At 36.7% G+C, this 57671-nt stretch carries 59 protein-coding genes, 3 pseudogenes, 2 riboswitches and 1 other annotated feature (2 of these 65 running past the window's edge); of the genes and pseudogenes, 19 read left to right on the top strand and 43 right to left on the bottom strand.

What is annotated here, in order from left to right; genetic code table 11:
* Positions 1–91 carry the final stretch of a DUF402 domain-containing protein gene (locus tag KYI10_01555; protein ID QYA33164.1) on the top strand. It extends 413 nt beyond the left edge of the window, so 91 of the gene's 504 nt are visible here — the last part of the coding sequence; its start codon lies off the left edge, out of view; the stop codon is at positions 89–91.
* A gap of 74 nt (positions 92–165) precedes the next feature.
* On the opposite strand, the gene thiC is transcribed toward KYI10_01555, so the two are convergent.
* From thiC to KYI10_01515, 8 genes are all read right to left on the bottom strand, one after another.
* Positions 166–1881, bottom strand: a complete 1716-nt coding sequence (gene thiC, locus KYI10_01550) for a phosphomethylpyrimidine synthase ThiC (protein QYA33163.1) — start codon at positions 1879–1881, stop codon at positions 166–168.
* 64 nt (positions 1882–1945) lie between these two features.
* Positions 1946–2046, bottom strand: a riboswitch (TPP riboswitch).
* Between the two features lie 52 nt (positions 2047–2098).
* The gene (locus KYI10_01545) at positions 2099–2515 is read right to left on the bottom strand and encodes a hypothetical protein (GenBank protein ID QYA33162.1); all 417 of its coding nucleotides are present in this window, start codon (positions 2513–2515) and stop codon (positions 2099–2101) included.
* Positions 2516–2622: 107 nt separating this feature from the next.
* Positions 2623–3930 carry a dihydrolipoamide acetyltransferase family protein gene (locus KYI10_01540; GenBank protein ID QYA33161.1) on the bottom strand — a complete coding sequence of 436 codons (1308 nt, stop codon included), beginning with the start codon at positions 3928–3930 and terminating at the stop codon, positions 2623–2625.
* Positions 3931–3940: 10 nt separating this feature from the next.
* A complete protein-coding gene (locus KYI10_01535; protein QYA33160.2) occupies positions 3941–4972 on the bottom strand; it encodes an alpha-ketoacid dehydrogenase subunit beta in 1032 nt (343 codons plus the stop codon).
* Positions 4973–4978: 6 nt separating this feature from the next.
* Positions 4979–5929 (bottom strand): thiamine pyrophosphate-dependent dehydrogenase E1 component subunit alpha, encoded by a 951-nt coding sequence (locus tag KYI10_01530; GenBank protein ID QYA33159.1) that lies wholly within the window; start codon positions 5927–5929, stop codon positions 4979–4981.
* 16 nt (positions 5930–5945) lie between these two features.
* A complete protein-coding gene (gene lpdA / locus KYI10_01525) occupies positions 5946–7304 on the bottom strand; it encodes a dihydrolipoyl dehydrogenase (GenBank protein QYA33158.1) in 1359 nt (452 codons plus the stop codon).
* A gap of 176 nt (positions 7305–7480) precedes the next feature.
* Entirely contained in the window at positions 7481–8152 is a 672-nt protein-coding gene (locus KYI10_01520) for an LrgB family protein (GenBank protein QYA33157.1), read from the bottom strand.
* A complete protein-coding gene (locus KYI10_01515) occupies positions 8149–8547 on the bottom strand; it encodes a CidA/LrgA family protein (protein QYA33156.1) in 399 nt (132 codons plus the stop codon). Before KYI10_01515 ends, KYI10_01520 begins: the two co-directional genes overlap by 4 nt.
* A gap of 265 nt (positions 8548–8812) precedes the next feature.
* On the opposite strand from KYI10_01515, the gene KYI10_01510 reads away from it, so the two are divergent.
* The 3 genes from KYI10_01510 (at position 8813) to KYI10_01500 (ending at position 10754) form a co-directional block, all read left to right on the top strand.
* Entirely contained in the window at positions 8813–9760 is a 948-nt protein-coding gene (locus KYI10_01510; protein QYA33155.1) for a DMT family transporter, read from the top strand.
* Between the two features lie 298 nt (positions 9761–10058).
* Positions 10059–10259: a cold-shock protein gene (locus KYI10_01505; protein ID QYA33154.1), complete on the top strand. Its 201-nt coding sequence runs from the start codon at positions 10059–10061 to the stop codon at positions 10257–10259.
* Between the two features lie 294 nt (positions 10260–10553).
* The gene (locus KYI10_01500; GenBank protein QYA33153.1) at positions 10554–10754 is read left to right on the top strand and encodes a cold-shock protein; all 201 of its coding nucleotides are present in this window, start codon (positions 10554–10556) and stop codon (positions 10752–10754) included.
* A 47-nt stretch (positions 10755–10801) separates the two neighbouring features.
* Here the strand turns inward: KYI10_01500 and KYI10_01495 are convergent, their stop codons facing one another.
* Positions 10802–11758: a CorA family divalent cation transporter gene (locus KYI10_01495; GenBank protein ID QYA33152.1), complete on the bottom strand. Its 957-nt coding sequence runs from the start codon at positions 11756–11758 to the stop codon at positions 10802–10804.
* Between the two features lie 107 nt (positions 11759–11865).
* Positions 11866–11991: pseudogene (locus tag KYI10_01490) on the bottom strand (VOC family protein).
* 116 nt (positions 11992–12107) lie between these two features.
* Here KYI10_01490 and KYI10_01485 point away from each other — a divergent pair.
* Positions 12108–13151, top strand: a complete 1044-nt coding sequence (locus KYI10_01485) for a nitronate monooxygenase family protein (protein QYA33151.1) — start codon at positions 12108–12110, stop codon at positions 13149–13151.
* 17 nt (positions 13152–13168) lie between these two features.
* Here the strand turns inward: KYI10_01485 and KYI10_01480 are convergent, their stop codons facing one another.
* The 3 genes from KYI10_01480 to ppdK all read right to left on the bottom strand — a co-directional run bounded on the left by KYI10_01480 (position 13169) and on the right by ppdK (position 18037).
* Positions 13169–14485: an amino acid permease gene (locus KYI10_01480; GenBank protein ID QYA33150.1), complete on the bottom strand. Its 1317-nt coding sequence runs from the start codon at positions 14483–14485 to the stop codon at positions 13169–13171.
* A gap of 96 nt (positions 14486–14581) precedes the next feature.
* Entirely contained in the window at positions 14582–15403 is an 822-nt protein-coding gene (locus KYI10_01475; protein ID QYA33149.1) for a pyruvate, water dikinase regulatory protein, read from the bottom strand.
* Positions 15404–15421: 18 nt separating this feature from the next.
* Positions 15422–18037 (bottom strand): pyruvate, phosphate dikinase, encoded by a 2616-nt coding sequence (ppdK, locus tag KYI10_01470; GenBank protein QYA33148.1) that lies wholly within the window; start codon positions 18035–18037, stop codon positions 15422–15424.
* Positions 18038–18199: 162 nt separating this feature from the next.
* Between ppdK and KYI10_01465 the strand changes: the two genes are divergently transcribed.
* The 3 genes from KYI10_01465 (at position 18200) to KYI10_01455 (ending at position 21047) form a co-directional block, all read left to right on the top strand.
* Positions 18200–18868: a Crp/Fnr family transcriptional regulator gene (locus KYI10_01465; protein QYA33147.1), complete on the top strand. Its 669-nt coding sequence runs from the start codon at positions 18200–18202 to the stop codon at positions 18866–18868.
* 76 nt (positions 18869–18944) lie between these two features.
* Positions 18945–20807, top strand: coding sequence for a cation-translocating P-type ATPase (locus KYI10_01460; protein ID QYA33146.1), 1863 nt, complete (start codon positions 18945–18947; stop codon positions 20805–20807).
* Between the two features lie 18 nt (positions 20808–20825).
* On the top strand, positions 20826–21047 hold the full coding sequence (locus tag KYI10_01455) for a heavy-metal-associated domain-containing protein (protein QYA33145.1): 222 nt from the start codon (positions 20826–20828) through the stop codon (positions 21045–21047).
* Between the two features lie 137 nt (positions 21048–21184).
* Here the strand turns inward: KYI10_01455 and KYI10_01450 are convergent, their stop codons facing one another.
* From KYI10_01450 to KYI10_01425, 7 genes and pseudogenes are all read right to left on the bottom strand, one after another.
* Entirely contained in the window at positions 21185–23101 is a 1917-nt protein-coding gene (locus KYI10_01450) for an ABC transporter permease (GenBank protein ID QYA33144.2), read from the bottom strand.
* A 46-nt stretch (positions 23102–23147) separates the two neighbouring features.
* Positions 23148–23897, bottom strand: coding sequence for an ABC transporter ATP-binding protein (locus tag KYI10_01445; protein QYA33143.1), 750 nt, complete (start codon positions 23895–23897; stop codon positions 23148–23150).
* A 94-nt stretch (positions 23898–23991) separates the two neighbouring features.
* Positions 23992–24888: a sensor histidine kinase gene (locus tag KYI10_01440; protein QYA33142.1), complete on the bottom strand. Its 897-nt coding sequence runs from the start codon at positions 24886–24888 to the stop codon at positions 23992–23994.
* The gene (locus KYI10_01435; GenBank protein ID QYA33141.1) at positions 24888–25559 is read right to left on the bottom strand and encodes a response regulator transcription factor; all 672 of its coding nucleotides are present in this window, start codon (positions 25557–25559) and stop codon (positions 24888–24890) included. Before KYI10_01435 ends, KYI10_01440 begins: the two co-directional genes overlap by 1 nt.
* A gap of 70 nt (positions 25560–25629) precedes the next feature.
* A complete protein-coding gene (locus KYI10_01430; GenBank protein ID QYA33140.1) occupies positions 25630–26451 on the bottom strand; it encodes an endonuclease/exonuclease/phosphatase family protein in 822 nt (273 codons plus the stop codon).
* A 68-nt stretch (positions 26452–26519) separates the two neighbouring features.
* Complete coding sequence (locus KYI10_12605; protein XBW67572.1) at positions 26520–27026, bottom strand: PTS glucose transporter subunit IIA; 507 nt, start codon at positions 27024–27026, stop codon at positions 26520–26522.
* A 30-nt stretch (positions 27027–27056) separates the two neighbouring features.
* Positions 27057–28688, bottom strand: a pseudogene (locus KYI10_01425) (PTS transporter subunit IIBC).
* Positions 28689–28853: 165 nt separating this feature from the next.
* Between KYI10_01425 and KYI10_01420 the strand changes: the two are divergent.
* Positions 28854–29876, top strand: a complete 1023-nt coding sequence (locus tag KYI10_01420) for a LacI family DNA-binding transcriptional regulator (protein ID QYA33138.1) — start codon at positions 28854–28856, stop codon at positions 29874–29876.
* 10 nt (positions 29877–29886) lie between these two features.
* Here KYI10_01420 and KYI10_01415 read toward each other — a convergent pair whose 3' ends face one another.
* Entirely contained in the window at positions 29887–30249 is a 363-nt protein-coding gene (locus KYI10_01415; protein ID QYA33137.1) for a YbaN family protein, read from the bottom strand.
* A gap of 186 nt (positions 30250–30435) precedes the next feature.
* On the opposite strand from KYI10_01415, the gene KYI10_01410 reads away from it, so the two are divergent.
* Both KYI10_01410 and KYI10_01405 read left to right on the top strand, forming a co-directional pair.
* Positions 30436–30795, top strand: coding sequence for a DUF3147 family protein (locus tag KYI10_01410; protein QYA33136.1), 360 nt, complete (start codon positions 30436–30438; stop codon positions 30793–30795).
* 20 nt (positions 30796–30815) lie between these two features.
* Positions 30816–31208: a DUF3147 family protein gene (locus KYI10_01405; GenBank protein ID QYA33135.2), complete on the top strand. Its 393-nt coding sequence runs from the start codon at positions 30816–30818 to the stop codon at positions 31206–31208.
* A 202-nt stretch (positions 31209–31410) separates the two neighbouring features.
* Here the strand turns inward: KYI10_01405 and KYI10_01400 are convergent, their stop codons facing one another.
* Together KYI10_01400 and KYI10_01395 are read right to left on the bottom strand one after the other, a co-directional pair.
* Positions 31411–31617: a hypothetical protein gene (locus tag KYI10_01400; protein ID QYA33134.2), complete on the bottom strand. Its 207-nt coding sequence runs from the start codon at positions 31615–31617 to the stop codon at positions 31411–31413.
* A gap of 63 nt (positions 31618–31680) precedes the next feature.
* Positions 31681–32334: a Type 1 glutamine amidotransferase-like domain-containing protein gene (locus KYI10_01395; GenBank protein ID QYA33133.1), complete on the bottom strand. Its 654-nt coding sequence runs from the start codon at positions 32332–32334 to the stop codon at positions 31681–31683.
* Positions 32335–32427: 93 nt separating this feature from the next.
* Here KYI10_01395 and KYI10_01390 point away from each other — a divergent pair, with 93 nt between their 5' ends.
* From KYI10_01390 to KYI10_01380, 3 genes are all read left to right on the top strand, one after another.
* Positions 32428–33180, top strand: a complete 753-nt coding sequence (locus tag KYI10_01390) for a MerR family transcriptional regulator (GenBank protein ID QYA33132.1) — start codon at positions 32428–32430, stop codon at positions 33178–33180.
* 68 nt (positions 33181–33248) lie between these two features.
* Positions 33249–34193 carry a nuclease-related domain-containing protein gene (locus KYI10_01385; protein QYA33131.1) on the top strand — a complete coding sequence of 315 codons (945 nt, stop codon included), beginning with the start codon at positions 33249–33251 and terminating at the stop codon, positions 34191–34193.
* Between the two features lie 454 nt (positions 34194–34647).
* Positions 34648–36042: an L-cystine transporter gene (locus KYI10_01380; protein ID QYA33130.1), complete on the top strand. Its 1395-nt coding sequence runs from the start codon at positions 34648–34650 to the stop codon at positions 36040–36042.
* Between the two features lie 23 nt (positions 36043–36065).
* Here KYI10_01380 and KYI10_01375 read toward each other — a convergent pair whose 3' ends face one another.
* The 8 genes from KYI10_01375 to KYI10_01340 form a co-directional block, all read right to left on the bottom strand.
* Positions 36066–36632 carry a TIGR00730 family Rossman fold protein gene (locus tag KYI10_01375; GenBank protein ID QYA33129.1) on the bottom strand — a complete coding sequence of 189 codons (567 nt, stop codon included), beginning with the start codon at positions 36630–36632 and terminating at the stop codon, positions 36066–36068.
* Between the two features lie 51 nt (positions 36633–36683).
* Positions 36684–37265, bottom strand: coding sequence for an HD domain-containing protein (locus KYI10_01370; GenBank protein ID QYA33128.2), 582 nt, complete (start codon positions 37263–37265; stop codon positions 36684–36686).
* 10 nt (positions 37266–37275) lie between these two features.
* On the bottom strand, positions 37276–38325 hold the full coding sequence (locus KYI10_01365; protein ID QYA33127.1) for an LLM class flavin-dependent oxidoreductase: 1050 nt from the start codon (positions 38323–38325) through the stop codon (positions 37276–37278).
* A gap of 102 nt (positions 38326–38427) precedes the next feature.
* Positions 38428–38628: a cation transporter gene (locus KYI10_01360; protein QYA33126.1), complete on the bottom strand. Its 201-nt coding sequence runs from the start codon at positions 38626–38628 to the stop codon at positions 38428–38430.
* A 24-nt stretch (positions 38629–38652) separates the two neighbouring features.
* Positions 38653–41028: a heavy metal translocating P-type ATPase gene (locus KYI10_01355; protein QYA33125.1), complete on the bottom strand. Its 2376-nt coding sequence runs from the start codon at positions 41026–41028 to the stop codon at positions 38653–38655.
* Between the two features lie 13 nt (positions 41029–41041).
* Positions 41042–41338, bottom strand: a complete 297-nt coding sequence (locus KYI10_01350) for a metal-sensing transcriptional repressor (protein ID QYA33124.1) — start codon at positions 41336–41338, stop codon at positions 41042–41044.
* Between the two features lie 114 nt (positions 41339–41452).
* The gene (locus KYI10_01345) at positions 41453–41953 is read right to left on the bottom strand and encodes a GNAT family N-acetyltransferase (protein QYA33123.1); all 501 of its coding nucleotides are present in this window, start codon (positions 41951–41953) and stop codon (positions 41453–41455) included.
* Positions 41950–42351, bottom strand: a complete 402-nt coding sequence (locus KYI10_01340; protein ID QYA33867.1) for an HIT family protein — start codon at positions 42349–42351, stop codon at positions 41950–41952. The genes KYI10_01345 and KYI10_01340 overlap by 4 nt, the downstream gene beginning before the upstream one ends.
* Before the next feature lie 154 nt (positions 42352–42505).
* On the opposite strand from KYI10_01340, the gene KYI10_01335 reads away from it, so the two are divergent.
* Genes KYI10_01335 through KYI10_01325 form a run of 3 tightly spaced genes read left to right on the top strand, consistent with a single transcriptional unit; the run spans position 42506 to position 44182 of the window.
* Complete coding sequence (locus tag KYI10_01335) at positions 42506–42829, top strand: PadR family transcriptional regulator (protein QYA33122.1); 324 nt, start codon at positions 42506–42508, stop codon at positions 42827–42829.
* A complete protein-coding gene (locus KYI10_01330; GenBank protein ID QYA33121.1) occupies positions 42822–43373 on the top strand; it encodes a DUF1700 domain-containing protein in 552 nt (183 codons plus the stop codon). The genes KYI10_01335 and KYI10_01330 overlap by 8 nt, the downstream gene beginning before the upstream one ends.
* Positions 43374–43375: 2 nt before the next feature.
* A complete protein-coding gene (locus KYI10_01325) occupies positions 43376–44182 on the top strand; it encodes a DUF4097 family beta strand repeat-containing protein (protein QYA33120.1) in 807 nt (268 codons plus the stop codon).
* A gap of 80 nt (positions 44183–44262) precedes the next feature.
* On the opposite strand, the gene KYI10_01320 is transcribed toward KYI10_01325, so the two are convergent.
* The 3 genes from KYI10_01320 to KYI10_01310 form a co-directional block, all read right to left on the bottom strand.
* Positions 44263–44730, bottom strand: coding sequence for a peptide-methionine (S)-S-oxide reductase (locus KYI10_01320; GenBank protein QYA33119.1), 468 nt, complete (start codon positions 44728–44730; stop codon positions 44263–44265).
* A gap of 90 nt (positions 44731–44820) precedes the next feature.
* Positions 44821–45003, bottom strand: coding sequence for a CsbD family protein (locus KYI10_01315; GenBank protein ID QYA33118.1), 183 nt, complete (start codon positions 45001–45003; stop codon positions 44821–44823).
* A gap of 74 nt (positions 45004–45077) precedes the next feature.
* Positions 45078–46235, bottom strand: coding sequence for a 5-methyltetrahydropteroyltriglutamate--homocysteine S-methyltransferase (locus tag KYI10_01310; GenBank protein QYA33117.1), 1158 nt, complete (start codon positions 46233–46235; stop codon positions 45078–45080).
* Positions 46236–46341: 106 nt separating this feature from the next.
* Positions 46342–46621, bottom strand: a binding site (T-box leader).
* A 333-nt stretch (positions 46622–46954) separates the two neighbouring features.
* Between KYI10_01310 and KYI10_01305 the strand changes: the two genes are divergently transcribed.
* Together KYI10_01305 and KYI10_01300 are read left to right on the top strand one after the other, a co-directional pair.
* Positions 46955–48205, top strand: coding sequence for an aminotransferase class I/II-fold pyridoxal phosphate-dependent enzyme (locus KYI10_01305; GenBank protein ID QYA33116.1), 1251 nt, complete (start codon positions 46955–46957; stop codon positions 48203–48205).
* 127 nt (positions 48206–48332) lie between these two features.
* On the top strand, positions 48333–49391 hold the full coding sequence (locus KYI10_01300; protein ID QYA33115.1) for a hypothetical protein: 1059 nt from the start codon (positions 48333–48335) through the stop codon (positions 49389–49391).
* A 35-nt stretch (positions 49392–49426) separates the two neighbouring features.
* Here the strand turns inward: KYI10_01300 and KYI10_01295 are convergent, their stop codons facing one another.
* From KYI10_01295 to KYI10_01255, 9 genes and pseudogenes are all read right to left on the bottom strand, one after another.
* A complete protein-coding gene (locus KYI10_01295; protein ID QYA33114.1) occupies positions 49427–49822 on the bottom strand; it encodes a universal stress protein in 396 nt (131 codons plus the stop codon).
* A 3-nt stretch (positions 49823–49825) separates the two neighbouring features.
* Positions 49826–50977 (bottom strand): annotated as a pseudogene (locus KYI10_01290) (SulP family inorganic anion transporter).
* Positions 50978–51091: 114 nt separating this feature from the next.
* Positions 51092–51643 carry a hypothetical protein gene (locus tag KYI10_01285; protein QYA33112.1) on the bottom strand — a complete coding sequence of 184 codons (552 nt, stop codon included), beginning with the start codon at positions 51641–51643 and terminating at the stop codon, positions 51092–51094.
* Positions 51644–51950: 307 nt separating this feature from the next.
* Entirely contained in the window at positions 51951–52862 is a 912-nt protein-coding gene (locus KYI10_01280) for a lactate dehydrogenase (protein ID QYA33111.1), read from the bottom strand.
* Complete coding sequence (locus tag KYI10_01275) at positions 52863–53681, bottom strand: MetQ/NlpA family ABC transporter substrate-binding protein (protein QYA33110.1); 819 nt, start codon at positions 53679–53681, stop codon at positions 52863–52865.
* Between the two features lie 85 nt (positions 53682–53766).
* A riboswitch (SAM riboswitch) is annotated at positions 53767–53869 on the bottom strand.
* An 82-nt stretch (positions 53870–53951) separates the two neighbouring features.
* Entirely contained in the window at positions 53952–54449 is a 498-nt protein-coding gene (locus KYI10_01270; protein ID QYA33109.1) for a hypothetical protein, read from the bottom strand.
* Positions 54442–54651, bottom strand: coding sequence for a helix-turn-helix transcriptional regulator (locus KYI10_01265; GenBank protein ID QYA33108.1), 210 nt, complete (start codon positions 54649–54651; stop codon positions 54442–54444). The genes KYI10_01270 and KYI10_01265 overlap by 8 nt, the downstream gene beginning before the upstream one ends.
* Before the next feature lie 90 nt (positions 54652–54741).
* Positions 54742–56367 (bottom strand): hypothetical protein, encoded by a 1626-nt coding sequence (locus tag KYI10_01260; protein ID QYA33107.1) that lies wholly within the window; start codon positions 56365–56367, stop codon positions 54742–54744.
* A 228-nt stretch (positions 56368–56595) separates the two neighbouring features.
* Positions 56596–57671 carry the 3' portion of an FAD-dependent oxidoreductase gene (locus KYI10_01255; protein ID QYA33106.1) on the bottom strand. Its footprint extends 103 nt past the window's final position, so 1076 of the gene's 1179 nt are visible here — the last part of the coding sequence; the start codon falls outside the window, past its right edge — the gene reads right to left on this strand; it ends in the stop codon at positions 56596–56598.

The raw sequence follows: 57671 nt of genomic DNA, 5'->3' as shown, positions 1-57671 counted from the left end.
CGCACTCGTTTCTTTACAAGAACTGAAAAATAATATTGAAGCAGATAAATTTCCTTTCAATGTACAAAATTTCAATGACTATATAAAATAAAGCACCACCCCCGGTCTGGTATAAGGGTGGTGCTTTTATATATGAATAAACTGCGCTCCGATTCACAGCAAATTCTAAGAGTAAATTTCACTACCTTGTGCTTTGAATTTATCAGCCATTTCCTGCATTCCTTTATCTTTACGTAAATCATGAGAAATACGCATCGAACAGAATTTAGGTCCGCACATACTACAGAAGTGTGCGACTTTCGCCGCTTCAGCAGGTAGTGTTTCATCATGATATTCCTTCGCACGTTCTGGATCTAGTGACAAATTAAACTGATCGATCCAGCGAAATTCAAAGCGTGCCTTACTAATAGCATTATCTCGTTCATCAGCACCTGGTAAGCCTTTCGCAAGATCCGCTGCATGTGCAGCAATCTTATATGTTACAACACCTGTTCTTACATCATCTTTATTTGGTAGTCCGAGATGTTCTTTCGGTGTAACATAGCATAGCATCGCTGTTCCGTATGAACCGATGTTTGCAGCGCCAATCGCTGATGTAATATGGTCATATGCAGGTGCAATATCTGTCGTCAATGGTCCTAACGTATAGAATGGTGCTTCATTACAATAGAAATCTGCAAGTTCCTGATTCTCTTTGATCTTATGAAGCGGCACATGTCCTGGTCCTTCTATCATCACTTGAACGTCATGTGCCCAGGCAACCTTTGTTAGTTCACCAAGCGTCTTCAGTTCCGCCAACTGACTTTCATCGTTCGCATCATAAATTGAACCTGGTCTTAAACCATCACCAAGTGATACAGCAATGTCATAATTCTTTAAGATTTCACAAATTTCTTCAAAGTGTGTGTATAAGAAGCTTTCTTCATGATGAGCTAAACACCACTGTGCCATAATCGAACCTCCACGTGACACGATACCAGTCAGACGATTTACTGTCATCGGCACATACCTTAACAATACACCCGCATGAATTGTAAAGTAGTCTACGCCTTGTTCAGCTTGTTCAATCAACGTATCTCGATACACTTCCCACGTTAAATCTTCAGCAATGCCATCCACTTTTTCTAATGCTTGATAAATAGGTACTGTTCCAACAGGTACCGGTGAATTTCTGAGTAAATATTCACGTGTCGCATGAATATTCTTACCTGTAGATAAATCCATAATCGTATCGGCTCCCCAATGTGTCGCCCACACCATCTTTTCAATCTCATCTTCGATAGATGATGATACTGCAGAGTTTCCGATATTCGCATTAACCTTCACTTTAAAGTTCTTACCAATAATCATCGGTTCAGATTCTGGATGATTAATATTGTTCGGAATAATTGCTCGCCCTCTTGCAATCTCACTACGTACAAATTCAGGGTCGACGTTCTCACGAATCGCGACAAATTTCATCTCTTTCGTAATGATTCCTTGCTTTGCATAATGCATCTGTGTCACGTTTTTGCCATCACGCGCACGTTTTGGATCATACTTAAATGGCGTCTCTACAAACTTATTATGCGTGATATCTTTAAAACCATTATCAACCGCAAGTACTCTGCGTCCTGTATATTGTTCTACATCGTCACGGCTATCAATCCATCGTTCACGTAATTTAGGAATACCGCGCTCAACATCAATATTATATGCATCATCGTGATATACACCACCCGTATCGTAGACAACAACTGGTGCATTGGAAGTAGTGCCTTGATCTGTCACAGTATCCGTTAATGTAATTTCACGGAAAGGTACTTTAATATCCGTATCCTCGCCCTTACCCGCTCTAAAGATTCTCTTACTTGCTGGAAATGACTTCTTCAAATTTACCATACAAAAAAACCTCCTAGTTAGATTCATTACTAGGAGGTGAAGTTTCACGACAAAAAAATATCATAAGTATACACGCTCGCTTCCCTACGCTGGTATTAACCAAACAGGTTCAAAGAGTCAAGGATATTCCTTTCTCAGCTCATAAGAGCTCCCCTAGCAATCGTCTTATTAAGTTGTACACATAAACAATACCACTGATTTGTTCATGTTGCAAATATTAATTAAACCAGCTACGCACGAGCTTCTCTACTTCTTTCGTTTCATCGATCAATGATTTCATCATATCGATATCAGCTTTATCACCAAGAAGATCTTCAACGGCTTTTGTATCCAATACACGTTTCACTGCATCTGCAATGAAAGGCTCTTCTGTATGTGTAGCTTGCGCGTTGCTTGTCTGTTCATTGCTTTCAGTATGCACATCTTCTGCAAATTTCGATTCTAATTGCTTAGGGTTATTAAATGCCTCAATAACCTCCATCAGTGCAATACGCAGATCATTATATTCTTTGATATTCTTAAGATCATTCAAACGTTGTTTCACTTGTTCATTCTGCTTTAAATATTTCACTGATTGAACGGCACCAAAACCAACCGCGCCGACAACGATTCCACGTTTAATCCATTTGTTCATCGTAATTCCTCCATTAAGTCAATTACCTTTATTATACGTTAAGTCATTGAATTATACATCTTTTGTGCATGTTCAAAATAATATAGAGAGGGCTATGCCCCCTCTATCTACAATATCAGCAAATATGGATGCTCGATAAATGTTTTAATACGACTCAAGAATTCCGCTCCATCTGCACCATCTATAACTTGATGATCAATAGTGAGACTCAGAGGTAACATCTTTTTCTCATACGGTTTGCCGTCTTTTAATGCTACTTCACTTTGTAATGAACCAACCCCTAGTATCCCAACTTCCGGTGCGTTAAGTACCGGTGTAAAGTATTCTATACCGCCTGCACCGATATTTGTGATGGTAAATGTTCCATCCTTCATTGCACCTTGAGACAACTCTCCATTTCTCGCCGCAGCAGATAAAGTTTCGATGGCACTTGAAATTTCACCTATAGATTTACTTTCAGCGTTATGGATCACTGGAACCATCAGTCCATCTTCCAGACTTGTTGCAATTCCAATATTCACATCTTTATGATGGTATAACTTCTCATCACTGTAAGTTGCATTCATTCTTGCATCATCTTTAAGTACTAATGCAACGGCTTTTGTAATCAGTGCAGTAACTGTTACTTTAATATCTAATTCATTGTTGCTAACCTCTTTTTTTAACTTCTTATTAAATTTCAGCAACGCATCTGCTTCTACTTTTTGGTGCAACGTTAATTGTGCGGTTGACTGTAAACTATGCATCATGTTATCAGCAATCGCACGTCTCATATTCGATAATGGCTTGCCTTCTGCCGTTACTTGAGTAGCTTCAGTAGACTCAGTCGTCGAACTTACTTTTACGTGATCAATTGCTTTTTCTATATCTCTCTTTGTGATTCTGCCATTACCGCCAGTCCCTGTAACCTCTTCAATTGAGATGTCATTGCTTTCAGCTATTCTACGGGCAAGTGGGGTAATAAAGATTCGGTTGCTTTCAGAGTTACTTTGTGATGTAGGAGTGTCCTCATCGCGTGCTTTCTTATTCAATTCATCCTCATGACTTCTATTAAAGCTAGGAGATTTCTCGGCCGCATCCTTTATTGCGGCTCTTTCATTCGTTTCTTCACCTGATTCACTTATCGCTTCATCATCAGTCGATTGATTTGAACGTTCAGGAGACTGGTTATCCTCTAATGAGTCTCCAACCAATCCCATCTGTTCTCCAACTTTAGCTCTGCCTCCAGCTTCCACTGTAATTTCTGTTAAAATCCCATCTTCAGGTGCTTCAACATCTAAAGTTAGTTTTTCAGAAGCAATCATACAGACCGCTTCACCCTTTTTCACTTCATCTCCGACTGATTTGTACCACTCATCTATAGTACCTTCTGTCATTGTCATTCCTAATTTCGGCATATTTATTCTTGAACTCATGAATCACACCTCACTTTCTTAAGTCTTGAATTATTTCATCTGCTTCTTCTAGAACACGTTCTTTACTTGGAATATATAGTTTCTCTAAATTTGATGCAAATGGCACTGGTGTCGCAGGTGCAGTAATTACTTTGACAGGTCCGTCTAAATAATCAAAAGCTTTATCGCCGACGACAGCTGAAATACTGTGCCCTGTACTACTCTGAGGATTTGCTTCATCAATCACGATAAGGCGGTTCGTTTTCTTCACGGAGTTAAGTACTGTTTCTTGATCCCATGGAGAAACAGTAACTAAATCAATAACTTCGACTGAAATATCTGCAGCTTCCAGTTCATCTGCAACTTCTAGAGCAATTTGGACCATCTTACCGATTGCAACAATCGACAAGTCTTCTCCTTCTCTAATAATCTTCGCTTTACCAATTTCCACTGTATAATATTCTTCAGGCACATCACCTTTCATGCCATATAAAGTTTTATCTTCAGAAAATACGACGAGGTTATCATCTTCTACTGCAGCTAAAAGTAAGCCTTTCGCATCATAAGGATTTGATGGCACCACAACTTTTATTCCAGGTATCGCACCAAACATTCCGTATAATGATTGACTGTGTTGAGCAGCAGCAGAAGCGCCTGCACCATGAACGGTTCTCAAAGTCATCGGAATCTTAGCTTTGCCACCAAACATATAACGCATCTTTGACCCTTGGTTCAGAAGTGCATCTAACGCATATCCGATGAAATCATTAAACATCAGTTCAACAATCGGTCTCAGCCCTGTAGCTGCTGCACCAACTCCTGCACCCACATAGTTCTGTTCTGCAATTGGTGTATCAATAACCCTCTCACGTCCATACTTACCGACAATACCTTTCGTTAAACCGAATACACCTCCCCAAGCTTCATCGCCTTCAAGATGTTCAATCGTATTCCCACCGGCAACGTCTTCACCTAACAGAATGACTGTTTCATCTTTCTCCATCGCTTGATCAATAGCTTCAGTTACTGCAGCCATATAAGTAATTTCTCTACTCATTATTATTCCTCCTTAATCTGCATAAACATCTTCAAGTAAAGATGCTTCATCTGGTAATGGACTATTTTCTGCAAATTCAACCGCTTCTTTTATTAACGCTTTTGCTTCGTCTTCAATTTTTTTGGCTTCCTCTTCAGTAAACCACTGCGCTTCAAGTGCCTTATCTTTAAAAATCGTAATCGGATCTACTTCACGTAATTCATCTTTATCCGATTTATAACTTTGGTTATCCCCTTCAAAATGTCCATAATTTCTATATGTTTTACATTCAATCAATGTTGGGCCTTCACCTGCTTTTGCTCTTTTCACCGCTTCTATCATTTTTTCATTGACAGCAGTTACATCTTTACCATCCACTAGATGACCCGGCATATTATATGCTGACGCTCTTTCCGCAATTGTTTCTGAAGCAGAAGCATAACTATGAGGGGTTGCTTCGCCAAATCCATTATTTTCACAGATAAAGATAACAGGTAAGTTTAAAATCGATGCGAAGTTAAGCCCTTCATGGAAAGTACCTTCGTTAGATGCACCATCTCCAAAGAAACATACTGCAACAGCATCTTGCTTTAACGTTTTTATCGATAATGCTGCGCCATTTGCTAATGGGAATCCTGCACCTACAATACCATTTGCACCAAGTATTCCTTTTTCAACTTCAGCAATATGCATAGACCCCCCTTTCCCTTTGTTCAGGCCATCTTTGCGTCCATATATTTCCGCCATCATTCCGAGAATATCACAGTCTTTTGCAATCGCATGACCATGTCCTCTGTGTGTACTCGTGATGTAGTCATCATCCGTTAATTCTGCACAAGCGCCTACTGCTACTGCTTCTTCACCGGCATACAAGTGAACAAATCCAGGGATTTCCCCTGTTAAGAATATTCTATGCACTTCATCCTCAAATTCACGGATTTCATTCATTTTACGATAAACCCATAATGCTTTTTCTTTTTCCATAATTAACTCCTCCTACTTAAGGTTTATGAATTGCTAAATCAAAATAATCTAGACTCGCTTCTCCAATAGATTCTGAAACTGTTGGATGTGCAAATATTTGATCTTTCATTTCAAATACCGTACCTTCTGATTCTTTCACTGCGAGTATGGTACTGATTAATTCGGTCGCATGCGGACCACAGATGACAGCCCCTAGAATTTCTCCATACTTTTGCTCACTGATAATCTTTACAAAGCCCTGCGTATCGCCATAAGCCATTGCTTTACCATTTCCTGAGAGATCATATTGATAAACATGTGCATCAAAGCCTTGGTTAAGTGCTGTTTCTAAATCCATACCAAATGAAGCTATTTCTGGTGTCGTATAGACACATCGCGGTACTGCGTTACTATCACCAGATTTAAATGGTTCTTTACAGATATGGGCTGCTGCAATGGTACCTTCATGGCTAGCTACATGTGCTAACTGCAATCCTAGTACGATATCTCCAATTGCATATATATGTTTTATACTTGTTTGCATGTTTTCATTAACTTCAACAAACTTTTGATTTTCACTTAAAGCTACGTTTAATTTCTTTGCGAGTTCTAAATTATTCTTTCTACCTGTTGCAATTAATACTTTGTCAAAAGGTATCGTCTTATCTTGAAGTTTAAGCATTCCTTTTTCGATTTTTTTAATCGAAGCATGCTCAATGATATGGACGCCTTGGTCTTTTAAGTGATTTCTCACAAGATCACGCGCCGCTTTATCTTCCGTTAACAAAATTTCTTCAGCCACTTCAACCACTGTAACTTCAACATCAAATGATGCAAAAGCTTGTGCCATTTCAACACCAATGACACCACCACCAATGATAACCATTTTGTCCGGTAGTTCAGTCCATTGGAATATTGTATCTGTCGTATCAAACTCTATTTCATCAATACCTGCTATTTTAGGAACAAATGGTTTTGAACCTGTTGCTAAAATAATTTGCGATACATCATAACGATTTTCTTTCGTTAAAACTTCTGACTGCTCAATAGATTCAACATACTCATTTTTTATTGTAATATTATTTTTCTTGAGTAAGTAACCTACACCGGTAACAAGTTGATTAACGATTTCATCTTTACGTGACTTAATTACTTTGTAATCAATATTAAATCCCTTACTCATTACGCCAAATTCTTCCGAATGCTTTATAGTTTCGACGATTTCAGCAGATCTAAGTAATGATTTTGATGGTATACAGCCAACGTTTAAGCATGTACCACCGAGATTGTTTGCTTCAAAGAGCACAACTTTCTTACCGTACTGAGCTAAACGAATCGCTGCGACATATCCACCAGGGCCACCACCGATTACTGCAACATCGTATTTTTCCTTCAACCTTAACACCCTCTTTCCGATACATTATTTTATACAGTTCAATTCTACACCTAAAAGTAAGCGTTTTCAATTAATTGTTCAGAATATTTAGTTAAATTTTTGTGAATAAAAAAGAACGCCTTATAACGGCGTTCTTTGAGAAATCCATCTTATATCATTATATTTCGTGATATTACTCACACAATTAACATCGGTATAACAATACTCGCAAGTATTGCGGTCCCAATCATCGTTACAAGTGCGATACCACCTTCTTCTTTGCTAAGTGCCATTGATGTGTTTGTACCAAATACATGTGCAACCGCGGCCATGGCGACACCACGTGCTACAAAGTGATCAATTTTCATCCACTTCATCACCTTATGCCCGAAACTAAATCCAATGCAGCCACTAATAATCACAGCAATGGATGTTAACGCTACGCTACCATTAGTAGAAGATGCAATATTCATCGCAACAGGCAATGTCACATTTTTTTCCCATAGTGAATGCACAAGTGTCTTATCTAGTGGCAATACCATAGCAAGCAAATACGTTGCTAAAAGCGATACCATAAGCCCCATAGTGAAGCCTGCTACAATGAAGTGGAGATATTTTACTACTACTTTTCTCATTTGATAGAGCGGCAATGCGAAAGCTACAATTGCAGGTCCTAATAGAAAATTGAAAATCGCAGTCGCATGTTGATACTCTTTATAAGGAATATGAAAACCAATAAGTATGATTATCATCAACCCGCTTACTGTGAAGATAGGCAATGTCCATACTTTAGGATAACGTTTGTTCAGTGCAACCGCTCCTGTAAATAATATTATAGTAAGAAATAATAAACTTAATGTTTCTATCATAGAGATTCTCCTCTTTTCTTCTTATAGTTAACCGCCATTTGTGTAAACCATCCTGTCATAAAGAAGATAATAAGCGAAGAAAGTACCAGATCAAACATTAGAAATAAACCACTCTTCATAAAAAGTGGACCATAGTTCATAAGCGCTACTAATGTTGGTACAAACAATATCGGCATAATCTTAAGCAGTGCATTGACACCTAAACCGAGCCATTCGGGACGAACAACCTTTATTTCCAAGGCAATAAATAAAAGAATCAATCCGATCAGACTACCTGGAATTGTGATTAATGTATGTGCGTTAACAAATTCTCCCGCCAGATAAAACAAAGTGAGCAAACTTACCTGCAGCACAACACGCAATGTCCAGTATAAATAATGATATAGCTTTTCCAATTTCTAACCTCCATCATTATTTACAATTTGTTCAGCATTCATTAAATGATGAACAAATTGTAAATAAAATAATATTTTATATTTTTTTATAATAAATGAATTTATATTTTATTATAAACCCGTCAATACTTGAAATCAAGGTATTGAAATATTTTCAGAAAAGTAAAAAAAGATTCTTTCAAGAACTGTACCTACGCTCTCGTTTTTTCAGATATGGCGTTTATCGTTGTTTTTAAGTACTATATATATAAAAGGAGAGACTAATATGTTTTATTTTCTATTTGCGCTTGCCGCAGGTATCGTCGTACCGATTCAGACAGCTGTTAATTCACGATTAAGAAGCTATGTGCTGTCACCGTTTGTTGCATCGTTTGTATCTTTTAGTGTGGGTACAATATTTTTATTCTTTATCACTTTATTTACTAAACATACTGTACTTATTCATCCTTCAATATTCATAGAGGAACCCGGATGGATATGGCTTGGGGGATTATTAGGGTTAATTGGCCTTACTGCAAATATTCTACTGTTTCCTGTGCTTGGGGGCGTGCAGACTGTCGTATTACCGATTATGGGCCAAATTATCATGAGTATCATGATTGATCACTTCGGGCTATTCCAGGCACCGATGCACCACTTGACATTGCTAAGGTGTGCTGGACTTTTAATCTTAGTCGCTGGTGTTGTAATGGTTATCGCACTACCCGAATGGTTAAGAAAACGCAAACAACAGGCCTATATGGATTTCGAAGAAGATACTAAATCAAAGTTGCCATTTCAGATTACCGGGATTGCAGGCGGCATGCTCATGGCCACTCAATCTGCAATTAATGGAAAACTCGGCAGTATATTAGCATCACCCGTACATGCAGCATTCGTTTCATTTTTAGTTGGTACCATATTTTTATTCATCATCGTAACTATTATAAGAAAGGAAATCACTCAGATTCGCTTTGCTATCGGCAAAGATAAACCGAAATGGATCTGGATAGGTGGAATACTCGGCTCTTTCTTCGTATTCGGTATGTCATATCTAGTCCCAATCATGGGCACAGGCCTCGTTGTAATTATTTGTTTATCCGGACAAATCATTTGTAGCATCCTGCTTGATTCATTTGGATGGATCGGTGCTAAACAGAAGAAAGTAACGGGGGTCCAATATCTAGGATTAGCCTTTATCTTCTTAGCTATCGTATTAATTCGTATGAATTAGAAAAATTATTTTTGATGAATGAAAATTTCACGAAAGCTTATACCTACTGTAATGGGCATCCATTTTATATGAATTTTATAATATAAATTTACTCATTTTGGATTTTTATGACTACTTTTTGTAGACAAATCTAGATATACGTTATATACTTAGTACAAATATATCGTACATATGCAAGAAACAAAGGATCTTCACATATTACCTAAGTAATCATGTAAGCCGACTATTTTTGTAATATGTGAAGTGTTTTTTCTTAAAACATTAGATATTATTTAATAATTTTTTGGAGGTCATTATTATGACACAAGGTACAGTTAAATGGTTTAACGCAGAAAAAGGTTTTGGATTCATCGAAGTTGAAGGTGGAGACGACGTATTCGCTCACTTCAGTGCTATCGAAGGAGACGGTTACAAAACTTTAGAAGAAGGTCAAGCAGTTGAATTCAATATCGAAGAAGGTCAACGTGGACCTCAAGCTGCTAACATCGTTAAATTATAATATTTAATGTTGGAAACGAGTACTCATAAGAGTACTCGTTTTTTTTTATTTTATGTATCTAAACATGATACGTAAGCCCTTTATCGCTTCTATTCAATATTTAAAAGTAATCTTTAATTGACAACATAGAATATCCGTTATATACTTAGTACAAATATATCGAACATATGCAAGAAACAAAGAACTTCACATATTACAAAGAGTAATCGTGTTTAGTCGAAACTTTTTGTAATGTGTGAAGTTTTCTTTGTAAAACATTAGATATTATTTAATAATTTTTTGGAGGTCATTATTATGACACAAGGTACAGTTAAATGGTTTAACGCAGAAAAAGGTTTTGGATTCATCGAAGTTGAAGGCGGAGACGACGTATTCGCTCACTTCAGCGCTATCGAAGGTGAAGGTTACAAATCTTTAGAAGAAGGTCAAGCAGTTGAATTCAATATCGAAGAAGGTCAACGTGGACCTCAAGCTGCTAACATCGTTAAATTATAATATTTAATGTTGGAAACAAGCACTCACAATTGTGAGTGCTTGTTTTTTTAATACCATTTTTTCTTCTTAAAATAAATCATGCACCCAATCATGATGGAAAACATGATGAATAACACAGTGAAATACCCATAATGCCACTTTAACTCCGGCATATATTCAAAGTTCATACCATATATCCCTGCGATCAGAGTAAGTGGTAGAAATACTGTAGAAACCAAGGTAAGAATTTGCATCACACGATTCATCCGATAGTTATTAAATGACTCATAGTTACTTCTGATTTCATCGGTCAGTTCATGTGCATTCTTTATCATATTCTGCTGCTTAATCACATGATCTCTAATATGGTGGATGTAATAATGATCATGTTTCGTCTGAATCAACGTATCATCAGTTTCTATCTCATCTATGAGTTCGCTCATCGGAACAATAATGCCCTTTGTCTTTATCATTTCCGAGCGTAGCTCAAATATATCATTCATAATATAGTTCTTCATGCGATCATTCGCATGTCCTTTTTCAAATTCAAGCACTTTCGTCTCTATCTCTTCAACAATCTCTGTATAAAAGTCTACAATCTTATCAAGCAACATCAGCGTTGCCGTATGTGGCGTTAAAGTGTCTGGTGCATTCTCTTCTAGCTCCTGTGCAACTGCATCCAATTCATCTAACGGCTCATTATCTTCGTCGTGATATGTAATAAGAACATTATCTTTCATGAGGATATTGATTGTCTCTGCTTCAAACGTTGACTTTTCTATTTTCTGGAATACGAGATATTCATATGTTGGAAACTTCTTATATTTTGGTCGTGATTTTTTATTGATTACTTCTTCAATCGTCAGCTCATTCAATTCAAAATGCTTTTCAAATATCAGGCGTTCTTCTTCATTCGCACCTTCAAAGTCATACCATATAAAAGATGCATCCTGTGGGATATCTTCGTCATGTTCTACTTTTTTAAGTAAATGTTCTTTGTTCTGATACATTATTGTTAGCGTCATCTCTCTCCCCCTTTAATGATAATATAGCACAAAAGAAGAGCTGATTATCTGCTCTAAAATAATTTTAGTTACCGTTAAACATCCAGCGCACCCATAACACCACACAAGAATTGCTCAGCTTGTTCTTTTCCTACTGGTAAACGATTTACTTCTGTTGCACCAAATACGTCTTCATAATATGCTAAAGCTTCTTTTGTACTTTCAAATACTAAGTATGGAATTAATCGTGTCATGATAGACTTCTAAGTGTATAGTGTAATTCCATTTAATGTAACACAATATATAATCAAATTCTTTTTCGCACATTTGTAATTATGATATCTTTACTCATATAGAAAGGAGTCCTGAGATGTCTAATCAAAATCCGATATGCAACTTATTAAATATAGATTATCCAATCATTCAAGCAGGTATGGCAGGCTCGACCACACCTGAGCTTGTAGCAGCGATCAGCAACGAAGGCGGCCTTGGTACGATTGGTGCGGGCTATATGAACCATGAACAACTGTTAACTGAAATTAATGAAGTACATCAACTAACACAAAATTCTTTTGCTGTTAATTTATTCGTTCCCGAACATCCTGATGTAGATGAAAGTGCTATTAAATTAATGCAGTCGATTTTAGAGCCGTATTACTCTAAATATAATCTCAATGTGCCAGACATAAAATCACACACATATGAATCATTTGAGCAGATGATTGATATCATTATTGAAAAGCACGTCCCTATTGTAAGCTTCACGTTCGGTATTCCAGACAACAAGATGATTTCTAAGTTACAATCCAATGATATTAAAGTTATTGGCAGCGCAGCTTCAGTCGAAGAAGCATTCCTTTGTGAACAAGCAAAAATGGATGCAGTCGTCATTCAAGGTTACGAAGCAGGTGGACATCGTGCAAATTTCAAAACGACAAACAATATCGGTCTGTTTGCCTTAATCCCACAAGTTGCTGACGTAATTAACATCCCCATCATAGCAGCTGGTGGCATAATGGATCATCGTGGAATAAATGCTGCTCTCGCACTCGGTGCATCCGGTGTTCAGATGGGTACCGCCTTTTTAACAAGTAAAGAAAGCAAGGCGCCTGTTATTCATAAAGAAGCAATATTCAATGCATCAGAAACTGATACTGTACTGACGAAAGCAATAAGCGGCAAAGAAGCCCGTGGTATCAAGAATCTCCTGATCTCTCAATTAGAAAAATTTAACGATGACATTCTACCATATCCGTATCAAAATGATTTAACAAGCTCATTAAGAAAACAAGCAGCCTTGCATTATCAAGTAGAGGATCTCCATTTATGGTGTGGACAGGCTCCTAGACTTGCAAAGAATAATACTGCTAAAGAAATATTTAGTGAAATAATAAAAAATGTATCAGCCTATTGATAGACTGATACATTTTATTATCTCACTCTAATCTTCATCTTATAAATTGGTATTCCCAGTAACGTTATAATGATCCCAACAATCGCTAACACTGGTTGTGTGAATAATGTATTCACCATTACAAATAAACCTGCAATAATTGCAACGGCTGGTATCAATGGATATAACGGAACTTTGTATGGTCGTTCCAGCTCACTTTCACGCTTTCTTAGTACAAACACTGCATAGAACGCCATCACGTAGAATGCCCAGATAACGAATACAAGCATATTAGTAATTGCATCAAACGAGCGTGAAGTAATCATGATTGCTCCAATAATAACTTGTACCAGTCCACTGAACCAAGGAATGCCTGCCGTTGTCACTTTCATAAATGATTCTTTAAATGGCAGGATGTTCTTCTCTGCCATAGCATAAGGTAGACGCATTCCTGTCATTGTATAGCCATTTAATGCACCGTAAACTGAAATTAATATACCAATCGTAACGAGTTTTCCACCCATATCTCCTAATAAAATTTCTGATGCATCTGTAGCTGCACTTAAATTCCCTTTAAGTTCATCAATCGGCAATGTATATAAGAACGTTGCGTTAATTAATAAATAAATTACAGTAACTAATCCTAACCCTAGAACAATTGCAAGCGGCAAGTCACGCTTTGGATTCTTCATTTCCCCGGCAATATTACCGACATGAATCCAGCCATCATACGCAAACATCGTTGCAAGTAACCCTGCACCAATCGCTGTAAAGAAGTTAATTCCCGTATCTCCGGTGTTCGGTGCAAGCGATACTTCAACGTCTCCAGTATTCATCAAACCGAATATAATGATAACGATCAAGGGAATAAGTTTAACCACTAGCGTTACAGACTGCAGAATACCACCTGCCTTAGATCCGATAATATTGATCAGGTAAATCGAAGCCACTGCAATAAATGCAACTGGCACAATCCACCCGTCTTTAAGATGTAATAAGTTGAGTACTTGTTCTGAAAATACAATTGCCTGTGCTGCAATCATCGCTGGAAAGTAGATAAAACTTTGTGCCCATCCTGCCAAAAACCCTGAAAATTTGCCATAAGTATATTCTATATATGTTGTCAATCCACCGTTCCTTGGAATTGCAGCTGCAAGCTCTGCGACTGTAAGGCCAGCGCAGATTGTAATCAATCCTCCTAGCAGCCATACAAGCAAAGTCATTCCTGGTGTTCCTGTCACTTCTGTTATATTGGATACTTTAAAGAAAACACCTGAACCGATAACAGTTCCCATAACGAGTGCAAGTGCCGGAAAGAATCCAATATTTTTTTGAATTATATTTTTATTTTCCATAACATCCTCCTTTTTGAGCATTTATCATGATAGCATATTCTTGCTTTAAATTGTTAAAAGCGCAGCAATAAATTTGCTGCGCTTAACAATAGCGGTTTATTTTTTATTTAAATATTTCTCGATATAAAACGCAGATTCTTCAATCGACTTAAATTCCGTATTAATTACCGTTGCATTCAGACGATTAAACACTTCTTCTGCGTAACTTAACTCCTCTTTAATACGACGCAGATTATTGTATTCTGCTTGACCTGTCAGCCCAAGAATTTTCACGCGTTCAGTACGGATGTTCATAATATATTCGGGACTTGCGGTAAGACCAATCACTTTTAAGTTTTTCTCTTGAAATACTGATTCTGGGATTGGTGATTCCGGCACGAGCGGGATGTTGGCAATTTTGTACCCTTTATTTGCTAAGTACATACTGAGTGGTGTCTTTGATGTTCTTGATACCCCTATAATCAATGCATCCGCTTCACTTAAATTATTAAAGTTCTTACCATCATCATATTTCACCGAATACTCAATCGCTTCAATACGCTTAAAGTAATCGCTATCCAACTTACGTAATGCACCACTTTCATGTCTTGCTTCCATATCCGTATGATGCTCAATCACCTTAATCATACCTGTCATATAATCAATATATGATAATCCAACTTCTTCAGCATACGCTTTACCTATTTCATTAAAGCCCGGATTAACAAGTGTTGTAACAACAATTGCATTTTTATCATGCGCGAGTTCCAATATATTTCTAAACGCTTCTTCATCCTTTACAAACGAGAACTTCTTGACTGTGACAGAAGTTAATTTAGGAAATTGGGACAATGTTGCATGGAGCATTCTATCCGCTGTTTCACCGATAGAATCAGAAACAATATAAATCAATAGATCGTCTTCTTCATACTTACTCAAATGTACTGCCTCCCGATATTATTCCACCTGACTTTGAGCTGTTGCAAGAATTGCACCTGGCACACGGAATGGTGAACATGATACATAATCAATATCCAAGCCATTAAAGAAATGGATTGATTTAGGATCTCCACCTAGCTCACCACAGACACCAATCTTAATCGATGGATTTGCTGATTTCGCACTTTCAACTGCAATCTTGATTAATTGTCCCATACCTTCTACATCTAATGTTTGGAAAGGATCGACGCTAAGAATTTCACGGTTGATATATTCATTAATAAACTTACCTGCATCATCACGAGAGAAACCATATGTTAATTGTGCTAGATCGTTTGTACCAAAACTAAAGAATTCTGAGTGCTCAGCAAGTTCGCCTGCAACTAAACATGCACGTGGTGTTTCAATCATTGTACCAATTAGGTAGTCAACTTGTACACCTTTTGCATCCATGATTTCCTGAGCTTTATTCTTTACGACATCTTTTAGGATAACAAATTCTTGTGATGTTGAAACTAACGGAATCATGATTTCCGGTTTCGTTTCAATCCCTTTTTGTTTTAGATTAAGCACAGCTGTAATAATTGCTTCAGTCTGCATTTCATATAACTCAGGATAAGTAATTGCTAATCTACAACCTCGGTGACCGAGCATTGGGTTGAATTCATGTAATTCACTGATTCGTTTTTCCAGGAAGTCTGTCGTTACACCTAACTGATCTGCAACTGCTTTAACTTCCTCTCCACCTTTCGGTAAGAACTCATGTAATGGTGGATCTAATAGACGGACGATTGACGGACGGTCCCCAGATAAATTGAAGATGCCTTCAAAGTCTTCTGTTTGATACACTTTAATTTTATTTAATGCTTCTACACGCTCTTCGTATGTAGATGCTAAGATGAAACGTCTCATTTCGACTAAGCGCTCTTCACCAAAGAACATATGTTCAGTACGTACTAAACCGATACCTTTAGCGTTAAATGAATAGCCCGCTTTAATATCGCCTTCAGTTTCAGCATTCATACGTACAGATAAACGTGCGATTTCTTCTGCCCAGCTCATAAATTCTTCAAAGACATCACTTGCTTCAGCTTTCGTCGTTTCAATTTCACCGATATATACAGCACCCGTTGACCCGTTAACTGAGATCACATCACCTTCAGATAGCGTTTTACCAGCATATTTTACGTATTTTTCTTTCGTATTAATTTCAAGATCTGAACATCCAGTTACACAGCATTTCCCCATTCCACGGGCAACTACAGCAGCGTGACTTGTCATACCTCCATGTGTCGTTACAATCGCTTCAGCTGCAATCATACCTTCAATATCCTCTGGAGAAGTTTCAGGACGAACTAATATAACTTTTTCACCAGCCTCAGCTTTCGCTTTTGCATCTAATGCTGAGAAGACGATAATACCTGTTGCAGCACCAGGAGAAGCTGGCAAACCTTTATCTGATACTAATTCTGCATCTTTTAATGCATCTTCATTAAAGTTAGGATGTAACAGCTGGTCTATTGATTTCACATCTACCATTGCAACGGCATCTTCTTTAGAAATGACACCTTCATGTACCATGTCTACAGCGATGTTAATCGCAGCTTTTGCTGTACGTTTACCATTTCTCGTCTGTAAAATGAATAATCTTTCGTTTTCAATGGTAAACTCAATATCCTGCATATCTTTGTAATGCGCTTCTAATTTCTTCGTGACATCAACAAATGCCTGATACACTTGTGGCATCTGCTCGTTTAATGTTTCAATCTCTTTCGGTGTACGGATTCCCGCAACAACGTCTTCACCTTGTGCATTGAGTAAGTACTCACCGTATAGCTTATGTTCACCTGTCGCTGGATTACGAGTAAAGGCTACACCTGTACCTGAACGGTCTCCACTGTTTCCGAAGACCATTTCCTGAACGTTTACCGCTGTACCGATATCATGAGGAATTTCATTTAAGTCACGATAAATACGCGCACGATCATTATTCCATGACTTGAATACCGCTTCAATCGCTTCTGTCAACTGTTTAAACGGCTCTTGTGGGAAAGGCTTATACGCTTCTTCAACGTAAATTTCTTTATATTTCTCGACAATCACCTTTAAATCTTCAGCAGGAATATCTGCATCGATCTGATGGCCTTTTTCTTTTTTGAATGATTCAAAGAAACCTTCAAAGGCCTCCATCGGGATATTGTATACAACACTACCGAACATCTGTAGCAAACGACGGTAGCAATCATACGCAAAGCGTGCATCGTTCGTCACTTGAGCTAAACTTTCAACATTTTCGTCGTTTAACCCTAAATTTAAAATTGTATCCATCATACCTGGCATCGAAATCTTCGCACCACTACGTACAGATACGAGTAATAAATTTTCTTTAGAAGAGAAAGCCTTACCTGTCTTATCTTCTAAACCTTTAATATATGTCTTTAATTCATTTGATAAACCATCTGTTAACTGCTCACCTTGTGCAAGATATTCAATACAGGCTTCAGTCGTAATCGTGAAACCATTAGGAACAGGTAAACCGAGGCGCATCATCTCAGAAAGATTCGCACCCTTACCACCTAATAAGTCCTTCATATCTTGTGTACCTTCTTCAAAAGCATAGATCTTTTTATTCAAATCATTCACCTCATATAATTAATGTGTTATACCATTCGCTTTAATAGGTCATACTAATACAATAATTAGTATGTCACATTAAAAAGAAAATGACAATCATAAATTGATAACTCATCAATTATATATGTTAGGATGAGATTAAAAGATACCGGAGGCTTCATTATGGAATGTCATCATAATTATGAATTATGCGTGCAGAGAGTACCTATATTCAATCATCTTGACGAAGAGACGATGCAGCTTATTTTCAACAAGATTATGCAACGATCTTTTGCTAAAAAAGAACATCTCTATTTAGCTGGAGATACAATCGATTCTCTCTATGTTGTGCATAAAGGGCGTGTCAGAATTTATAAACTCAATGAAAACGGTGAAGAACAGCTGATTAGAATACTTTCTCACGGTGACTATACGGGAGAAATATCATTATTCAATCCTTCTTTGAACAACACATCTTACGCTGAAGTCTTAGAAGATGCTGAAATCTGTATTATAAAAAGAGAGGATATATATCAATTAATGCACACATATCCTAGCATCAGCATTACCTTTATCGAAACATTTGCAAAACGTCTGTCAGAATCTGAAACGCAGACAACGAATATTTCATTACTGGATAGCCGTTCTAAACTAATGATGTATATCGAAAACTATCGTGAGGAGAATATGCTGAACTTATCTTTAACGAAAAAGCATATTGCGTCTTATTTAAGTATGCAGCCTGAAACATTAAATCGTACTTTCAATAAATTAGAAGAAGAACAGATTATAAAGAAGATTAATCATAAAACATATCGAATTCTTCAGGAAAACCTCAATAAATTGATCTAAGTCAATTTATTAAAGTGGAATCTCCCTTATCATAATATGTGAAAGGACAACACATATTACGAAAGGAGCAGAGACAATGAAGAAGTGGATTTATCAGAACGTAAACACATTGACACTGATTACATTTATATTTCTTATATCTGGATTATTATTAAAATGGACAGATGTACAAAGCTTTAGCAACGCTTTCCTTATTATCGCAACATTAATCGCCATGATGCCAATCGCATTAAAAGCATGGCAATCACTTATGCTGAAAGTCTTCTCCATTGAACTACTTGTAACGCTTGCAGTTATCGGCGCACTATATATTCATGAATATACTGAATCAGCTGTTGTAACATTCCTATTCTTATTCGGAAGTTATCTTGAAGCAAGAACGCTTAAGATTACACGTAATTCAATTAGCAAACTTGTTGATATGGCACCACAAGATGCAAACCGATTAAGAGACGGAGAAATTGAAAAAGTCGATATTGACGATATTAATATTGGTGACACAGTCGTCGTATATTCTGGCGGGACTGTGCCAGTGGATGGTTATATCATTAAAGGAAAGGCTCATATTATTGAAGCATCCATAACAGGAGAGTCACACCCAGTATCAAAGAAAGAAAATGACAAAGTTTACAGCAGTACCATTATTGATACTGGATATATTGAAGTATTCACTGAAAAAGTAGATGAAGACACGACGTTCGCAAAAATTATAGAACTCGTAGAAGAAGCACAAGATGCAAGATCACCAGCAGAGAAGTTTCTGAATAGATTTGCAAAATGGTACACACCAAGTATTGCAATACTATCATTAATCGTCTGGCTTATCACACGCGATCTTCACCTGGCTATTACGTTTCTAGTCATTGCATGTCCAGGAGCACTCGTTATTGGCGCCCCTGTTGCAAATGTCGCTGGAATTGGAAATGGCGCTAAAAATGGTGTGCTCATTAAAGGTGGAGAAGTGATCGATGCATTATCAAAAGTAGACACACTTGTCTTCGATAAAACTGGTACGTTAACGAAAGGTCGTCCAGAAGTAACTTCTGTTAAATTTGACACGACACACTTTACAGAACAAGAAATATTATCTCTCGTCGGCCAAATCGAAATGACCTCTGAACATCATCTTGGTAAGGCAGTCGTGGAATACGTAAAAGCACGAGTAGCTTTCGACCAATCCGAAATGATTACAACAAAAACAGTTAAAGGACAAGGGATTAAAGGTAAAATCCACCATCACACTGTATTAATAGGAAATCGTAAACTATTGCAGACCCATCATATTACGATACAAGAACAATACGAACAACAGGCGAAACAATTAGAAACGTCAGGTAATACTGTTACATTTATCGCAATCGATAAGACATTTACTGGCATTATCGCGATTGCTGACGCGATCCGCTCAGATGCAGTAGAAGCACTTCAAACAATGCGCGATAACGGAATTAAAGAAATCATCATGCTTACAGGAGATAACGCAAGAACTGCGCACACTGTAAGCCAGCAATTAAGTCTGGATACGTATCAAGCTGAAATGATGCCGGATGATAAATTGAAACACATTCAATTACTGCAGCAGCAAGGTAAAAAAGTTGCAATGGCCGGTGATGGCATCAATGATGCGCCAGCAATTGCAATCGCAGATGTAGGACTGGCTATGGGGAAAGGCGGAACAGATATCTCTATGGAGACCGCAGATCTCGTTCTGATGAACGACTCATTGACACAATATGCACATGCAATTAATCTTGCAAGAAAAACAATGCGCATATTAAAACAAAACATCGCAATCGCACTTATTACAGTAATCTTACTGCTCATCGGTATAATCATGGGCGGTGTAAACTTAGCGATAGGTATGTTCGCTCATGAAGTAAGTGTGCTGCTTGTTATACTAAACGCGATGAGATTAATTCAATTTAAATCAAAAAAATAATCTTAGGAGGAAATCATTATGAAACAATTAACATTACAACTCGAAACATTAACTTGTCCATCTTGCTTAGCATCTATCGAAGGATTGCTGAAGAATATTAAAGGTGTTGAAGCACCGAAAGTATTATTTAACGCAAGTAAAGCGAAGATGCAATTTGATCCAGCAATCGTTGAACCCGAAGAGGTTCAGCAAGCAATAGAAAAACTTGGATACGAAGTATTAAAAGTATCAGTTAAATAACAATTTAGGAACGTGCAGACGAAATGACTTCAAATTTCTGCACGTTTCTTTTTTGCTCATAATAATGAGGTGCTGCACGTTCCAGGACGCGTGCGTGCAGAAATTTTCCAAACAAAAATACCAGCACGCGGCTGGCATTATTCGTTAATAATATTATAATATTTTCTGCTCGTAATTAAGTACATCAAGCCATAAACTAGCATGATAACCATGGTCACGCCGATATAACTTGTAATAAACATCCATCTATCACGAATACCAAGTACCCCTAGCAGATTATAAATTATTTTTGATGCAAATAGTGTATGCACTAATGTCACTATAATAGGAAGTCCAAACACCCAGAATATTTGTTTATGAATTGTCGATCTAATCAATTCATCAGGCAATCCAACTTTCTTCATAATACTATAATTACGTTTATCTTCATAACCTTCAGATAACTGCTTATAATATAATACTAAGAAAATACCTGTCAATAGTACAATTGACACTACAATTCCAATAAATATAAGCCCTCCATTAAGCTCAAAAATCATCTTCTTAATCTCTGACTTACTTTCAATTTGTGTTCCAATCTTTTTCTGTATTTCAGAAATATGTTTCTTAAACTCTTTCTCACCCTTTATAATATTGAACTCCATGCTTGTAGTGATTTCTGAAGGCATCGCTTTCTCTTTATTCGGATCATAAGATTTGTAATGTTGCCTTATTTGTTCAAATACAGATTTATCTTTAACGACAATGTAAAGTGCATCTATCGCTAGCTGGTTACCCAGATAATCTTTATCGCTATACACAACTTTAGTTGATTTTTCTGCAAGATTAACTTCTTGATACCCTTTAAATCGACTTGTGTTTGCACTTAATATGACTTCATCACCTTTGATTTGAAGATGATCATCATGCAATTGATTATGATCTTTCACTGTTGTTACTACAGCGTAGATCATCGTTTTTGCATCTGCACTTCTTGCATTATCAGGCAACTTCTTCAAGTTTCCTTCTATGTTCTGTAGCGGGAAAAATATAGTGTCCCCTTGTCGGTAATAATCAACTTGTGCATAACGATTAATTTCATTTTTAACTGTCTGAACATCTGTATTACTGTAAATATCGATATGGTAATCCTGATTCAACCTTCCTGACACCTGACTCTCCATCCCTCTATATGCGGTCAGTGTCATACCCAGCGTTACAACCAAAAATGTCACAAGCATCGTAATACTTGCCAATCCAATCGCATTCTTTTTCATACGAGAGATCAACCCAGAAATAGAAAAGAAGTGCTTCGGTTGATAATAGATTCTCTCTTCTTTCTTTAATAATTGTAAAATGATGATTGTTAATGACATAAAGAGTAAATATGTTCCTATCATGACAGCGAGTACTGCAAAAAATATTGTCTGAAAAGATGACAATATACCTTCAACAGTCATCGCTCGATAATATCCGTAACTCAAAAATATACTTCCGAATATAAAACAAAGTACGGTAAACCATTTTCGCGTCTTCTCCTCTCCTGCTTTTTGAGAACGCATCAACTGTACTGGACTTTGTATTGTAATCATTATATGATTCAGTATAAAAAGAAGGATATATACGCATAATATCATCACACTTATAACAATTGCAGCTTTCACATCGAATGGATAGTTCATCAACGTAATACCTGAACCTTTTACCAGTTTGTTCAGAATTAAAAATACAAGATTCCCGAACAAGTAACCGCCCACGATACTGATAAATCCAATTAAGACCATCTGGATGATCATTTCTAAGCAGATCATCAATCGAATATGTTTTTTCTCTAATCCTAAAATCATATGAAGTGCAAATTCCTGCTTACGTTGTTTCATCACGAAATGATTTGCATAGATCACGAATATAACTGTCAGTATTCCAGCAATGATATTCGCATAAGAAATAAGCATCGGCAAGGTCTCATGTCTTTTTTGTATATAATCATTATTAATGAGTGACACCATAATATATTCCAGACCAAACATTACGCCGGCAGCCAGAATAAAAGGAGCAATTATACTTCTTAGCATATTGAAATTCTTAACGACGAGCTTCCAAATTAATTTAAACGTCATTTTATACACCTCTTTCTGATAACACTGCCAAACTATCAGATATACGTTTTTGAAATTCTGCTTGCGTTTCATCACCACGATAAATTTCATGATAAAGAATACCATCTTTAATAAATACGACACGCTTTGCATATGCTGCATCGATACTCGAATGTGTCACCATTAATATCGTTTGTTCAGCGGCATTTATATTTTGAAATAGATGCATGATTTCACTCGACGTTCTAGAATCAAGTGCACCCGTAGGTTCATCAGCAAGCAAGATGTCTGGCATTGAAATAAGCGCACGCGCAATCGCAACACGCTGCTGTTGTCCTCCGGAGATTTGATGCGGATATTTATCTAACAATTCACTGATGCCGAGCTGATTTGTCAAAGGGACTAAACGTTCATTCATTTCGGAAGGTTTCTTGTTACTTAGTACAAGCGGCATTAATATATTATCTTTGTTCGACATTGTATGTAATACATTGAAATCCTGGAACACAAAACCAAGTGAATCTCTTCGAAATTTTGCAACTGCTTTATTTTTAAGTTTACCAATATCCTGTCCAGCTATGAAAACACTCCCTTCTGTCGGTTTATCAAATGTTGCAATAATATTGAGTAAAGTCGACTTCCCAGAACCAGATTCACCCATGATGGCAACAAACTCTCCTTTTTCAATTGAAAAGTTCATATCTTTTAGTGCAACAGTTTGATTGGCACCTTTTCCATACACTTTTTTAACATTTCTAATATCTAATAACATGAAAGTCACTCCTTTAATTTTAATCTATATGTAAATTGTACTCGGTCGTGAACTTCCTGACCTTCATCTATTCTTACAAAGATAAAAATGAACCTTACAAATTTGTAAGGTTCGGGAATTTCATATGAAAAGTTGTCCCTTTGCCTAATTCAGATTCTACTGAAACAGAGACATTCATTCTTCGCGCAATCGTTTTAACAATATATAAACCTATACCGCTAGATTTATCATTCAATCTACCATTATATCCGGAGAAGCCTTTTTCAAATATCTTGGGCAAATCAGAAGTATTAATCCCTATGCCATCATCTTTTACCGACAAGATATTTTCTGCTTCGCTATATTTGATCCATATATTTTTACCACGTGCATACTTCAGTGCATTATTTAAAATTTGTTCTATCATCACACTAGTCCATTTCGCATCAGTTAATACACTGTCGTATATTTTTTCGTAATGCAGCTTTGTATCGTTATGAATAAATTGAATTGAGTAACGTTTAATGAGAGGGGTGATTAAGTCATCCATTCGCACCTCCATAAAAACCATGTCTGTCTTTTCATTCATTAGCTTTAGATAACTGAGTGCGAGATTCGTATAATTATCAATCTGCAGAATCTCGTGACGCATCTGTGAAATTGTTTGAATATCTTCAGCTTCTAGCAACAATTTTGAAGCAGTGATTGGTGTCTTCATTTGATGAACCCACAACAGGAAGTATGACTCTATTTCACTTTGATACTCGATCTTTTCATTTCTTATGTCCTGAATTTCTTCTTTCAATTGTAAATTTTCTTCTTGTACCGTACACACTTTTTTATATATCATCATACTGTAACTGAAATAAATAATTCCTAAAAATATAATAATACCTGCAGTTAATACAATGCCTTCTAAAGGAGTATTATAAAGCATCATAATTAGTCCAAATAATAATGAAAGCACGATAATAATAATGATTTCATTCAATTTATATTTAATAAAACCCATTACTTCACCACTCGATATCCGACATTTTTCTTTGTTTCAATAAAATTATCAAGCCCAATCTTCTGAAGCTTTTTACGTAATCGTGTCATGTTGACAGCAAGCGTATTATCATCAATAAAATGCTCTGATTCCCAGCATGATTCGATGAGTGCATTGCGACTGACAAAACCTCCATTTGCTTTAAATAGACTTTGCATAATCTGAAGTTCTGTCAACGTTAAATCTATATGTTCCTCGTGAAACATCAATTTTGCCTGTTCTGGAATCAGTTCCACACCATTAATCTCCATCCCTTTTTCTAAAATGGAAAAGTCATAACTTCTTCTTAGCATCGCCTGAACTTTGGATACTGTAACCGTCATATTAAATGGTTTCTCGATATAGTCGTCAGCACCCATCTGCATTGCCATCACTTGATCCATACTATCATTTCTACTACTGATAAATATAATCGGAATTTGAGAAATCTTTCTTATTTCCTGACACCAGTGATAACCATTATAAGCAGGTAAATTAATATCTAGTAGTACTATATGCGGCTTGTAATCATTAAATTCTTCAATGATATCATTAAAGTTTTTTGCAATGTATACTTCGTACTGCCATTTTTTAAGTGCTTCAGCAAGATGTTCACGAATCACCGGATCATCTTCAACAATCATAATCTTCATATGCTCACCTCAATTTTATTATGCCATAATAGTCAACAAACAAAAAAGTACCAGCACATGGCTGGTACTTTTAAAGTTCTATTTCCGCTTCTACTCCGAAGTGATCGCTCACAATTGCTTCTGTTCTTCCATCAAACACTGTACCGTGATGTAATACCTTAAATTCAGGGGTACTGAAGATAAAATCAATTCTTAGCTTACCATCATTATCTTCCCACCCTGCAATATTTTTCTCGATGGTATGACTGCCTGTTCTCTTTTTTGCGACTGTATATGTATCTTGTATATTCGCGTCACTTTTTAATACATATGCATATCCCTCTGTACCTTCTGGATTATTAAAGTCTCCCATTAAAAGCTTCGGCAACTCATAATGTGACAATGCATTAATTGTATTATTCCATTCATAGCTGAACCCTTCTGCAAATGTCGTCCACCACGAGTAGTGACAGCTGACTGCGAGCATTTCATTATCGCCTACATTTGTTTTTCCAAATAGTATCTTTCTTGATTTATAGTCATCAGGACTTTCTTCTATCGAAACAAATACTGCATATGGATCAATCGGTGCTTTAGATAGCAATGCACTACCTTCATCATAGATGTCATAACCGATATGACTCATCGCGTAACTCCAGTAATAGGTTACACCGAGGGCACGTAGTTTTTCTACAATTTCGTATGCGAAGTTGCCTTCTTTAATAGGCGTTTGATCCAATAGAGGGCAAAGATTATTCGGTGCATCAATAACGTCATTCTCCGATAATTGATTTACTTCCTGAAGTGCAATAATGTCATAGTCTGCTTTCAGTATACGCGCCACGATAACATTTAGTTTCTCTTCTTGATTGTCTTCTAACCAGCTGTGGGTATTTAATGTTAGTACTTTCACTGCATTCGCTCCTTATCATTAATTATCCCTATTATAACGAAAAGACAGTCCAAAGACTGTCTTTTTGATTAAACTGTCATCGTACCAACTGTTTCACCTTTTTGAACGATTCCTGTTTTATTTAATTGTAATGTATCAACTTTATCGCTATTGGTCATTACGATAATAATTGTCGTATCCTTACCTTCTGCTCTTACTGCTGCGAGATCCATATAAGCTAATGTATCTCCAGCTTTTACCTTCTGACCGTCATTGACAACAACGCGTGAAGCTGGTTGTTTCATTTGAACTGTTTCAATACCCATATGCACGAGCACTTCTATCCCATCATTCGTTCTAATACCGATTGCATGTTTCGTTGGGAAGATACTGATGATTTCTCCATCTACTGGCGATGCAACTTCTTCTGATTCGGGCTTTACTGCATAACCTTCACCCATCATCTTCTGTGAGAATACCGGGTCGTTCACAGAAGTAATATCGATGACTTCTCCATCTGCAACTGCAAGTAGTTGATGTACATGACCTGTAAATCCAGCACCATCAGAGTTGTCCAGTATAGTTGGCTGAACCACTGTTTCTTCTGGCTGTGGAATATCAGCGCCTGACTGTAATAAATCTTCGATATCTGATTTTAATACGTCTGCTTTAGGACCATAAACAGCCTGTACACCGTTATCTTTCACGATTAATCCCATTGCTCCAGCTTTCTTCCATTCCGTTTCTGTCGCAACTTTAGCTTTATCATTAACACTTACTCGCAGTCTTGTCATACAAGCGTCGACATCTTTAATATTCTCTTTCCCACCTAATAAGTGGATGACTTGAATCACTTGCTTATCTGCTGCTACAACTTCTGTTGCGTTAGATTCTCCATCAATCTCATAATTTCCGTTACGTCCTGGTGTTGCAAAATTGAACTTTTTGATTAAGAGATTTGCAATGAAATATGTTGCGATTGCAAATCCAATCGTTGTTAACACAAAGTTAATCAAGTCGCCGCCAAGTCCCGCTTTAAGCGCAAGAGGTGTACGTGTTAATAATTCGATTGTCCCAAATGAATGAACGCGTAGGTTGATAACGTCTGCCATCGCGAATGCTGCACCTTGAATAACTGCATATACCGCATAAAGTGGTGCTGCTACAAACATGAACATAAATTCTAAAGGTTCTGTTACACCAGTTAAGAATACTGCGATTGCAGCTGATAAATACATTGATTTATATTTCGGTTTCTTATCTTTATCAACGTTACGGTACATCGCATAAGCAAGCCCCATTAAAATACCGCTTGAACCAATCATTTGTCCTACTTTAAAACGTGCAGGTGTGAATGTATTTAATACGTGATGATATTGCGCTGTATCTCCAGCGTGATTTAAGTTTACTAAATCTGTTGCCCATGCTAGCCACAAAGGATCTTGTCCATACACTTTCGTCCCTGCTTGTCCACCAGAAAGAATTTCATATGTTCCACCAAGTTGCGTATAGTTAATTGGAATTGTAAGCATATGGTGTAATCCAAATGGTAATAATAAACGCTCTAAAAATCCAAATAAGAATGGTGCTAAGATAGGCGCTGTATCCTTAGATGTTGCAATCCATAGACCGAAGTTGTTAATACCAGCCTGTATATAAGGCCATACGATTGATAGTACAATCGCTACAATTGTCGACCATAAAATAACGACAAACGGTACAAAACGTTTACCATTGAAGAATGATAATGCATCTGGCAACTTACGGTAGTTATAATATTTGTTATATGCATTGGCACCAACAAAACCTGCGATAATCCCTACGAACACACCCATATTTAAAGCCGGTGCCTCTAACACACTCGTAAAGAACCCTTTCACCATAATCTTAGTGCCGAATAACGTGTGTGTAAACGCTTTGTCATCTGCTAACATTGCACTGTTTACACCAAAGACCGCACCTGTAATACGGTTGATTAATATAAATGCGATTCCTGCTGCAAATGCCCCACCTGCACGCTCTTTCGCCCAGCTTCCACCAATTGCTAACGCAAAGAGTAGATGTAGATTTCCAATAATCGCCCAACCTATACTCTCTATGACACTACCAATTGTAATCAACATCTGCATATCCGGACTGATTAATGGAATCGATTTCCCGATACTGATCATCAACCCAGCAGCTGGCATTACTGCAACAACGACCATCAATGCTTTTCCGAACTTTTGCCAGAATTCAAAACTTAATAATTTTTTCACTACATTCAACTCCTTTTATTTTTATGCAACCGGTTTCGTTGAATTCAATATATCACTGTAACTTATTTTTGTAAATAGTAACTTTAATAAGCTTTTATAAGTGTATTGACTAATGCAATCGTTTGCTCCATCATAGAGATAAATCATGTAACGTGGAGGAAAATCATGGCAATAACCGTTAAAGACGTTGCACACGCTGCAGGTGTTGCAACAAGCACAGTGTCACGCGTGATCAATGATCATCCGAGCATCTCACAGGCGACAAAGAAGAAAGTTCAGAAAGTAATGGATGAACTCGGCTACGTTCCGAATATTTCTGCAAGAAATCTTGGGAAGCGTACGACGAGTGCTGTAGGCATCATTTTGCCACCACTCGATTCCAAAGAGCGTCTTGCTAATCCATTCTTCCTTGAAATTATTGAAGCGATAAACGGGGAAGCACGAACTCATAACTTAACCACAGCTCTTGCAATTGCGAAAGACATCGATACATTGTTCGAGAATGTTAAAGCGATGCATACTGAAAAGCAAGTTGGCGGCTTTATCATTACATACTCTGTCATTGATGATCCTATCATTGAATATTTGCGTAAACATAGTATTCCTTTCGTATTAATCGGACAACCTTATGACGCACTTTCAAATACAATTTATGTAGATAATGATAACCAGCTCCTCGGTCAGCAAGCGACCGATTATTTAATCAAAAATGGCCATCAAAACATACTCTTTATCACAAATACGACAACAGAGAACATTTTCTATGAACGATACTTCGGCTATCAGAAATCGATGATGATGGCACAGTTAAATGCACATCAAAGCCTGACACTAAATGCGCCAGATGACTACATCAAATTTGAAGATAAAATACAGGCTACAAATACGACAGCAATTATCGCGCTGGATGATATTTTTGCTTTGCGTATTATTCAGCTGGTTGAATTATATGGTTATAGAGTGCCAGATGATATTTCAGTGATTAGCTTTAACAATTCAATATTTTCAACGCTCACGCATCCTTATTTAACAACGCTGGATATAGAAACTGAAAAACTCGGTCAAATAGCGATGCATAAACTTGCAAGCCTAATAAAAGGTGACAGAATAGAGGGCACGCGTTTTGTTATTCCACATAAACTGATTGAAAGAGAAACAGTAATCACAAAAAGGCACGCATCAAAATGATGCGTGCCTTTCATTCTTTAATCGTCTTCACAAACGTAAACAGTACCACCGTCTGTAGGAACAACATTATTCCAAGTCCAATCCTAATATATAAATGATCGACCATATACATTGAAAATCCAACAACGATATATACTGACAGTAATAGTTGAAATTTCTTCTTCATCGTATATCCTTTTTGTTCATAAAACTCCTGCACATAACTTTTATATAGCCTTGTTCGCACGAGCCATTCATGAAACCGATCAGAACTGCGTGCGAAACAGAATACTGCCAGCAGTAAAAATGGCGTTGTCGGCAAAAGGGGTAATGCTGCACCGATGAAGCCAAGTACAGTCGATATGATTCCTATAGCAATCAAAAAATATTTCACAAGCATTCTCCTACAATTTTTTCGTATCTTAATAGTATAGGAATTTAGTATGTTTTACCAACAAGTTAGTAAAGTAATACTTGTGACAATTACGTGGCATTATGTTCAAATGACTTTACAATATATTAAAACACGCTTATTCTTAATTGTGAAATTAATCACGAATAAAGAAAAGAGATGACCTGAATGTTCGGAATATCATTGTCCGGGTTAATATTACGCTTTATCATCGGTGGTGCTGCAGTAGCTGGCGCATCTATCATTGCAAGTAAAGTAGGTGGTAAAATCGGTGGTATCTTTGCTACACTTCCTGCTGTATTTCTAGCAGCAATACTTGCACTATCAGTCGATCACCACGGCGAAGATTTAGTAAATGCTTCGATGAATTTAAGCAGCGGTGCCGTCATCGGTATTACGAGCTGCATCTTAACTGTTACCTTCGCATCATACTTTGTACCTAAGACAGGATTTAAGAAAGGCGCTGTGTTATCAACGCTTTGCTGGTTTGTTATTTCTTGCGTATTATTCGCATTCAAAAATATCTAAAGGAAGTCTTTCAGATGAAAATAAAAATACTATTATTAAAATTCCTCATCGGCGGAAGCACTGTTGCTTTCAGCTATATCATTTCAAAAGTAATCCCATGGGAAGATTTTGGCGGTATATTCGCAACATTCCCCGCTGTATTCCTCCTTTCCCTTATAATTGCAGGTATGGAGTACGGTAATAAATTTGCAACGAACGTATGTCGCGGTGCTGTATTCGGCATGACTGGCGGTTTGATCAGCATACTCGTTACATGGAGTATGTTAAGCACAACTTCAAACTATGCTCTGAGTATAGTTACAGGATTTATCGCATGGTTTGGGAGCGCGCTTACAATTTCTAAAGTTGTCAGCCTCGTTCATCATGCTGTAGCACATAAATCCCTTAAACATTCCTCTACACACGCAAAATAAGGTAGAATACCTGCTAGCACAAGCTCATTTAACCCTGCTAAAAATGCCATCATCGCAAGTAAAAACAAATTAACCTTCATTATAACCTCCAAAATAAAAAGCGCCTTCCATATCGGAAGGCGCTGTAATCATCATATAAATGAAAACCGGCACAAAGCCACCTTTAGAAATATTATAAAGCGCATAAAATGAGTTGTAAACACTATAACCCAAGCTCACGCATCATCGCTTTATGCTGTTTATCCTGCTTTACTGACACTTGATCAATATCAAGATCACGTGCTTTACTTTCTATTTCTTTCATTGAATATGTTTTAAAAACATCTGACACTTTCATATCCAAAGCTTCAGCAACTGCCTGAATCATCTTCTTCTCTTCAAGCGTTACATAAACATTCATCATCGGCATAAAATCATTCCTTTCAATATAGTTATCATAAATAAAACTTAAAGAATTATCTAGTGGGACGTATTATACATGATAAAACGTCACATCTCCATAGCTTTTAAATTGGTTGTCTTCAACAATAACGATACCGTTATCTCCTATTGCATATACCGGAATATTTCTTTCCATGATTACTTTATCAATATATGCATCATGGTCGTCGGACTTCTCATAATGAACTTCAACATCAAATCCATGTAACAATTCTAAACTATAATGATAGGAGAAGTGATTATAATCCTTGTCAGGCGTAATGTGGAAGTTTTCAATCTGAACCATCGCACCTGCGCTGAAACCAATAACTGTTCCTTTAAACTTCTGAATCGATTTTATTACATCCATATCCTTCAGACGCTTCATCATTAAATCTGGGTATCCTCCCGAGAAGAACAGTACATCCGCTTTATTAATCTTCTCTTTTAAAGTCCGAGATGTATCGGAATAATACTTTGCCCAGGAAATATCTTTTTTATTCACTCCAAAACTCACGAGCGGATTCACCATTTGTAAATAATATTTGCTGCGGAGTCCATATATTTTCAGCCAATCTCGTTCATTTTTGACGATATCACCAAATGCGAAAGGAATGACGAGCACTTTCTTATTTTCTAAGTACTTCTGTAATATATTATTCCAGCCTGATTTGGCCTGGAATGTGCTCATGAGTATGTTTGTCATAGATGCCACCTCGTGTAAATTTTTATTAATTTTACCACAACTGTTGACCTTAACGTTGCGTAAAGGTGTAATTTAATTAAAGGAGGTGATGCAATGTATTATACAGTAAAAGCAGTAAGCGAACTTACAGGTATAAGTGCACGCACTTTACACTATTATGACACGATTAATCTACTTAAACCACATCATTATACCGAATCAGGTTACCGCATGTATTCTTCTAAAGAACTGGACCGTCTGCAGTTGATATTATTTTATAAATCATTGCAGTTCTCTTTAGAAGAGATAAAGGGAATGTTAACAAACGGGAATACATTATCACACCTCAGCATGCAACGTGAGCGCTTAATCGAACAGGCAAATCATATCGATAAACTTATTAAAGTCATCGATAGCACAATTTCATATCAAAAAGGAGAGATTCAAATGACAGAACAACAGAAGTTTGAAGCATTTAAAGAAGAAAAACTGAAAGAGAATGAAGTATTATATGGTAAAGAACTGAGAGACAAATATAATGAAAAGTCTTTAAATAAAAGCCATGCGCATTATAAATATTTGTCTCAAGATTCATATGATAAGGCGGTGGATACCGAACGTAAGATGTTTGGATTATTAAAGGTCATGATAAATGAAAATCTGGACATTAGTGATTCAATCGGTAAAGAGATTTTTGAATATCATAAGTCGTGGCTTGAAATAATGAGCGGGATGTATAGCACTGAATATCATAGAAATATGGCATCACTTTACGTGCAGGATGAGCGATTTGCACAGTACTATAACGACCGTGTTGAAGGAAGTTGCCAACGTTTAAGCGAAACGATTTTGCATTACACAAAATAAATAATATTTTCAAAATTGTAATTTGTCACCCTTGTTTTATCGGTATATATTAAAGTAGAGGTGACGAAATGTTTGTAAAAACTTATGAGCCAAGCTCTTATGTCAAATATTTATTTGAAGTGCAAGGTCGAATAACCTTAGACGATTTCGATGAAGCACAATACAAGCGTTTATATTCTGGCTATATAGGAGAAAAACAGTTTTACGAACGCATTAAAAATTGCGGTGGTACAAAGTTATGGGATCTGAGGTTAAATTATCACGGTGAAGTTCAATATGATTTTCTTGTGATTCATGATGGTTATTTATTTCATTTTGATATTAAAAATTTTTCCGGGCATTATGCTTTTATTGATAACAACTTTGTCAGTGAACAGAACTATGTTATCAAGGATCCTATATCACAATTTAAGGGAGCGCATATTAAATTGAAGCAGTTTTGCATGAAACATAATCTGGACTATAAAATATTAAGCTATGCCGTGTTTATTAATCCGGACTTTATTGTTACAGGATTTAATGGTCATTCACATATTATTTTTCATAAGGATATCGACCGTATTGTAAATGCGCTCATTAAACCACCAAATGATGTTGATATTAGTGCTTTGACGACGCTTTCTAAATTCCATAAAAAAGACAGCAAACATGAAAGAATATACTACTATCCTTTCCAGGATATGAAGAAAGGAATAAAGTGTCCTTCTTGTAAAAATTTTTTAAGATCGTTTCAAAATAAAGAACGACGTATTATTTGTGAATGTGGCAGACGTGTTTCAAAGCAAGAAGCTGTACACATCGCATTCGATACCATAGCACTTCTTAAACAAAGTCATGTAAAAACATCTGAAATTGTTGACTTCACAGGTATAGGAAAAACGACAATCAAGAAAATTATGAGCAAAAACTATGCATCGATAGGTAAAACATGTGGAAAAGCTTATATCGCTTCTGAACATGCATCATTTATATTGAAAGAAAAGCATGATGAATATACTTATAAAATTGTCTGAGTAAATGACTGAGGTGTAGGTGGCGGACTTTGCCTTTGTTCGCCACATACAGCGATAAATACCTTGTTCCCACTACCTAGGTGGCGGACTTTGCCTTTGTTCGCCACATACAGCGATAAACATCTAGTTCTCACTACCTATGTGGCGGACTTTGCCTTTATTCGCCACATACAGCGATAAATACCTTGTTCCCACTACCTAGGTGGCGGACTTTGCCTTTGTTCGCCACATACAGCGATAAACATCTAGTTCTCACTACCTAGGTGGCGGACTTTACCTTTGTTCGCCACATACAGCGATAAACATCTAGTTCTCACTACCTAGGTGGCGGACTTCATCTTTGTTCGCCACCTCTGTTTATTATATTCATTTTCAATTCTACTCTTGAAATATATTACTTTCCATTGTAAAGTAGTAAAGTCTACAAAATAATATTTCGGAGGTATTTAATCAGATGGAAAACTGGTTAACTTTTTTTAACGTCTTAATTCTTAGTATTCTTATAGGATTACTAATTCTAATGCATAAGAAACACATTTCATTTTCAAAGCGTGTGTTTACTGGTATGGCACTCGGGATTCTTCTCGGAATTTTTCTTCAAGTTGCCTATGGATCTGGCAGCAAGATAACTGAAAATACGCTCGACTGGTATTCAATTATCGGTAGCGGATATGTTCAACTACTTATGGTTATCGTCGTACCGCTAGTCATGGTGTCAATTATTCGCTCGATTATCAACTTAGATGCCGCAGACCGTTTAGGTAAGATGGCAGCATGGGTTATCGGAACTTTAATCACGACGACATTAGTCGCTGCACTTATTGGTATCGGATCCGCACTACTCTTTGATTTAAATGCAGATCAAATTCATATTGGACAAGATCAAAAAATGCGTGGTACAGAGATTCAGCAGAAATTTGATACGATGGAACAAAAAACGATGCCTCAACGTATCGTGAATTTCATTCCGTCAAATATCTTTATGGATATGACGGGTGGACGTCCGACTTCAGTTATCTCTGTTGTTATCTTTTCATTCTTAGTAGGTGTTGCTGTGCTTGGCGTACGTCGCAAACAGCCTGAACATGCGGAAATGTTTACAAAGATGGTGGATGCTATATTTGCTGTTGTTATGCGCCTTGTCACAATCATCTTACGTTTAACTCCATTCGGGGTGCTTGCGCTTATGGCAAATATGATTGCCAGCACAAACTTTGCTGGCATTATGGAGCTTGGGAAATTTGTGCTTGCTTCATATGCTGCACTTATTACGATGTTCATTATTCATCTCGTTCTTGTAGCTGTATTTGGATTAAACCCAATTACATATCTTAAAAAAGTTATTCCGACCTTAATCTTCGCCTTCACTTCTCGTTCTAGTGCTGGTGCAATTCCACTTAACATTTCTGCACAGAAAAATGCACTTGGAGTGGATGATGCAACTGCGAATATGTCAGCATCATTCGGTGCAACGATGGGACAAAATGGATGTGCAGGAATTTATCCAGCGATGCTTGCAGTGATGATTGCACCAACTGTAGGTATTAACCCACTGTCACCTGAATTTATCATTCAACTCGCAGTGATTACCGCAATTAGTTCATTCGGTGTTGCAGGTGTTGGTGGTGGTGCAACGTTTGCAGCGATTATTGTGCTTTCATCTATGGGATTACCTATCGCACTTGCGGGTGTATTAATTACTGTTGAACCATTGATTGATATGGGACGTACTGCACTAAATGTAAATGGCAGTATGCTAAGTGGTACGGTAACTTCTCGTATGCTCGGAACATTTAACCGTAATATCTTTAATGACAAGCACGCAGTTGTGGAACAAACTGAAGCATAAAAAATAAGATCCAGCTCTGGATCTTATTTTTTATATATTCTTATTTCAGGTTCTCTATAGTTTTCTATCACTTCATTTAATACTTCAATACTTTTAACAAAATATACGTTGTCTCTATCTGCTTGTGTCAGAAAACCTTTATCGACCATATTGTCATAAAATGCTTCTAAAAGGTCATAATACCCACTCTCATTATATAAAATGCAAGGTCTGTCATTTTGTCCAATACGTGACCATGAAACGACTTCACTAATTTCTTCTAGCGTGCCGGGTCCTCCTGGTAATGCGATACAAACATCTCCTATTTCAAGAATTTTATTCTTTCGTTCGGACATGTTATCTACTACGATTAAATCCGTCAAACCGTTATGTGCAATTTCTCTATCAGCTAGAAACTTTGGAATGACACCAACTACACGTCCATCATGTTCGAGCACAGTATTTGCAACTTCTCCCATTAATCCTACATTTCCTCCACCATATACAAGGGAATGATGATTATCAGCAATCCACTTACCTAATGTTCTCGCATTTTCCAGATAGCTGGCTTCATTCCCTTCACTTGCACCGCAATATACAATAATTCTCATTTCACTTCCACCTTTATCAATGTATACTTTATTATCTCAAATTGTTACGGTTTATTCATCGATTAACAATCCTTTTTGTACACATTGATGAATCAAGTCTTGTGCGTATGCCCAGATTTCAGGTGCATCTTCGCCGATAAACTGTTTTTTACGCACGACCTGGCTTTTTGTCAGATTGTATGGATTATAATTCACTTCACTAACTTCATGTAAATTGATAAGTGCGATAAGGGCATCTATAATTCGCGCGTACTTCGCTTCATGACTTTCTCCACGTTCAAATGTTTCCCATAAAGAAAGAATGGAAGTTTGAGAAGCTTGCGGCAGGTTCGCAATCACCTTACTTAAAGAATCCCTCTCTCTTTCAAATGCATCAGCCTTTCCTTCGTCATCAAATACCCAGGTGTCCCCTGCATATATTTCTCCTAAATCATGTACGAGTAACATTCGAGTGACCATTGAAATATCAATACTTTCTGGATAATATGGAGCAAATTCATTAGCGATAAGGGCGGCTTGCCATGAATGCTCTGCACTGTTTTCAAATCGCCCGTCCAGCGTATCGCTTCTGCGCTTCACTGTTTTTAGTTTTTCAATTTCTCGAGCAAATTCTGCCACTGCCTGAATTGTCATTATATCCTCCTTATTTATCTTTGAAATATTCATCTACGATCGGTTTAACTTTTTCACCGTATAAACGAATTGAATTCATCGTCAGTTCATGTTTCATCGATCCTATAGGTAAATGTAGCATAAAGCGATTTAAACTCAGTGCTTCTACAGTTTTAATAATTTTTTGAGCGACTCGTTCTGGACTACCTACATATAAGGCACCGTGCTCGATTTCATTCATAAACTGCGCTTCAGAATACATTGCCCAGCCTCGTTCTCTTGCTAAACGATCATGACTCGCTTTCGTAGAAGGATAGTATGCTTCAAAGGCTTCTTCATCAGTCGCTGCAACATACCCCCACGAATGCGTTGCAATAAATGCTCGATCTGCATCAAAACCAGATGCATTCAATGCATGACGATAAACATCTACATTATGTTTGAAACGTTCAGGATTACCTCCAATTATCGCATATGTAATTGGTAACCCCAGCATACCAGCTCGAGCGGATGACTCTGGTGTACCACCCGTGGCAATATGAATCGGCAATTCTTTTTGTACTGCTCTTGGCACCACAATCTTATTATCAATTGAAGGTCGATGATGCCCTTGCCAATTAACAACTTCATTTTTATTTACTTCTAATAATAATGCAAGCTTCTCATCGAATAATTCGTTGTAATCATTTAAATCGTAACCAAACAAAGGAAATGATTCAATAAATGACCCACGCCCCGCCATAATCTCTGCACGTCCATTACTAATCGCATCTAATGTCGCAAAACGCTGATACACACGTACAGGATCATCACTTGACAGAACAGTTACTGCAGAACTTAATTTAATATCTTTCGTTAAACCTGCAGCTGCAGCAAGCACCGTCACTGGGTCTGATACTGCATAGTCTTCACGATGATGCTCACCAAGACCATAGATATCAAGACCCAGCTGATCAGCAAGCTGTATTTCTTCAACGAGATTTCTGATACGTTCATCTGCAGGAATGGCCGGCAGTTTCCCCTCTATCGTATGAATTGAACCGTTATCTCCGAATGACGTTAACCCTAATTCTATTTTCATCCTCTCACTCCTAGTATATTTTTTATATCTAATTAAAATTATATATCACTTTCACAAAAAATCAAAATTAAAAAAACGGGTATCAATCGATACCCGTTCATCCTATTTCACATCATAACCTTGATCTTCAATGGATTGTTTTACATCAGCAATATTTACTGATTCGTCATGCGTAATTGTTGCAAGTCCTTGTTCAATATCTGCTGCTGCGCCACTTACGCCTGCGACTTCTTTCGCTGCACCTTCTACAGCCGATTTACAATGTCCACATGTCATACCACTTACTTTTAATACTGTTTCCATAATAGACTCCCCTTTACTTCTATTTTATTTAATTTTAACAGATTTGAGTCTTAGAGCGTTACTGACAACACTTACTGATGATAATGCCATAGCAAGACCAGCAATCCACGGTGCTAATAAGCCTAATGCTGCAAATGGAATACCGATAACATTATAACCAAACGCAAATCCTAAGTTTTGTTTTACATTTCGAATTGTTGCATGGCTAAGTTTAATGGCTTCTGGAATCAGTGTCAGTTCCCCGCCTAGTATCGTCACATCAGCCGCTTCTATCGCGACTTCTGTCCCCGTACCGATAGCAATTCCGATATCACTTAATGCAAGCGCTGGCGCATCGTTTACTCCGTCTCCCACCATGGCTACTTTTCTGCCTTGTGCCTGCAATGCTTTAACTTTCTCTGCTTTATCTTCCGGCAAGACTTCAGCGATTACTTCATCAATGCCAACTTCACTTGCAATTGCTTGAGCAGTACGTGTATTGTCACCGGTTAACATAATCACTTCTATGCCCATCACTTTCAGTTCATCAATGGCATCCTTCGCACTTGGTTTCACCGTGTCCTGGACTGCAACGACACCTTGCACTTTACCTTCATAAGCTATCATCATCGCAGTTTTACCTTGCGCTTCAAATAATTGCATATTGGGCTCAAATGTTGCTATTTCAATATTATACTGCTGCATCAGCTTGCGGTTACCAACATATATATCTTCATCATCAATTTGTGTATGAATTCCGTGTCCTGGCACCGCTTCAAAGTGTGATACTTCTTTCAACGATACTGCTTGTTCTTCAGCATACTTTACAATCGCACTTGCTAGCGGATGTTCTGAAGACTGCTCACTACTTGCTAAATATTGAAGTGCACGATCGTCTCCTGTGAAATCTGTTACTTCAGGTTCACCTTTTGTTATCGTTCCAGTCTTATCCAAGACAATAGTATCGATTTCGTGTGTACGTTCCAGATGTTCTCCACCTTTAAAGAGAATGCCGCGTTCTGCTGCTCGACCTGTTCCTACCATAATAGATGTCGGCGTTGCGAGCCCTAATGCACATGGGCAAGCAATAACAAGTACTGATATCGCGGCAACAAGTGATGCTTCAAACCCTTGCTTAACAAATAACATCCATACGATAAACGTGAGTATCGCGATACCTACAACAATCGGGACGAAATATCCAGATATAATATCTGCCATACGTTGTATCGGTGCTTTAGAACCTTGTGCTGATTCTACTATCTTGACGATTGACTGCAAAGCAGTATCCTTACCAACTTTCGTAGCTTCCATTGTGAAACTACCATTCTTATTCATCGTAGCACCGATAACCTTATCACCCATATGCTTCTCAACAGGAATCGATTCACCAGTTAACATAGATTCATCAACAGAAGAGTTACCTTTAATAATAACACCATCTACCGGCACTTTCTCGCCAGGCTTTACAATGATTTGGTCTCCTACTTGCAATGCATCGATGCTTACCATCTGCTCTTTGCCATCTCTCATAACACGTGCATCTTTCGCCTGTAAGTTTAATAGACTCGATAATGCATTTGTTGTCTGTGATTTCGCACGTGCTTCCAGATACTTACCGAACAATATTAATGTAATCAATACTGCACTTGTTTCGAAGTAAAGGTGCGGATCATTCGTTAAACCTCTCATCCATTTAATACTCTCGTATAAACTATAGAAGAATGCTGCACTTGTTCCAAGTGCCACGAGTACATCCATATTTGCTGATCCACTGCGCAAGCTTTTATAAGCACCAGTATAGAACTGCCATCCAATAATAAATTGCACTGGAAACGCAAATGCAAACTGAAACCACGGATTCATAAAGATATGCGGCAAATGAATTCCGAACAGATGCGTCAACATCGTAAGTAGTAGAGGCAGAGACAGTACCGCTGCTAATATCAATTTATACTTTTTACGTCGCAGTTCATTTTCTTTACGATCTGACTGCTCCTCACTCTTAAGCGTTGCATCATATCCTAGTTTCTTAATACGTTCAATAATATCAGACTCATCCATATTTCCCGGATAATAATCGACCGTTGCAACCTCAGTAGAAAGGTTCACCGTAGCATTCTGTATAGCAGGCTGTTTATTCAATACCTTCTCAATACGATTCGAACAAGACGCGCACGTCATACCAGTAATATCAAATTCTGCATGTGCTGGACGGACTTGATATCCTAGCTTATCTATACGTTCAGAAATATCACTCAAACTCAATTTATCTTCATCATAATGAACGGTTGCTCGCTCTGTCGTTAAATTTACCTGAGCTTCGACACCATCTATCTTATTCAGCACTTTCTCAATACGATTCGAACAAGCTGCACACGTCATCCCTTCTATCGGTAAAGTAACTTCTTGTTTCGCCATACATATCCACTCCTTATTTATTGAACTGCTTCAATACCTTCATCAACTCTTCGATTGAATCGTTCCCATCACCTGCTTTAATCGCGTCACTCACACAATGCTTCATATGACGCTCTGTGATCGCATAACCTACCTGTTTCATCGCTGACTCAATCGCACTTATCTGAACGAGGATATCGATACAATAACGATCTTCTTCTATCATCTTCTGAATACCGCGCACTTGACCTTCAACACGCTTTAAACGCTTGATTAACCTTTCTTTCTCTTCATGATCTCTCGGTGTCGCAATATGCTGGTGCTCCGACATATCATCATCTCCTATACTGTATGGGGGTATCTTTCATTTCATCCTCATTTTATACCCCTATATGGTATATGTCAAATCATTAAAAAAGGTATCATGCATTGTCAACATGATACCTTATACGTCAATCCAAAATCGTCTACTTTTAACACCATTAGACTGATAATATGGTTTATCCTCTAACCCTCCGTTCTTTATGATTACTCTGCTTGAAGCAATATTGTCTTCATCACAAGTAATTAAAGCTTTCTCAATTCCAATAGAACGTGCAAAAGCAAGGGATTTCTGAAGAATTTTAGTGGCATAGCCTTGCCCTCTATAACTTCGGCCTACACCATACCCGATATGTCCACCGGTGTTCAATAAGTCCTTTGTAAGAGTATGTCTAATATTAGCAGCACCAATAATAACACCATCTATAAAGTAAAAAAATGTAGTATTCTTCACCCATTCTTGACCAGATTCTCTCATTTCAAATATTTCAATCATATCTTCAAAGCTATTATAACGCTTATAGTTTGTAGCAGTTGGTATAATTTCTTCTAGATCGCTCCACTCTCTCATATATTCTTCAAAAACAATTTTATCTTTGATTGTTAACTTTCTAAATTCAATCATTTCATTACCTTTTTATATTCTTGAATTTTATTTTTCAGACTTCTTGTGTCAATCTTGCGTCCACTGGTTTTAACGTTATCCCAAAATCCATCCCGCTCATAACGAGGAATCATGTGCTGATGAAAATGTAATCCTTCATCCATAATATTTCCATTATTTCTTACAATTGTAACACCATCCACTTTAAATACATCTTCTAAAATTGAAATTAAGTATTTCTCAATTTTAAACAATTCTAAGCAAACGTCTTCTTCCAAATCACGAATATCTTCAAAATGATTATTTGATATGATCAATAAATGTCCATACTGAATTGGATCAATATCATAAACCACATAAAAATATTGAGTTTCCAATAGTTTCTGATTTTCACTTATACCTTCACAAAATATACACATATAATTCACCACATTAATTAATATTTTATCCTTTCATATATTTTATAATAATATTAGATTTTTTTCACTGAACTATATTGAATTATTCACTAGTAGATGATACGATATAGTTATAATAATTATATCGGTATATTCATTAGTTAGGAGTTGGAATATGAATATTCAACTAAAAAAAGGTGTGTTAGAACTCGTTGTTATGAACGAAATTAGCAGGGGTGACCAATATGGCTATGAGCTTTCACAAACAATTTCTAAACATCTATCTATTGCTGACGGGACGCTTTACCCAATGCTTCGAAGGCTTGTAAATGAAGGAATGCTAGACACTTATATGGGAAAAACATCTGCTGGACCTGCGCGTAAATATTACACTATCACCTCAACAGGAAGATTACATTTACAACATTTAACAGAAGAATGGATGGAGTTAAAATCATCTGTTAATCAATTATTAGAAGGAGCTGACAACAATGAATAGAAGGGAATTTTTAAATACGTTGTATCGTAACTTAAATGGTTTGGACGAAAATGAAAAACAATCAATAATGTTTGAATATGAAGCACATTTTGAAGATGGTTTATTAGATGGGAAGGATGAGCAGTCAATATCATCTGAGCTCGGTGATCCAAAACGTATCGCAAAGGAATTAAAATCCACATATATTGTTGATCGTGCAACCCAAAATCCATCAACTTCAAATGTTATGAACGCAGTAATGGCTACGATTGGACTAGGAATTTTAAATATATTTTTTATGTCAGTGCCGTTATTCACTTATTTATCATTTTTGATTAGTATGATTGTTCTTGCATTTATCTTTCTCATTTCTCCGTTATTTTTAGTTGCAGATTATTTAATCAATGGTGCTGATGCTGTAACTTTGTTTGATATATCCATGACAATAACTATGGTTGGTTGCGGTATTCTGTTATCGCTTGGGCTTTACTATTTTGCACACTATGCTAATAGATTAATTGTGAAGTACGCAAAATGGAATATCAATACGGTAAAAGGAGCTTAATCATGAAAAAATTTCTGATAATTTTAGGTATATTTCTCTTGATAATAGGAATAACCGGGATGTTTTTAACGAAAGATGAAATCGTTACCAAAAAACAAAACGGCTATAGTGAGCAAATAACATTGAATCAACCTTTTAATTCAATTGATTTAGATATAGGTCAAGGTACTGTTGCCGTCGAACAATCTAAAAACCATCGTGCATCACTAAAAATCAAAAACATCAGCAAAAAAGAGGATTACCAATATAAAATAGATAACAATACTCTATATTTTAGTACAAAAAACGATTCTAAAAATCGAAAGAAAAATTTTGTATTTGGTAATCACAAAAATCTCGATGAAATAGAAATTAAATTATTAATACCAAAAGAAAAGTTAAAATCGTTTAAGGCAAAAACATTTGCGGGCACGATTGATGTAGATTATCTTTCAACTAAAAATTTGGAATTGAATGCAGATATCGGTTTGATAGAAGGAGATATACTTAAAAGTGATCAATCTAATATAAAAGTCGGCATGGGCGATATTAGTTTTAATAATTTTAACTCACAACAAGCAGATATCAATATTAAAACTGGAACAATTGAATTGTATGGACTAAATTCAGATATCAATATTAACGGACACATCGGCATGGGTGATGGTACTTTTGAATATACAACCGAGCCGCAAAGTACTCACTTTGATGTCTCTACAAAAAATGGTGACATTGAATTGAATGATTTAATCAATCTACCACAAAGCAATGCTAAATCTCTTGTTAAAATGACTATTGGTACTGGTACAGTAGAATTTGATTATGAATAATTAGATACAAACAACTTAATATTGTAATAGGTAAAGCTTGTTTAATCTGGACATTAAACAAGCTTTTAAACTTCCTTATATTATCTATATTTCCTCATCATCTCAAGCGGTACATGACAATAGTCACCTGGATGTCTGTCCAGATAATCCTGATGTTCGTCTGCACTACGGATATAATTATTTAGTGACAGCACTTCTACAACAACCTTCTCTTTATCTTCTCGTGAATTTATATAGCGTCTTACTGCTTGTAATAACGCTTCATCTTCACTATAGATTCCTGTTCTATATTTCGGACCTTCATCGACCCCTTGCTTGTTCACGCTATACGGATCCATAATCTGAAAGAAATCATCTAGCAGCTCATGTAGTGCCAGTGTATCTTCACATATCGTCTTCACACATTCAGCATAGCCATCATAGGGTCCGTCTAATGTTGCTGTCTCGCCGTTCACTCTACCCGCTTCAGTTCCAGCTACACCAGGTACCGTCTTTAAAAATGCCTGTACACCCCAGAGGCATCCTCCAGCCAAATATATTGTATACAATTTCGTTCACCTCTCTGATTCGTATTAATTATCATTATACACAAAAAAATTGAGGTAAATGTATGACTACATTTACCTCAATGCTAGAGATTACTTTTTGAATTTATCTACTGCTTCGTTGACTTTATCCTGTACGTTCTCTGATACTTCTTTCACTTTACCAGAAATCTTACTCTCTTTACCTTCTTGCTCTAGTTCTCTATTCCCAGTCGCATTACCAACTGTTTCTTGTACGTTGCCTTTTAATTGTTCAAATTTACCTTCATTAGTCATTATTATCACCTTTCTTTCATGTAATACTATATTTTACCCACATATTTCCTATTTAAACATTTTATTTTTATATGTTATGCTGGCAATTCATTTTCTCCATCGCCCCAAACTTGTAGCGCAATTTCTTTCACAAGTTCAAGTTTCGCCCACTGGTCACTTTCTGTGAGTTCATTGCCTTCTTCTGTAGAAGCAAATCCACATTGTGTACTTAGACTTAGTCGCTCTAAAGGAATATATTTACTTGCCTCTTTAATACGTGCAATTACTTCCGCTTTATCTTCTAACTCTGGGAACTTAGAAGTAATCAGACCGAGTACGACGTGTTTTTCTCCAGAAACTTTCGCAAGTGGTTCAAATCCTCCGGCGCGTTCCGTATCATATTCAAGATAATACGCATCAACGTCTTCTTTCGCAAAGAGTTGATCTGCAACTTTATCGTATGGACCAGCGCTCGCAAAGTCTGAGCGGTAATTCCCTCTGCATACATGTGTATTGATGATAAGGTCATTCGGTGCATTGTGTATTACACGGTTATTAATGTCTAATAGCTCTTCTTTGAGTGCTTCCACATCCAGATTCTCGCTGTTACCGTCACCGTGTATCTTCTCTGATGTGCCCTCAGAGACATGAATGCCCCAAGAACAGTCATCTAGTTGAAGCACGCGTAATCCTTCATCATACAGTTCTTGTATTACTGTAGTATATGCCTTAACGATATCATCTTTGACTGCTTCACGTGATACATAATATTCATCTACTGTTTCTTTTACACCGGGGCGTGTCAGTTCTACTAAGAACTGTGCCGGAGCTGGGATTGTCTGTTTTACCGTCACATGTTTCGGTGCATAGTCCCTGACAAATTTATAGTGTTCTACAAAAGGATGGTGTTCTCCAGAAATCTTACCGATAAACTTCACACTATCACTTCTTGTTTCATATTTATTAAAGACGTACCCTTGACCGAGTAATTGCTGTTCTATTCCATTAAATCCAAAGAAAAAGTCAAGATGCCAGTAACTTCTTCTAAATTCACCATCTGTTACAGTTTCATATCCTAATGATACGAGTTTATCGATCAGCTTTTTAATTTCTTGATCTTCTAATTGTTTCAATGCATCATATGTAATTTCTTGATTTAAGTATTGCTCACGTGCCTTCTTTAATGTTTGCGGTCTTAAAAAGCTCCCTACGTGATCAAATAATGGTTGTTGTACTGTATTTAAAGTTGTCATAATAAATTCCTCCTAAATGTGTGGTTTATATATTGTATTTGCCAAGGCTTATGTATCATGTCATACATATCAGAATCCAAAAAACCCCTCACTCCTTTACAATTTAGTAAAGGGTGAGGGGTCTCCCACGGTACCACCTTTATTCGTATAGCTATCGCTAACTATACCTCAGCAAGTACGCACATTTATAGAAATTTTCATTAATTATGTGTAATACTCAGGCAATGATAACGAGTGCCTACTCTCGACAGAACCTACTAGAATTATCGTTCAGCATGTAGCAAAAAAGGCCATTTTTCAATACTTTCCTTTAACTTCATTTCACCAAACTGAAGCTCTCTGTGTAAATTCCGATGATATCTACTTTTCCTTTTTATCGCTTTGTAATATTGAATTACTAGAAATTATACACATCACTATTTATGTTGTCAACTATTTTTCTGAATATTTCATTAATTTAATAAAAATTTATTTTCTCACTTTGTATTTATGTATAAAACACATTTAAAAATATGTTAATATAAAGAAGCAATCTAAGACGATTGCTCTTCATATTTCCTTTTGATATAAAGAGAAAATTAACTTTTTCTGTTGGAGTTAATTTTTGATAAAAATCCACCCTATCTGTTGGGGGTGGATTTTTATTTTTATCTTACTGTAAATCAACAGTCAAATATTCTATAATGACAGTAATAATACAGATTGGAAGTGTTTAATTCATGACGAACATTCAAGAAGCATTACAAAGTTATAGTGCGCAATATGATCAATTGATGAAAGAGGATATCAACATTGATATGACGCGCGGAAAACCATCAGGAGAACAGCTGGCTTTATCATTCGAGATGCTCGATGTATTAAAGAGCAAGGATGCTGATACGTACTTATCATACTTCAACTATGGTATTCCCGGTGGTATCCCAGAAGCAAAGGCATTATTTGCAGATTTATTCGATGTGTCTCAAAATGAGATTTATATTGGCGGCAATTCAAGTTTGAATCTCATGCATGATATGGTTAATAAGTTCATGTTCTACGGAGTTTCTGAAGATGCGCTACCTTGGAAGGATCAACAGGTAAAATTTTTGTGTCCAGTGCCAGGATATGATCGTCACTTTACAATTTGTGAGTCATATGGCATCGAAATGATACCTGTAACAATGACAGATCACGGCCCTGATATGGATCAGGTTGAATCTCTAGTAAAAGATGATCCTGCAATAAAAGGTATGTGGTGTGTCCCGCTCTATTCGAACCCCCAAGGGTATAACTATTCTGACGAAACTGTAGAGCGCCTGGCAAACATGCACACAGCTGCTGATGACTTTAGAATTATATGGGACAATGCTTACGGATACCATCACTTAGGTGAAGAAGTAATCAAAGTGAAAAACTTACTTCATGCGTGTCAAAGTGCCGGTAATCCTGAGCGTGCTTTAATGGTTATGTCTACTTCTAAGATGACTTTCCCTGGTGCAGGTATTTCAGCACTTGCTACAAGTGAAACAAACATTAAGTACTTATTATCGTTATTCGGTGTTCAAACAATCGGACATGATAAGTTAAATCAGCTGCGTCATGTCAAGTTTTTCGGAGACAAAGATGGTTTGATTGAACATATGCGTAAACATAAAGAAATTATGGCTCCGAAATTCGATGTTGTGGATACATACTTATCTGAGAAACTGTATTCACCAGAAATTTGTAAATGGAACAAACCTCAAGGTGGTTATTTTATCACGATAGAGGTATTGGATCATTGTGCAAGTGAAATTGTAGAGAAGTGTAGTGTACTCGGTTTAAAAGTTACACCAGCCGGTGCGACACATCCTTATGGCAAAGACCCTAACGATAGCGTTATCCGTATTGCACCATCATTTTTAAATGTGGAAGAGCTGAAAGAAGCGATGGATATTCTATGTGTCGTTATAAACTATGTCACATTAAATAAATTATATGAAAATCAATAATATTTAAAGCGATTCCTGTTTAAAGGAATCGCTTTAAACAATATGAACTCATGGATATCGCCTTTTAAGAACGCTATCATAAAATTTTATATAGATAAATTTTGCTTTTATCCTGGAAGGGGTTATTATGAAAGATTTTAAAGAAATACTGGTCGTTGCTTTTGCATTTGTAGGGGTTGTCGTGGGTGCAGGATTTGCTACCGGACAAGAAGTACTGCAATTTTTTACGTCACATGGCAGCAATAGTATATGGGGCATTCTATTGACAGGCCTTCTTGTTACTTTAGGTGGTATGTTTGTCATGAAGGGTGGTCATGTTGTTAAAAGTGAAAATCATGCTACAAGTATTAAATATTTTTTACCAAAACAAATTTCGTTGATCTTTGATTTTATTCTTACTGCCTTCTTGCTCGGTCTGGCACTCGTAATGAGTGTCGGGGGTGCAAGTACAATCAATGAAAGTTTCAATATTCCATTTTGGTTAAGTGGTTTAATCTTTATAGCACTTGTGAGCTTAACGTTATGTATGCAGTTCAATAAAATTATTCGTGTCCTCAGTATGGTAACCCCATTCTTAATTGCGATTGTATTGATTATTTCAATTTTTTATATGATGAAACATGACTTCAATATCTCTGACGGTATTATTAGCATCCCCGATAATAAAGGACTCTACCCATGGTGGTTTGACGCAATTAACTATTCTAGTTTACAGATTGCTGCAGCATTCAGTTTCTTATCAGTCATGGGTGGTCAGCTAAAAAAAGGAACGCATGCAATCTATGGCGGTTTATTGGGTGGAAGTATCATCATGGCATTATTAATGTTAATTAACTTAGGGCTTATTACAGAGTATCAACATATCGTAAAAGTTGACTTACCCACTTTACTGCTTGCACAGGAAATTCATCCAGCCATCGGAATTGTCTTCTCGGTAATAATGATTGCTGTAATCTATAATACGGTCGTTGGTTTAAACTATGCATTTATCTCGAGAATCACGAAACCCTACAGCAGAAATTACTATATCATAATTGTTGTTATTGCAATAATTACATTTTTAATGACGTTTATCAGTTTCTCAAAACTTGTCGCAACAGTCTTCCCTATTATGGGAATCGTCGGTTTACTCTTATTTTTCCCTGTAATTTATAAAGGGTTTAAACACTTTAACTTGAAAGACTAAAATAAAACAGGCGATTCCAAGTGGAATCGCCTGTTTTATTTTACGACAAGTACATTAATATCAGAATGTTTAACAACATGACGACTTACGCTACCCATAACGACTTCTTTTAATCCACTTAATCCTCGCGTTCCGATAACGAGTAAATCATGATTATGATGATTCGCAACCTCCACAATCTTCTCTTTCGGATAACCATGTTCAAATAGCACATTAAAGTGATGTCCAGAGAATTTTGCAATAATATCCTCCAGTTCCTCTTTACAATCTGATTCACTATCTCCTGTACCATGCAATACACTTTCTTTTGAGTCTTCTGCTGTAATAACGGAAAGAATCGTATAATGCTTAGAATCGAGCTTTATCGCTTCTTCTGCTGCACGCATACTATTATGTGATCCATCTACCGCAATAAGAACGGATTGATACATTTAAGCCACCTCTTTTCTGTTAAATACAAAGTTCAGCACACTGCCGGCAATAACACCAATGGCTAAATTGTGGGTCATAAGTACTAAAGTAATAGTCACTAACACTACTATTATGTCAATCCATCTTGCATTTTTCAAAAATTTGAATGTCCCAAAATCAAATGTACTTATTGCAGCCACAACCATAATCCCTGCAAGAATACTCATTGGGATCTGAACGACGTAATCACCAAGAACAATTATTAAAAACATAAGAGATGATCCCGCTGCAATCGATGATAATCTCGTCGTTCCACCCGATTTCAAATTCAATACAGTTTGTGCAATCATTGCACATCCACCGATACCACCGAAGAATCCTGTAATGATGTTAGCAACGCCCTGTCCACGTGATTCCTTATTCTTATCACTGTCACTCTTCAATGTATCATCTACAATACGTGCCGTTAGCAGACTTTCTACAAGACCTACGACCGCCATCGATAAACTGTACGGAAAGATAATCTTAAACGTTTCGAAATTGAAGGGCACATCAGGTATAAACAAATGCGGTAATGTACGTTTAATTTCTCCGATATCACCTACTGTCCTAACATCAGCATGCATCATAATTGAAATTGCTGTAAGTAGTACGACTGCAATGAGTGGTGCTGGTACTTTCGTAAAAAATTTGGGTAGGACGTATACAATCACAATTGTTGCCACAGTAAATATATAAGTCACACCACTAATATTAAAGATGTGCTGTAATTGTGATGTAAAGATGAGTATTGCAAGGGAATCTACGAATCCAATCATCACTGTATTCGGTATGTATTTGAGTAAGTTACCTACTTTAAATATTCCAAAGATGACTTGTAATATTCCCATCAGGATGGTCGCTGCAAATAAATAATCTACGCCATGTTCTTTCACTAAAGAGAACACGAGCAGTGCAATTGCACCTGCTGCTGCAGAAATCATCGCACTTCTTCCACCTGTAAAGGCGATGACTACCGCTATAACAAATGAAGCATACAGTCCCACCATTGGATTTACTCCTGCAATGACGCTAAATGCAATCACTTCAGGTATCAGTGCGAGTGAAACTACGATACCCGCTAATATATTTTGTAAAGGCTGTGTAAGCCATTCACGTTTTAATGTGTCTATCATAAATTCCTCCTACAAAAAAGATACTTTGACAGTATAACATAATTATTTTTACACAACTGTAGAACCAATTCATGGCATAAAAAATTTGCGCTTCATAACTGAAGCGCAAATTTTTTATGCCATGCCAACATGTCCCAATATTACTTTTTGCACATAACCTTTTTCCACGAGGAACTGTATACTGTTACCATTCAAGTTGTAAATGTAAACACCCTCAACTTTAGAAGGCACCGCTTTATTACTACCAGATATCATCTTACCTTTGAAAAGGTATTCATTGCCGTACACTTTCTTCACATCATCGAATTTAAGTTCATTGTTATTCACATCTAAAGTCGCTGTATATGGGTTTTTATCAGTCCCTTTAAAAAATGTATAGTTCTGATCATAAACTTTCTTAGTATAACCTGTGCCTGAAACTCCTGAAGTCATACGCTTAAGATCTACTTTATAACCACTTACAGTTACGTTATTTACTTTAACTGCACGCACGAAATCTTTATCCAGCACAAACTTGGCATTTCCGCTCGTATAACCAGAGTACTTATAGTAAGGCTTCTGAACTTCAGCTGTTGAATGCTTAGCAAGGGCATCTTCGCCCTGCACTGCACCTAACGATATGGCAGCCGCTAAAGTTGTTGCGCCTAGTACTTTTACAAATTTCATTTCCACCACTCCTAAAATATAATTTCATTATTCTCATCATTTTCTACATTAATTATTTACCCTGAATGGTGCTCACAAAACATTTTTAATCATTAGTTAAAACTAAATAAAATAAAAATCCTTTCATTCTGATGGACTAATGACTTGGGAATTCTTTCTTTAATTAGATGTAATATTCTTTTAACCTTTTATGCCGTTCACATAAAGCCAGCTCTCATCAGCAGTTTAGCATCATGACTACGTATCCCTTTTCCAATATCCTTAGAAGCCACATGCATACAAAAAGACCCTGTAATTTTACAAGGTCTTAATTATAATGCTGTTCTATTGTATTTCTAATAAATTGTTTAGCTGTTGTTAAATCCTGTGCTTCTTGATTATCTATTGAAATATCTAATCTCTGGATGATGCCTTCCTTTCCTACAAGTACTGGTAAGCTATATGCTATATCCTCATTTCTCGTTGATAATGGGAAAATTGAACGCTCATTGAGCACAAGCGATTTGATAAGCAATACAGTGATTTTTGATATCGCTGCATTGGTCCAGCCTTTTTGATGGAATACATCAAATGACACGCTATCAATCGCCTCAGTTATCTCCTTTTTATCTATCTTATGGTTACCACTAAGCTGTTCATATTCCTCCAACGCTATACCATGAATACGCGTTTTACTCCAGAGCGGTACAGCATGTGCTCCATGCTCTCCTATCACAAACCCTTCAACACTTTTAGGGTCAATGTTGTAATGATTTGCAATTAAAGTTTTAAAACGTGAAGTTTCTAATAACGTACCAGTACCTATCACTTTACTCTCCGGATAATACTTTGAAGCGATGTACGTCATCGCATCGACAGGATTGGAAATAATAACAAGCAAGGCATCGGTCGTTACTTCACCGATACGTGTAGTGATTTCTTTAATAATCACTGTATTCGCCTTTGCTAGCGCAGTGCGATCTGGAATTGATGTATCTGTCTTTGTACTGGCCGCTATAACGATAACATCCGCATCCTTTAAATCCTTATATGTTCCCGCATAAATATTGATATGATTCGTGACACCAATACCTTGACTGTGCAAATGATCCATTGCCTCTCCAGTCGCAACATTTTCGTCACTATCAATCAAGACAATCTCGTTAAATACGTTCAAATACTGTACGTCAGTCAGCACTTGACTGCCCACACGTCCAACACCAATGATTCCTAGCTTCATCTACTTCCCTCCATATGGAATGACGTCTTTGTTGAATTCCTTATTAATATAATCTTTCATATCTTGAGACTGAAGTACTTCAATCAAATCCTGAAACTTCTTGTCATTCTTATGGCCTTTTTTAACAGCAAGAATATTTGCAAATGGTGAAGATTCATCCTCTAACGCGATGGCATCTTTATGCGGTGTAATCCCATTATCAATTGCGTAGTTAGAATTCATAATTACTGCAGCCCCTTCACCATTACGATACGTCTTCGGTAAGAATTCTGCGCTTTGTTTGTTATTAAACTTTAGATTCTTTTTATTTTCAACGATATCAGTAAAGTATGCATCTTCAATCTTTACGCCTTTTTTCAGCTTAATCACACCTTTATTGACAAAGAATGATAAGAAACGCCCTTCTTCAGCCGGATTACTTGATACGAAGATTTCAGAGCCAGATGGAATTTCATCTAAGTTCTTATACTTCTTACTATAAACCCCCATAGGCGTAGTGAACACTTTCCCTACTTCTTCAATATCATAATGATGCGTCTTTTTCTCAGCTTTCAAGTATGGCACATGCTGGAATAAGTTAGCATCAACATCGCCTTCTTGCAGTAACTTATTCGGTACTTTATAGTCATTGACAATCTTAACTTCTACGTCATATCCTTTTTTCTTCATCGCAACCGCTGCATGTTTAACAACTTCTCCATGCGGTGCAGGGGAAGCTGCAACAACAATCTTCTTATCCTCTTCTTTTTCAGTTGAACTACAGCCTGCTAAAGATGCAGATAATATGACTGCACTAATTAAACCTAATACTTTTCTCATACATAGTTTCCTCCTAATTTTTTAACTCAAATAAAAAATCCCGTGGACAAGAACAAGTCCACAGGATAAATCGCTGTATAGTCTCGTCTCATCTTTACAACTTACGTTGCAGGAATTGGCACAGTGTTCATTAAGAATCTGCTGCCGAGGTTTCATAGGGCCTGTCCCTCCACCTCTCTGGATAAGAGTTAAAATATTTTGTTTTATTTATTGATTACTATCATAATTAAACATCTTAATGATGTCAATGAATATTTTGAAAATTCTATTTTAATCCTTTAATAACTTTCTATTTTCAACATAATACGTTAAATACATAATTACAGACATAAACAGTAATATACCTAGTACAGTGGGTTTGGTCACAAAATTATCTGGAACTAAAAATATAACAGCTGTAAATAACGGTAACAGCACGCTCAACCAAGTATAAGAACGTTTCATCGATTCATATGTTACAAAACTCATTCCTTCATCGTGATCATTAATCTCAGGAACTAAATTAATTTTTCTAAACTTTTTCTTTGCCCATACGAGAAATATTGTACTTACAGCCATCAATATCATATTAATTATCACTGTCGCAATGATAAAGTACAAAAACATATCACCATACTTGTATGGGTTGATATGAACAGAAAACAATACATCACCTTCATTAATCGTATAACGCATAACCATACTCAGTGGGATGATCAGTAATCCAATACACACAATACAGACTAGATTAAATAACGGATAAATTCTTTTAAATTGTTGTTCATTCATCTTCAATATCCTCCAATTCAAAAAGATCTTCAACTTTACATTGAAATACACGACAAATCTTTAACACTAACGTGATAGACGGTGAAATCGTACCTTTTTCGATAAAACCAATCGTCTGTCTTGTGACACCAACTCTTTTCGCTAACTCACTTTGATTCATATTAAATTTAGCACGGTACTCCTTTAAATGAGACTTTAGCATGTTGTTCACCTCATCATAAATGTACAATATACTTAACATTATGTAAAGTATTTTTAACATATATAATAAAAAGCACCGCGTATCCGGTGCTTATTTCCCCACATTCAGTTGTTCTAATTGCTTGAGCTGCGTTTTTGCGTGATCATATATACTTTCCGGATAATTGTGAATACGCATGAGTTCTATTGCATTCGAAGTCGTTGTAACACCTTTTCTGATTGTATAATCAAATGTTATATCATTATCTTCAGTCAGTGTTTCTTTAAAGTAATAAAAATCAAAGTGTGTCAATATTTCAGTTAATTCAATATCATGTGTTGCTGCAAATAGCAAACTGTTTTGATGTAAATTCAAATAGTCTAGTATTGCAGTTGCTGAAGCAATGCGTTCTTTCGTATTCGTTCCGCGCAATATTTCATCAATGAATATATACGTCGGTAATGTCAATTTAAGCACTTCTAAGAGGCGCTTCACAGATTTAATTTCTGCGATAAAGTAACTATCACCTTTCGCTAAACTATCTTCTAAATTCATTGAAGTGGCTATGATTCCTGGTTGATACACAAATCTTTCACTTGTCGATGTATTCAGACCTTGAGCCATTACTAAATTTATCGCCATCGTTTTCATAAACGTAGATTTCCCCGAGGCATTAGATCCTGTTAACAGTACAGAATGCTTATACTTAAAATCATTCGCTACAGCACGATCAAGTAACGGGTGATACACTTCCTCCGCTTCAAGCACTTTTTCTTCAGCCGCTTCAGGAATAGCGTAATATGGTAATGTTGTTCGCCATAAAGCAGTACTATAACTTGCATCTGCTTGTCCTACTACTTTGAAATATGAAGCGAAATCTTCTTGATGCTTATGAAGTATCGCAAGCGCGCGATGATACAAATGATAATCAATTAAAAACATCTGCTTAATCGCATTAATCATTGTAAGCGCAATGTTCCCTTCATTCTTATTATCATTTAACATAAAATAGCTCATCCACTTAACGGACTTCATCTTACTATCATTTAATTTACGGCCGTTCAACTTCATTATTTCGTTTGCCGTATCAATAATCTTAATTGCATAGAATAAATCGTTATAAACGAGATCACTTTGCGACTGAAACTTTACTGATAGCCCCATAACGACACCCATTGCAAGGATTACACTGAATATACCAATAGAAACACCGAAGTAGAACATAGCTAAACTCAGTATAGGTAAGAAACTTACGAGTATCATCAGCTTGTTGTAGTGCTCTTTTTTCTGATAATGCACTGTAAACCGGCTTGCATCATTATTCGCATTTCTACCAAGCTTCGCTAATATAAATGACAATTTCTCACGATATCTTACATCCTCAGTAATCCTATTCAACATTGTTTCATCAACATGATGTCCCGGGAAATTACGCAGTAACGTATATGTATATTCCTCACCAACAGATGTAAAGTGATAGTTTATACGATGAAATAACTGATCCATACTTAGATCATTCCATGTAATATCATCAATACATCGCGCCTCTTCTTTACTAATATGCTTATAATAATGATCAAACATAATATGATTACCTTTTTGTTTGAAAAGTGTCGCCTGCTTGTTAAACAATGTTTTTATTTTACGCTTCAGTTGAATACTGTCATAGACACTATAACCAATACCTATACCAATTAACACGATTGTTATTAATACATAAACCCAGAAACTCTGCATGCTGAACCTCCGTTAATTTTCTAAATCACATCTAAAACATATGCACGAGATTATTAAAAAACTCTGGTTCATTCGTTTTAATAATTTCTAATAGTCTCGTAGCCACTTCTTATACATATTATACTTAATTTTCTGATAACAATGAATATCAATTTACAATTATATACAAAATTAAAAACCAACTCTGTCTCGCAGAATCGGTTCTCAATGTCATCTTTCGGTTCAATACTATGCTTTGCCTTTCAACAGGGCATTCCAGTACATCAATGGTATCCCACGTTTCTTCACTTGATATAATAACGGATTCGTCTTCCCTTGATCTATCGGCATAGACTCCTTCGGTTTCATATCATATCCAAATTCCGCCATAAACGCCTGACCATATTCTGTTGCTATTGGACAAGCTGTAGAGCCATCATAATGCGCTTTTAACTGTTTGCCTTTTATCTGTGAAAGTAGATTACTGACAAGTACGGGCATCTGTTTTCTTACTGCCGCTCCCATCTTTATGGTTGGTAAATTCGTACAGTCTCCGATACCGAATACATTTTGATGACGAACATGTTGTAGCGTAAATGGATTAACATCCAGCCACCCTTGTTCATCGCTTAAGGTCGAATTTTTCACAACATCTGGCGCACTCATAGGTGGTGTTACAACAATCATAGAGAAAGGTAATGTATATGTTTCTCCTGTAGCCCATTCTTTAAATGTCGCTTCTTTCTTGTCACCGTCTACCTTAATCAATTCTTGATTGAGTTGATATTCAATATGCTTATTATTTAAATGTTCCTCCATATATCGTCTATATTTTTCCACAGGAAATAATGTGTCTTTCCCTGATTTAAAAATAAGATGTGCCTTATTATCTTTCTGATCACGAATAAATTCATCAAAGGTAAACAATGTATTTTCAGGAGCAACTCCGCCTTTAATTACTGATTTCGGTTTCGTTATTATTACATTACCTGTCTTGGTCTGCTTTAATAATTCATAGGTATAATCTGTATAATCATAGAGGTAGTTTGTCGTAACACCATTTCTGCCTAGCGTCGCTTCAAGTCCCTCTATCTCCTGAAAGTCTAATTGTATGCCAAGTGCGACGACGAGATATTCGTACATAATAAAATCATCATTATCTAAATACACTTTACGCTCTACAGGCTGAATACGAGTAACACGTTGCTGGATGTGGTCAATTGTTTTAGGGATTACACGTGACATGCTTTTTACTGTACGTGTCTTCTTCTCTTCACCTGAACCAACGAGAGGCCAAGCTGGCTGATAAGCATGTTGATCTGCAT

The sequence above is a fragment of the Macrococcus sp. 19Msa1099 genome (genome assembly GCA_019357535.2).
GTDB lineage: Bacteria > Bacillota > Bacilli > Staphylococcales > Staphylococcaceae > Macrococcoides > Macrococcoides psychrotolerans.
Note: the sequence above shows the minus strand (reverse complement) of the source record. Positions and strands in the feature narration are given on the sequence as shown.

Bases quoted from the DNA above. Each gene is read 5' to 3' on its own strand.
- thiC (QYA33163.1), bottom strand. From the start codon at position 1,881: ATGGTAAATTTGAAGAAGTCATTTCCAGCAAGTAAGAGAATCTTTAGA.
- KYI10_01545 (QYA33162.1), bottom strand. From the start codon at position 2,515: ATGAACAAATGGATTAAACGTGGAATCGTTGTCGGCGCGGTTGGTTTT.
- KYI10_01540 (QYA33161.1), bottom strand. From the start codon at position 3,930: ATGAGTTCAAGAATAAATATGCCGAAATTAGGAATGACAATGACAGAA.
- KYI10_01530 (QYA33159.1), bottom strand. From the start codon at position 5,929: ATGGAAAAAGAAAAAGCATTATGGGTTTATCGTAAAATGAATGAAATC.
- KYI10_01520 (QYA33157.1), bottom strand. From the start codon at position 8,152: ATGATAGAAACATTAAGTTTATTATTTCTTACTATAATATTATTTACA.
- KYI10_01510 (QYA33155.1), top strand. From the start codon at position 8,813: ATGTTTTATTTTCTATTTGCGCTTGCCGCAGGTATCGTCGTACCGATT.
- KYI10_01505 (QYA33154.1), top strand. From the start codon at position 10,059: ATGACACAAGGTACAGTTAAATGGTTTAACGCAGAAAAAGGTTTTGGA.
- KYI10_01500 (QYA33153.1), top strand. From the start codon at position 10,554: ATGACACAAGGTACAGTTAAATGGTTTAACGCAGAAAAAGGTTTTGGA.
- KYI10_01495 (QYA33152.1), bottom strand. From the start codon at position 11,758: ATGACGCTAACAATAATGTATCAGAACAAAGAACATTTACTTAAAAAA.
- KYI10_01485 (QYA33151.1), top strand. From the start codon at position 12,108: ATGTCTAATCAAAATCCGATATGCAACTTATTAAATATAGATTATCCA.
- KYI10_01480 (QYA33150.1), bottom strand. From the start codon at position 14,485: ATGGAAAATAAAAATATAATTCAAAAAAATATTGGATTCTTTCCGGCA.
- KYI10_01465 (QYA33147.1), top strand. From the start codon at position 18,200: ATGGAATGTCATCATAATTATGAATTATGCGTGCAGAGAGTACCTATA.
- KYI10_01460 (QYA33146.1), top strand. From the start codon at position 18,945: ATGAAGAAGTGGATTTATCAGAACGTAAACACATTGACACTGATTACA.
- KYI10_01455 (QYA33145.1), top strand. From the start codon at position 20,826: ATGAAACAATTAACATTACAACTCGAAACATTAACTTGTCCATCTTGC.
- KYI10_01450 (QYA33144.2), bottom strand. From the start codon at position 23,101: ATGCTAAGAAGTATAATTGCTCCTTTTATTCTGGCTGCCGGCGTAATG.
- KYI10_01445 (QYA33143.1), bottom strand. From the start codon at position 23,897: ATGTTATTAGATATTAGAAATGTTAAAAAAGTGTATGGAAAAGGTGCC.
- KYI10_01440 (QYA33142.1), bottom strand. From the start codon at position 24,888: ATGGGTTTTATTAAATATAAATTGAATGAAATCATTATTATTATCGTG.
- KYI10_01435 (QYA33141.1), bottom strand. From the start codon at position 25,559: ATGAAGATTATGATTGTTGAAGATGATCCGGTGATTCGTGAACATCTT.
- KYI10_01420 (QYA33138.1), top strand. From the start codon at position 28,854: ATGGCAATAACCGTTAAAGACGTTGCACACGCTGCAGGTGTTGCAACA.
- KYI10_01410 (QYA33136.1), top strand. From the start codon at position 30,436: ATGTTCGGAATATCATTGTCCGGGTTAATATTACGCTTTATCATCGGT.
- KYI10_01400 (QYA33134.2), bottom strand. From the start codon at position 31,617: ATGCCGATGATGAATGTTTATGTAACGCTTGAAGAGAAGAAGATGATT.
- KYI10_01395 (QYA33133.1), bottom strand. From the start codon at position 32,334: ATGACAAACATACTCATGAGCACATTCCAGGCCAAATCAGGCTGGAAT.
- KYI10_01390 (QYA33132.1), top strand. From the start codon at position 32,428: ATGTATTATACAGTAAAAGCAGTAAGCGAACTTACAGGTATAAGTGCA.
- KYI10_01385 (QYA33131.1), top strand. From the start codon at position 33,249: ATGTTTGTAAAAACTTATGAGCCAAGCTCTTATGTCAAATATTTATTT.
- KYI10_01380 (QYA33130.1), top strand. From the start codon at position 34,648: ATGGAAAACTGGTTAACTTTTTTTAACGTCTTAATTCTTAGTATTCTT.
- KYI10_01375 (QYA33129.1), bottom strand. From the start codon at position 36,632: ATGAGAATTATTGTATATTGCGGTGCAAGTGAAGGGAATGAAGCCAGC.
- KYI10_01370 (QYA33128.2), bottom strand. From the start codon at position 37,265: ATGACAATTCAGGCAGTGGCAGAATTTGCTCGAGAAATTGAAAAACTA.
- KYI10_01365 (QYA33127.1), bottom strand. From the start codon at position 38,325: ATGAAAATAGAATTAGGGTTAACGTCATTCGGAGATAACGGTTCAATT.
- KYI10_01360 (QYA33126.1), bottom strand. From the start codon at position 38,628: ATGGAAACAGTATTAAAAGTAAGTGGTATGACATGTGGACATTGTAAA.
- KYI10_01355 (QYA33125.1), bottom strand. From the start codon at position 41,028: ATGGCGAAACAAGAAGTTACTTTACCGATAGAAGGGATGACGTGTGCA.
- KYI10_01350 (QYA33124.1), bottom strand. From the start codon at position 41,338: ATGTCGGAGCACCAGCATATTGCGACACCGAGAGATCATGAAGAGAAA.
- KYI10_01345 (QYA33123.1), bottom strand. From the start codon at position 41,953: ATGATTGAATTTAGAAAGTTAACAATCAAAGATAAAATTGTTTTTGAA.
- KYI10_01340 (QYA33867.1), bottom strand. From the start codon at position 42,351: ATGTGTATATTTTGTGAAGGTATAAGTGAAAATCAGAAACTATTGGAA.
- KYI10_01335 (QYA33122.1), top strand. From the start codon at position 42,506: ATGAATATTCAACTAAAAAAAGGTGTGTTAGAACTCGTTGTTATGAAC.
- KYI10_01330 (QYA33121.1), top strand. From the start codon at position 42,822: ATGAATAGAAGGGAATTTTTAAATACGTTGTATCGTAACTTAAATGGT.
- KYI10_01325 (QYA33120.1), top strand. From the start codon at position 43,376: ATGAAAAAATTTCTGATAATTTTAGGTATATTTCTCTTGATAATAGGA.
- KYI10_01315 (QYA33118.1), bottom strand. From the start codon at position 45,003: ATGACTAATGAAGGTAAATTTGAACAATTAAAAGGCAACGTACAAGAA.
- KYI10_01310 (QYA33117.1), bottom strand. From the start codon at position 46,235: ATGACAACTTTAAATACAGTACAACAACCATTATTTGATCACGTAGGG.
- KYI10_01305 (QYA33116.1), top strand. From the start codon at position 46,955: ATGACGAACATTCAAGAAGCATTACAAAGTTATAGTGCGCAATATGAT.
- KYI10_01300 (QYA33115.1), top strand. From the start codon at position 48,333: ATGAAAGATTTTAAAGAAATACTGGTCGTTGCTTTTGCATTTGTAGGG.
- KYI10_01295 (QYA33114.1), bottom strand. From the start codon at position 49,822: ATGTATCAATCCGTTCTTATTGCGGTAGATGGATCACATAATAGTATG.
- KYI10_01285 (QYA33112.1), bottom strand. From the start codon at position 51,643: ATGAAATTTGTAAAAGTACTAGGCGCAACAACTTTAGCGGCTGCCATA.
- KYI10_01280 (QYA33111.1), bottom strand. From the start codon at position 52,862: ATGAAGCTAGGAATCATTGGTGTTGGACGTGTGGGCAGTCAAGTGCTG.
- KYI10_01275 (QYA33110.1), bottom strand. From the start codon at position 53,681: ATGAGAAAAGTATTAGGTTTAATTAGTGCAGTCATATTATCTGCATCT.
- KYI10_01270 (QYA33109.1), bottom strand. From the start codon at position 54,449: ATGAATGAACAACAATTTAAAAGAATTTATCCGTTATTTAATCTAGTC.
- KYI10_01265 (QYA33108.1), bottom strand. From the start codon at position 54,651: ATGCTAAAGTCTCATTTAAAGGAGTACCGTGCTAAATTTAATATGAAT.
- KYI10_01260 (QYA33107.1), bottom strand. From the start codon at position 56,367: ATGCAGAGTTTCTGGGTTTATGTATTAATAACAATCGTGTTAATTGGT.